This window comes from Serratia sp. GW822-FHT06E05, assembly GCF_058799445.1.
Map to the genome: position 1 here is coordinate 401118 of NZ_JBXALM010000003.1, position 57346 is coordinate 458463.

The following is a 57346-nucleotide window of genomic DNA, read 5'->3' on the forward strand; positions in this document are numbered from 1 at the left end:
GGGTTAAACCCAGTCGCCGTTGCGGATCACGCCGACCGCCAAGCCTTCAATGGTGAAGTTCTGCTGACGCAGATCAACCACAATCGGCTGGAATTCACTGTTTTCCGGTAGCAGCTCAACCACGTTACCGTGCTTTTTCAGCCGCTTGACCGTAACTTCATCTTCGATGCGCGCCACAACCACCTGGCCATTACGCACGTCCTGAGTTTTATGCACCGCCAACAGGTCACCGTCCAGAATACCGATATCACGCATCGACATGCCGTTAACCCGCAGCAGGAAATCCGCGCTCGGTTTGAACAGTGAAGGATCCACCTTGTAGTGACCTTCGATATGCTGCTGTGCCAGCAGCGGCTCACCGGCAGCCACGCGGCCAATCAGCGGTAAACCCTCTTCATCTTCCATCAGCAACCGAATGCCGCGCGAAGCGCCGGAGACGATTTCGATGACGCCTTTACGCGCCAGCGCTTTCAGATGTTCTTCTGCGGCATTTGGCGAACGGAACCCCAGACGCATGGCGATCTCGGCACGCGTCGGCGGCATGCCAGTGGACGAAATATGATCGCGAATCAGATCATAGACCTCTTGCTGTCTGGTAGTTAGTGCTTTCATTCCGCCCCCTGTTTGTTTATACAGTCTTGCTGTGAGTATATACAGGTAAGTGCGGCTTGGGAACCGAAGAATGAATAAAAATCAGGGATTAGCGACCCGGATCGCAACGAGCTTGCTCTGCTCAGACAAAGTGCTGCCACAGCACCGCGGCCCAAACAAACAGCGCCAAAATAACCGCCAGCAAAACTGCCGCCGACCCCATATCCTTGGCCCGGCCGGACAGCTCGTGATACTCGGTCCCCACCCGGTCAACAATCGCCTCAATTGCGCTGTTGAGCATCTCGACAATCATCACCAGCACCACCGACCCAATCAGTAAAATGCGCGCTATCGCACCCACGTCCAGCCAAATCGCCAGTATGATAGCCAGCACGGTCACCACCAACTCCTGGCGGAACGCCGCTTCGTGCTGCCAGGCAGCGGAAAAACCTTTATAAGAGTAGCCGGCGGCTTTAATAATACGGGTCAGGCCGGTTGCTTGGTTCGTCATGTTTTTAGTGCCTTTCGCAGAGGTAAGTCATAATTAAACAGTCTAGGCCAGGAAGCGCTCACGGCTCCCGGTTTTCCAACACCACAGATCTGCTACCCGGTTTCTGGTATGCTTGCGGCGCATTGCTAACAAGAGGCTTCACGTTGTTATGTCAGGTTGGCGTAAAATTTATTATAAACTATTGAATTTACCACTCAAATTGTTGGTAAGAAGTAAGGTTATCCCTTCAGATCCGGTCACGGAGTTAGGGTTGGATCCCTCACGGCCGATTTTGTATGTTTTACCTTATAATTCCAAGGCGGATTTACTGACGCTGCGCACCCAGTGCCTGGCGCAGGATTTGCCCGATCCTCTCGAACCGCTGGAAATAGACGGCACCGTGCTGCCCAGCCACGTGTTTATTCACGACGGCCCGCGCGTATTCCGCTACTACACGCCGAAAGAAGAGTCGGTAAAACTGTTCCACGACTATCTGGATCTGCACCGCAGTAACCCGGATCTCGATATTCAGATGCTGCCGGTTTCGGTGATGTTTGGCCGCTCTCCGGGGCGCGAAGGCCACGGCACACCGCATCTGCGCTTGCTAAATGGCGTGCAGAAATTCTTTGCCGTGCTGTGGCTCGGCCGCGATAGCTTTGTGCGCTTCTCCAATACCGTTTCGCTGCGCCGCATGGCGACCGAGCACGGTACGGACAAGATCATCGCGCAAAAGCTGGCTCGCGTAGCCCGGATGCACTTCTCGCGTCAGCGTCTGGCCGCCGTAGGCCCAAGCCTGCCGGCCCGTCAGGACCTGTTCAACAAGCTGTTGGCGTCCAAAGCGATCGAAAAAGCGGTCGAAGACGAAGCGCGCAGTAAAAAAATCTCCCACGAAAAAGCCCAGCAAAATGCCATTGCATTGATGGAAGAGATTGCCGCCGACTTCTCTTACGAGACGGTGCGCCTTTCCGACCGCGTGCTGAGCTGGACCTGGAACCGCTTGTATCAGGGCATCAACGTCACCAACGCCGAGCGGGTGCGTCAGCTGGCGCAGGACGGCCACGAGATCGTGTATGTGCCCTGTCACCGCAGCCACATGGACTATCTGCTGTTGTCCTATGTGTTGTACCACCAGGGCCTGGTGCCGCCGCACATTGCTGCCGGTATTAACCTCAACTTCTGGCCGGCCGGGCCGATCTTCCGCCGCCTGGGCGCGTTCTTTATCCGCCGGACCTTCAAAGGCAACAAGCTGTACTCGACGGTGTTCCGTGAATACCTCGGCGAGCTGTTTACCCGCGGTTACTCGGTCGAGTACTTTGTCGAAGGCGGGCGTTCCCGTACCGGGCGTTTGCTGGAGCCGAAGACCGGCACCTTGTCGATGACCATTCAGGCGATGCTGCGCGGCGGGGCCCGCCCTATCACGCTGGTGCCGATCTACATCGGTTACGAGCACGTGATGGAAGTGGGTACCTACGCCAAAGAGCTGCGTGGCGCCACCAAGGAAAAAGAGAGCCTGCTGCAGATGCTGCGCGGCTTGCGCAAACTGCGTAATCTCGGCCAGGGCTACGTGAACTTTGGCGATCCCCTGCCGTTGACCACCTACCTGAACCAGAATGTGCCGCAGTGGCGTGAATCGATTGACCCGATCGAATCCCAGCGCCCAAGCTGGCTGACGCCGACGGTCAACGATCTGGCGGCCAAGATTATGGTGCGCATCAACAATGCCGCAGCGGCCAACGCCATGAACCTGTGTTCCACGGCGTTACTGGCTTCTCGCCAGCGCTCTTTAACCCGCGAGCAGTTGCTTGAACAGTTGGAATGCTATCTGCAACTGATGCGCAACGTGCCTTATGCCGATGACGTTACCGTGCCGACTCAAACGCCGGATGAGTTGCTGGATCACGCGTTGAACATGAACAAGTTCGAGGTGGAGAAGGATAACATCGGCGATATCATCATCCTGCCGCGCGAGCAGGCGGTGCTGATGACCTATTACCGCAACAATATCCATCACCTGCTGGTTCTGCCATCACTGATTGCCACTATCGTGATGCACCATCGCCGGGTATCTCGCGCTGAACTGCTGCGCCAGATTGGTTTGATCTACCCGATGCTGAAAGCCGAGCTGTTCCTGCACAACGACAAGGAACAACTGCCGGAGGTGCTGCAACCGCTGATAGAGGAAATGATCCGTCAGCAATTGATCTGCGATAAAGGCGACGATCTGGTACTGAATCCAGCGCGCATCCGTCCGTTGCAGCTGCTGGCCGCCGGCGTCCGTGAAACCTTGCAGCGCTACGCCATCACCATGTCTATCCTCAGCGCCAACCCGAGCATTAACCGCGGTGCGCTGGAGAAAGAGAGCCGTATCATGGCGCAGCGTTTATCCGTGCTGCACGGCATCAACGCACCGGAGTTCTTCGACAAGGCGGTATTCTCCACCCTGGTGGCTACGTTGCGTGAAGAAGGCTACATCAATGATATTGGCGATGCGGTGCGTGAGCACACCCTTGAGGTGTACAACATGCTGAGCGACCTGATTACCCCGGAAATCAAACTGACCATTGAAAGCGTCAGCATGCCGGCGGAAACCAACACTCTGCCGGAAGCGGTTGAACCGGAAGAGAAAGACCAGTAATACGTTGCTAAAGAAAACAAAAAGGCACCCCAGGGTGCCTTTTTTACTGTCCGAACGCGGTCAACTTTGCCAGTAACTCAGCGCAATACCGATAAACAGTACCAGCCCGACGTAGTTGTTATCCAGGAACGCTTTGAAACAGGCATCCCGTTCACGACCGGCAATTTGTTTTTGCTGATGGATAAACAGGGCTCCCGCCAGCAACAGCGACCAATAAAACGCGCCGCTCAACTGCGCCAGATAGCCCACCCACAGCATCAGCAGCAAGGTGGCGAACTGCAGCAGGCCGACGATCAGTTTGTCATAGCGGCCGAACAAAATGGCGGTGGATTTCACACCAATCTTCAGATCATCGTCGCGATCGACCATGGCATACAGCGTATCGTAAGCCACCGTCCAGCAGATGTTGGCCAGCAGCAGCAGCCAGCAGCTCAGCGGCAGCGATTCGCTGACGGCGGCGTAGGCCATTGGAATGCCCCAACCAAACGCGGCGCCCAATACGAACTGCGGCAAATGAGTGACCCGCTTCATAAACGGATAGGCCCATGCCAGCGCCAACGCCGCCAGAGACAGCCAGATGGTCATCGCATTCAGCGTCAGCACCAGCGCGAACGAAATCAGCACCAGCACCACAAACAGGATCTTGGCCTCTTTTTCGCTCACCCGGCCGCTGGGCATTGGGCGTCCGGCGGTACGCTTCACATGGCCATCAACGGCGCGATCGGCGTAATCATTCACCACACAGCCGGCGGCACGCATCAGGAAAACCCCGACCACAAACACCAGCAGGATAGACAGCGACGGCACGCCCTTCCCCGCCAGCCACAGCGCCCACAGCGTCGGCCACAGCAACAGCAAGGTGCCAATAGGTTTATCGATGCGCATCAGATGGCTATAAGCCTGCCATTTACTTTGAATCACGCTTCCCTCCAAGGTATTTCCTCTCCTCATCATTCGGGGTCAGTACTGCCCGCGGCGTACAGCGGCGAAGCCGGTAGAAACAGTTCGGTCAGCAACAGCGGTTTACCCGCCAGTCGCAGGCGGGAACGGCGTGCCCACAGCGCATCTTGCCGACCGATATGGATGTAATCGCGAGTTAACTCGTCGCTGCTAAAAAGATAGCGCCCCAACGGCAATGTGCCCAAATCCACCAGCGCCAAATCCGGGCCGGTCAGAGTTTCCTGCGGGATCACCGTACGCCCCAGCAGCCAGGGCTGGTTGTCGCCCAACAGCACGATTTCACGCAGCCAGTATCGTGGGCTGTCAGGAAGATGGTCGGCTTCTTCGCCCAGTTGATCGCGGGTGATAAAACACTCGCGCTGCGGCTCAACGTGCACGCGCCCGCAGTGACGTTCAAAGCGGCGGGTCATGGATCCTAATTCCATCAGCCAATCACTGACGGCGGCGGGTGGCGGAGATTGTTGCGCGGATAACCACTCCAACGGCGGCAGGATGGAATCCTTATTGCCAGACATTGCTCTACTCCATGCCTGACGCCGCGCCCTGCGGCCGCGCCAGACCAGACAAACTGTTAACAGTCGACCATTGTAACGCAGAAATTCAAAAGCGGCAGGCTGATTCGTGGCGTGGCGCGCAGCAAAATAACGCCCCAAAAAGCAACGCAATGTCATCTTTCTGCCATCTGTTTTCTTTACCTTCGTCCACCGGAGCGATGGGGATTCTGTGATCGCCTGCAAACTTTCGCCTCTGCCACATTGTTTTATCTACGCGCGTAGATACTCTTGTGCCGCAGCGTTGAATCGCCATCAGTCCAACACTTTGTCAGCAAACCTTCTTGCCGACACCAGGGAAACCATCTTTAACGGCGCCATTTATGGCGCATGACGAAAAGAGGATATCAATGCCATGAGCGAAACAACGCTTGCACACCAACAGGCCGCCGGCGATACGCTGGCGGCCGACGAACGCCTGGCCACCAAAGAAGGGCGCGGCCAATTCTGGCGTGCCACTTTTTCCTGCTGGCTCGGCACCGCGATGGAATATGTCGATTTCGCACTGTATGGCCTGGCGGCCGGCATGGTGTTCGGCGACGTGTTCTTTCCCGAAGCCACACCGATAGTGGCGCTGTTGGCCAGCTTTGCCACTTACTCCGTCGGCTTTGTCGCCCGTCCAATCGGTGCGTTGGTATTCGGCTGGATTGGCGATCGCAAAGGCCGCCGCGTGGTACTGCTCACCACGGTCGCGTTGATGGGCGTTTCTACCACGCTGATCGGGCTAATCCCCTCCTACGCACAAATTGGCGTTTGGGCGCCTGTCTGTCTGGTGACCCTGCGTTTTGCGCAAGGTTTCGGTGCCGGAGCGGAGCTCTCCGGCGGCGCGGTGATGCTGGCAGAATACGCACCGGCAAAACGACGCGGTCTGGTCGCTTCGATCATCGCCATCGGTTCCAACAGCGGCACCCTGCTGGCGTCGCTGGTGTGGTTGTTAGTGTTGCAGTTGGACAAAGCGGATCTTATCGCCTGGGGCTGGCGTATTCCGTTCCTTGCCAGCATCCTGATCGCCGCAGGAGCACTGTACCTGCGCCGCCACGTACGCGAAACGCCGGTGTTTGAACGCGAGCTGCAGCAAAACCGCCAGCGGATGCTGGAAAATACCCCCACCGAGCCGGATAACCGCAGTTATTTGCAGCGCACCAAAGCTTTTTGGATCATGCTTGGCCTGCGCATTGGCGAGAATGGCCCCTCCTATCTGTGTCAGGGCTTTATCGTCGGTTACGTCGCCAAGGTGCTGATGGTGGACAAATCGGTGCCCGCGCTGGCGGTGATGATCGCCTCACTGTGCGGTTTCCTGGTGATCCCCCTGGCCGGTTGGCTTTCCGATCGCTTCGGCCGTCGTATCACTTACCGCTGGTTCTGTCTGTTGCTGGTGTTGTATGCCTTCCCGGCGTTCTGGCTGCTCGACAGCCGCGAACCGGCAACCGTCATTTCAGTGATTGTGGTCGGCATGTGCATTGCGTCACTCGGCATTTTTGGGGTGCAGGCGGCCTATGGCGTGGAACTGTTCGGCGTCAAAAATCGCTATTCAAAAATGGCGTTCGCCAAGGAGCTGGGGTCGATCCTTTCCGGCGGTACCGCTCCGCTGATCGCCACCGCGTTGCTGTCCGGCTTCGGTCACTGGTGGCCTGTCGCCTGCTATTTTGTTGTAATGGCGGCCATTGGCTTAATCACCACCTTCTTTGCACCGGAAACCCGCGGCCGCGATCTAAACCTGCCGCAGGACGCGGCGTAATCAGGGCGCACAGGAACCCAACTTGGATAATCAATCCGCGCGACGCATTACCCGTGCCGACGTCGCCCGCGTAGCGGGCACCTCGGTTGCGGTCGTCAGCTACGTGATCAACAACGGACCGCGCCCGGTGGCGGAAGCCACCCGTCTGCGGGTGCTGGAGGCTATTGAAAAAACCGGTTACCGACCAAACGATATCGCCCGGGCACTGGCTTCAGGCAACACCCTGACCTACGGGTTGGTGGTACCCGATATCTCCAACCCTTTTTTTGCCACCCTGGCCCAGGCGTTGCAGCGAGAGGCTTTCAGCCACGGTCGGGTACTGCTGTTGGGTGACGCCGGTGACGACCGCCAGCGCGAGCACGACCTGATTAATCATCTGCTGCGCCGTCAGGTTGACGGGCTGCTGTACACCAGCGTCGATCGCCATCCCTGGTTCGATCTGATCCGCGCATCCGGCACGCCATGCGTAATGATTGACACCATAGACAGCCATGCCGGCGTCTGCGCCATTCGCGTCGACGAGCGTGATGCGGCCTGTCAGGCAACTCGTCATCTGTTGCAGCACGGCTATCAGGACATCGGCATTTTTGTGGGCCCCTTGACCATGCTCAACGCGCAGGACCGCCTTAACGGCTGGCGTGATGCACTGAAGGAAGCGGGCATTGCGCCACGCGAAGAGTGGATATTCGAAGCGCCCTATACCCGTCAGGGGGGCTATCAGGCCAGCCAGAAAATGCTGCAAGCCCCGCGGCCGCGGGCCATATTCACTTCTAACGAACAACAGGCGCTCGGTTGCCTGTCGGCACTGGCAGAACACCGGCTTCGCGTGCCGGACGATCTGGCTATCATTTGTTTTAACGGCACCCAGCAGTCCGAGTTCAGCGTGCCACCGCTCAGTGCGGTCGAACAACCGATTGACGCCATGGCCAAGCGAGCCATCGCCATGCTGGCTGCCGGTGCTGCACAGCCAGAGCTGCACGAATTCGCTTTCCAACTGCATATCCGCCGATCGTGCGGCTGTTAGTTTATTGATTCAGGTAACCGCTATGCGTTTGATTATTGATTGCGATCCCGGCAACGGCATTCCCGGCGCCAACGTCGATGACGGGCTGGCGCTGGCATTGGCACTGGCGGCCCGCCCGCGACTCTCACTGGAGTTGATCAGCATTGTTGCGGGCAATACGCCACGTGACGTTGGCTTTGCCGTGGCACAACATTTGCTGCAACAAACCGGCTATCAGGTGCCGATTGCCGTCGGCGCGGCGCGCGCGCTGAGCGAACCGCCAGAACCCTGGCGCGCCCACCTCGACCGCGCGATTGCCGATCCGGATCTGGCGGCACTGTGGCGCAATACGCCTTACCCACAGGCCGCAACCACGCCAACGCCGAACGCCGCCGTGGCGATCGGCGAGCTGATTTGCAATAACCCCGGCGAGATCACCCTGGCGGCAATCGGCCCCCTGACCAACGTCGCCCATGCTCTGCAGCTGTACCCGCAGATGGCACAGGAGGTGAAGGAAATTGTTATCATGGGCGGAGTCTTCAACCTGGAAGGCTACATCAAGGACACCAATTTTGGTCTGGATCCGGAAGCCGCACGGCTGGTGCTGACCAGCGGTGCCAATATTACGCTCGCCCCACTGGACGTTACTACGCAAACCATGTTGACTCAGGAAAGCCTGGCGCAGATGACCCAACCGGACACGCCGCTGTGTCGCTATCTGCGAACCACCACTCAACCCTGGATCGACTATTCCCGCCATACCCGCCATCTGCCGGGTTGCTGGATCCACGATGCGCTGGTGATTGCCTGGTTGCTTGAGCCACAGTTGGTGACCACGGAGGAATATTATGTGGATGTCGCACTGGAAGGCGCTATGACGCGCGGCAGTTCTCGACGCTGGCGTCCCGGAGGCCTGCGTCTGACGGTCGGCATGCCGGAGCCCGAAGGCAAGCCGTTGCGGGTGATGCAGCAGGTGGATAATGCCCGCCTGCTGGCGTTGATCGGCACCACCCTGGCCCGCGGATGAAAAAAGGTGCGCCGGGGCGCACCAATCATCGAGCCAGCATCGACAGCGTCGGGTACTACCCCTTGCCTTTCACGCTACCAATAAAGGTTTCACGTGCTGTGGTGGAACCCAGTTTTTCAGCCTCATTCATCAGTTTCAGCGCTTTATCGATATCGCCCGCCTTCACCGCCTGTTTGATGCCGTTGTTAAAGTAAGCTTCGGTGTCATTCAACATGGGTTCCGCCGGTTGAGTCGACGCCGGAGCCGGTGCTGCTGCGACGGCGGCCGTTGATCCCACCACCACTGGTGTCGCCGCCGGTGCCGGCTGCAGCATGCCGATCATGATATTGCCGCTGCCCTGCTCTGCCGTGACCTTCAGTTTGATAATGCCGCTGGTGCTATGCCGGGCGATCGGATCCGGAATATCCGGCACCGCGTTGCCCACGCCCTGCGCATAAGCCTTGGCCGGGTTGGTCAGTTGCGTGGTTTTCGCCAGATCCTGACGGGTGGTGTACACCAGCAGATAAATTTGTTTCTGACCCAGCGCCGGGGTCAGTTTCAGCGTGCCCTCCAGCCGATCGGATGACATCGCACCCGGTGGTTGATACGGGAAGTAGCTGCTCGGGTAATAGGCCGCAGGGCGCAGGTGCTCATCCAGCACCAACACGCTCGGCGCATAAAGTGAGTTGTTCTTGCTGATGCTGCTCAGCGTGACTTCCAGCGAACCGCGATCGGCTGGCAGCGTATAAGCGGCGATAGCCCCCTGAATGTCACCCTGGTTGATTTGCGGGCTGACATTATCCAGTTTGATGTCCTGGCTGACCGGCGGCATCAGCGGTTGCCACGGCAGGCTTTGTAGCGTGCTGGCGCTAATGGCCGGCGCGATGGAAACATTGGCCGGCGTATCGGCATTGGCCACCAGCGGTGCGCCAAGGGTCAGAGCCAGTGACAGGCAAAGTGACAGCAGATTCTTTTTCATTGTTATACCCCATGATATCCGGCGCGGCTCAGGCAAGAGAGACGACGCCGGCGAATACAGGCTGGGGAGAGCACCTGGCCCTCCCCGTTATCTCATTACCACCAGATTTCCATCTGGGCGCCGAAGGTGACTTCGTCGTCATTGCCGCGGCTGAAGGTATGTAAGCTGGTGTCGTTGTACGCGGTGCCCGAGTTGTAACCGGCGCCGGAGTCGTTATTGGCGTAGCCCCACTTCTCATCCCACTTGGCGTAGGTCGCGAATACGCGGATAGCCGGACGTGACCAGATGCTGTTGCCCGCTTGCCACTGTTGCGCCAGGGTCACTTTGTACTGACCGTTGCGATCGCCAGTGCGCTGGGATTTCACGTTGTCGTAACCGGCTTCCAGCAGGGTGCTCATGATTGGCGTCCATTTGTACATTGGACGCACGCCCACGGTGTACCAGGTGGTGCCGTTATTGTTGTCACGATCGACATCCTGGAACATACCGACGTACATCAGCGCCCATTGATCGTTGAAGTCGATGGCACCATGGTCCAGCACGCGGATCATCTTGCCGTTGTTGTCGATGGTTGAGCCCTGGTTGCGGCCGTTGTTCTGCGAAGTCATGGAGTCGGTGGCGTACTGCACCACAAACTTGTTGTAGCCGGTCAGGATGCTCTGGGTATGTTCCGCGGTGAACATCCAGCCGTCTTTGCTGGCGCCGTCAGCTAAATGGTATCCGTCCTGAGTATTGGCGCGACCGTAGTCCACACCCAACTCCAGGGTACCGCCCGGGTTCAGCTCCAGGCCGGCCAAACGCACGTCGAAGGTGTCGTTGACGGTAGGACGTTGATCCCACTCGTTATCCAGGTAACCGTAAGAGCCGCCGGATTCTGAGTTGCGGGTCACGGCAGCAGACAACTTGCCGAAGCCCAGATCGATATTTTCCAGACCGGCGCCCGGACCGGAGATATCCCAGTAGTAGAAGTCAATCATGTGAACATCATGACGCTGATAGAAACGCTTACCGGCCCACATGTTGGCACCCGGCAACCATTCAATCAGGTTTTTACCCTGCACATTCACTTCACGGAAGCCTGGCGTCACGTCTTCCCAGTCGGAACGTTGTGAAACGGAATAAGCCAGGTTGGTATCGAAGTAGAAGCTTTTATCGCCTTCTTTCCACACTTCCTGTCCCAGTTTCAGCTCGGCGTAGGTCTCGCATTCGTTGCCGAGACGGTACTTGCTGCCGGCACCGGTAGCCTGGAAGCACTGTTGCTCGCCACCACTGCCGGTCCAGCCGATGCCGGAACGGGCGTAGCCTTTAAAATCAACGGCCATCGCCTGAGTGGTAAGCACACCAGCGGCGATTGCCAGTGCCAGAGGAAGTTTGCGCAGAGTAGTCATCATTATTCTCCTGTTATACAGACTGTGATGCTTTAAACGCCCGGCTCCTGGTGCAGCCGTTTACATGCCGTACCGTCCTCACGGAACAGATGGCAACGGTGAGGCGGCAAGCCTATGGCGAATGTTGCACCTTCTTCTACCAGCACCACGTCGTTCTGGCGGTAAACCAGGTTTTGACGAATTGCCGGGATTTGGATGTGGATTTGCGTCTCGTTACCGAGTTGCTCCACCACCTGTACGTCACCCGTAAGCAGTACTTCAGAGGCATCACTGGGCAGCAGATGCTCCGGGCGAATGCCCAGAGACATGTTGGTACCGGGCTGAACGTCGGAGCCTTCCACCGGCAACCACACCAACTGGCGGTTAGGCAGCTCGACCTGGACCTGTTGCGGCTCTGCGGCGGTCACTTTGACCGGCAGGAAGTTCATTTTCGGCGAGCCGATAAAGCCGGCGACAAAGCGGTTGGCCGGATAGTGATACAGCTCCAGCGGCTTGCCGACCTGGGCGACACGCCCGGCGTCCAACACCACGATCTTGTCGGCCAGCGTCATCGCTTCCACCTGATCGTGCGTCACGTAAATCATGGTGCGCTGCAGGCGCTTGTGCAGACGCGAAATCTCAATGCGCATCTGCACCCGCAGCGCGGCGTCGAGGTTCGACAACGGCTCGTCGAGCAAGAACACGTCCGGTTCCGCCACCAGCGTACGGCCGATCGCCACCCGCTGACGCTGCCCGCCGGACAGCGCTTTTGGCCGCCTGTCGAGCAGGTGAGCCAGTTGCAGCACTTCCGACACCTGATTGACCCGCTGGCTGATTTCCGCTTTCTTGGCACCGGCCAGCTTCAGGCCGAACGACATGTTGTCGGCCACCGACAGGTGCGGATACAGCGCATAGGACTGAAACACCATGCCAATGCCGCGCTCGGAAGGCGGCACCTCATTCATGCGTTTATCGCCGATCATCAGGTCGCCAGAGGTGATGTCCTCCAGCCCGGCAATCATGCGCAGCAGTGTCGATTTGCCGCAGCCCGACGGCCCGACAAACACCACAAACTCACCGTCATCTATCGTCAGATTGACGTCTTTGGAAATCACAGCTTCGCCGAAGGCCTTATAAACGCTGCGCAATGTGACGCTAGCCATGCGTTACTCCCCTGCTTTCGCAGTTAACATTTCGTGTAAAAATGGCGGACGCAAAACCCGCCAAAACCCATTGATGACCCTCTTGCTGCGCACCGTGCTGCCATGCCAGTGGCAAGGTCGCCTCAGACGGCGCGGCCGCCTGAGTATAAGGCTGCAGGTTAATCAGCGCTTCAAGGCATTGATCCTGATGGGTAATAAGTAAACGAACCACGCCGTTATGCTGGCTGGCCACGCTCAGTTTGCCCTGCTGGATCACCGGCAAGCGGCGCAGCGCCAACAGAGATTGGCAGTAACGCAAGGTGGATTGGTTGTCCTGCTGCTGGCGGCTGATGGCCAGCGCGCGATGTTCGATGGCCACCTGTTGGTACCAGTGGATCTCACCGTTGGTCACCTGTTCCGGCGCTTCATGCCAGGGCATCGGCGTTTGCGCACCCAGCGGATCCTGCAGGCCGGCGGCGTGTGGCAGACCCAATTCTTCGCCCTGATACAGGCAGATGGGCGCAGGCAACATCGCCAGCAGCGTCAAAAAGGCATCAGCCGAACGCAGATTACCCTGGCCCCAATGGCTAACGACTCGCGGCTGATCCGCATCACCGGTGCTCCACAGGCTGTCTGCCAGAGTGGCGCGGCGAGCATTCAACACCTCAATCAGTTTCTCTACGCTGAAGGGCACGACCTCCAGCGCCAATGGGCTACGAAGGTACTGCTGCGACGCGGCGGCGCGACGAATGTGATGCGGCCCGTCGCAATACCACAGCGCCAGACCCTGCGCGGCGACCGCCGCCCCCTCTTGCTCCGCCAATGGCTGCGGCAGGACCAGGCCGTCTATCGACAGCTGGTTCAGGTAGGGCAGCGCCGCAATCATGCCGTGAGCATCACCCACGCCATCCCCGTTTCCATCACGGAAACTGACCGGGTGGATCCGGTACAGGGTTGGCTGAGTAACGGTAGGCATTGGCGACATAAATCCGGTTCCCTGCTGCACGTGGCGATAAAATCAATGTGGCCGATAGTGCGGTAAACCCCACAAAGGGTAATCATCCGTAACAGGATTTTTCATGGGGGAGGAGATGGGAGGATGAGAGAACGACCGCGGGGACGAGAAGTTCCACGCTTAAGACAAATCTGTGATCTGCCTGGCAAAAATCGTCCCCCTATTTTGTGTCTGACACCACAGAATAGGGAGCAATGTTAACTGGATCACACTACGCAGGCGTGGGGCGTAGAGGGGGGGAGGATGAGAATGTGTCGCTTTGTGACCCACTATTACCGCGAAACCTCTCTCCTTGACTTACGTGCCCACAAAAAAGAAGGATTGGATTATGACTCGCAGCTTTACCACCGCCCGCACACTGGTGCTTTCGGCTCTGACCACCCTGGTGCTTTCCTCTTCCGCCTTCGCCAAGATCGAGGAAGGGAAACTGGTTATCTGGATCAACGGCGATAAAGGCTATAACGGCCTGGCCGAGGTCGGCAAAAAGTTTGAGAAAGACACTGGCATCAAAGTGACCATCGAACATCCGGACAAGCTGGAAGAGAAATACCCGCAGGTTGCCGCCACCGGCGACGGCCCGGACATCATCTTCTGGGCCCATGACCGCTTTGGCGGCTACGCGCAGTCCGGCCTGCTGGCGGAAATCCATCCTTCCAAAGCCTTCCAGGACAAGCTGTTCCCGTTCACCTGGGACGCAGTGCGCTACGACGGCAAGCTGATCGGCTACCCGATCGCCGTGGAAGCGCTGTCGCTGATTTACAACAAAGACCTGATCAAACAGGCGCCAAAAACCTGGGAAGAGATCCCGGCGCTGGACAAAGAACTGCGCGCCAAAGGCAAAAGCGCCATCATGTGGAACCTGCAAGAACCCTACTTCACCTGGCCGATTATCGCCGCCGATGGCGGTTATGCCTTCAAGTATGAAAATGGCAAATACAACATCAAGGACGTTGGCGTCGCCAACGCCGGTTCGCAGGCCGGTCTGCAGTTCATCGTCGATCTGGTGAAAAACAAGCAGATCAACGCCGATACCGATTACTCCATTGCCGAAGCCGCCTTCAATAAGGGCCAAACCGCCATGACCATCAACGGTCCGTGGGCCTGGTCAAACATCGAGCAAAGCAAAATCAACTACGGCGTAACCCTGCTGCCGACCTTTAAAGGCAAGCCGTCCAAACCTTTCGTTGGCGTGCTGACCGCCGGGATCAACGCCGCCAGCCCGAACAAAGAGCTGGCTACCGAATTCCTGGAAAACTATCTGTTGACCAACGAAGGCCTGGCCGACGTCAACAAGGACAAACCGCTCGGTGCGGTGGCCCTGAAGTCCTACCAGGAGCAACTGGCGAAGGATCCGAAAATCGCCGCCACCATGGAAAACTCACAAAACGGCGAAATTATGCCTAATATCCCGCAGATGAGCGCCTTCTGGTACGCCGAGCGCAGCGCGGTAATCAACGCCGTCAGCGGCCGCCAGACGGTGAAAGCCGCGTTGGATGATGTGCAGACCCGTATCACCAAGTAACACACAACGTTGTGCGGGGTGCGGATCAGCGCCCCGCTGTGGCTTCACAGAAAGGAACGCCCTATGCAATTAGCTCACGCCGGGTCGCCTGCGCGCAAAAAGTCGAAGTGGTGGCAGAGTGACGTACTGAAATGGCTGGTCATCGGCCTGTTCAGCCTGGTTACCTGCTATCTGATTGTGTTGATGTATGCACAGGGTGAATACCTGTTTGCCATTCTGACGCTGATACTGGTCAGCGCCGGGCTTTACGTCTTCGCCAATCGCCGGGCTTACGCCTGGCGCTACGTTTATCCGGGCATCGCTGGCATGGGGCTGTTTGTCCTGTTTCCGCTGATTTGCACCATCGCCATCGCCTTTACCAACTACAGCAGCACCAACCAGCTCACCTTTGAACGCGCTCAGTCGGTGCTGATGCAGCGTCAGTTCCAAACCGGAAAAACCTTCACCTTCGGGCTGTATCCGGCAGAAAATCAACGTTGGCGCCTGCAGTTAACCCACCCTGACAGTGACCAAAAACTGATTTCCGAACCGTTCAGCTTTGACGCCAGTGCACCGCAAACGCTGAAACTGACGGAGGAAAGCGCAGAACCGGCCGGCGAACGCGCCACGCTGCGAGTGATCACGCAAAATCGTCAGGCGCTGAGCCAACTGGTGGCATTACTTCCGGACGGCGGCGAGCTGCGCATGAGTTCCCTGCGCCAATTCTCCGGCACCACCCCGCTCTACGTGCTGGACAAGGACAGCAATACGCTGACCGACCAACAGACCCATACTCAATACCGGCCGAACCCGGACATAGGCTTCTATCAGGCGGTGAATGCCGAGGGCAACTGGGCCAAAGAGACCCTGAGCCCAGGCTATACCGTCACCATCGGATGGAAAAACTTCCTGCGCGTACTGCAGGACGAAGGCATCAAGAAGCCGTTCGTGTCGATTTTTATCTGGACCATCGTGTTCTCGGTCATGACCGTGATCCTCACCGTGGCGGTGGGTATGGTGCTGGCCTGCGTGGTGCAGTGGGAAGCGCTGAAAGGCAAAGCGGTTTATCGCGTGATGCTGATACTGCCCTACGCGGTACCGTCGTTTATTTCGATACTGATTTTCAAAGGGTTGTTCAACCAAAGCTTCGGTGAAATCAACATGATGCTTAGCCATCTGTTTGGCATCAAACCGGCCTGGTTCAGCGACCCTATCACCGCCAAAAGCATGATTTTGATCGTCAACACCTGGTTGGGTTATCCCTACATGATGATCCTGTGCATGGGGCTGCTGAAGGCAATACCCGACGATTTGTACGAGGCCTCGGCAATGGACGGCGCCACCCCGATGCAGAACTTCTTCCGCATCACGCTGCCGCTGCTGATCAAACCGCTGACGCCGCTGATGATCGCCAGCTTCGCCTTCAACTTTAATAACTTTGTCTTGATTCAGCTGCTGACCAACGGCGGGCCTGACATGATTGGCACCACCACGCCGGCCGGTTATACCGACCTGCTGGTCAGCTATACCTACCGCATCGCCTTCGAGGGCGGCGGCGGGCAGGACTTCGGACTGGCAGCCGCCATTGCCACGCTGATCTTCCTGCTGGTAGGCGCTCTGGCGATCCTGAATCTGAAAGCCAGCAAGATGAACTTCGACTAGGGAGAAAAATAATGGCCATGGTCCAACCCAAGTCCCAGCGCCTGCGCCTGTGGATGACCCATATTCTGATGCTGTGCTTTATCGCCCTGATCATGTTCCCGCTGCTGATGGTGGTGACCATCTCGCTGCGTTCCGGCAACTTCGCCACCGGCAGCCTGATACCGGAACAGATTTCCTGGGATCACTGGCGGCTGGCGCTCGGCATGAGCGTGACCCACGCCGACGGCAGCGTTACCCCGCCGCCGTTCCCGGTGCTGCTGTGGCTGTGGAACTCAATCAAGATCGCGGTGATCACGGCGATCGGCATCGTCACGCTGTCCACCACCTGCGCCTACGCCTTTGCCCGCATGCATTTTCGCGGCAAGAGCACGCTGCTGAAAAGCATGCTGATTTTCCAGATGTTCCCGGCGGTGCTGTCGCTGGTGGCGTTGTACGCCTTGTTCGATCGTCTGGGCCAATACATTCCGTTTATCGGCCTGAACACCCACGGCGGCGTGATCTTCGCTTACATGGGCGGGATCGCACTGCACGTCTGGACGATCAAAGGCTATTTCGAAACCATCGATAACTCGCTGGAGGAGGCGGCGGCATTGGACGGTGCCAGCCCTTGGCAGGCGTTCCGCCTGGTGCTGTTGCCGCTGTCGGTACCGATCCTGGCGGTAGTGTTTATTCTGTCGTTTATCGCGGCCATCACCGAAGTGCCGGTCGCCTCGCTGTTGCTGCGTGACGTTAACAGCTACACGTTGGCAGTGGGCATGCAGCAATACCTGAATCCACAAAACTATCTGTGGGGCGACTTTGCCGCTGCGGCGGTGCTGTCGGCAATCCCGATTACCGCCGTATTCTTGCTGGCGCAGCGCTGGCTGGTAGGAGGCCTGACGGCTGGTGGGGTGAAAGGTTAGGTTTTCTCGGGCTTCACTCACGGGTGGGGCCCTACTGCGCTTGATGTACTTCAGTTATTTCCGATCAATACCTGTGTCTTCGGCGGCCCTATCGGGCCGCCATTTTTATTTCTGCTATTCCCGTTTTAAGCGGTCGGTATTGGCCAGGTAGAGCGTCACTACCAGTAACAATATCGCGGCGGAATAAATTAGCGTATCGATTGGGTTTTCATGATCCACAATGATCAATCGGATAATTGCGGTGATGCCGATATAAATAAAGTAGCGCAGCGGAAAGTGATAGCCAGACTCAAAATATTTAACAATCAACGCGATAAACTCAAAATAGAGAAAGTAAATCACAATCCCTTCAATCAAGAGATAGGACGTAGACTCCTCGTTATTTACAAACAAAACTTTCGCCAAATGAATGGTTTCTTTCACCAAAAAAACGATCAGGATTGCTGCCAACAACAACAGCCCAACGTTCAGCACCCGTTGTAGCCCTTTGGCCACCATCACTGAGCGGGAGGTTTTTGCCATAATTATTCCCCATAAATACCACTGTAATTATCTACGCATCCTAACATAGGCATTATCTTAAAAATTAACATCTGTATGCCGATTGAAAAAAACGATTACCATTCAAACGGTTAAATTTAAATGTTTCATGTGGATATATTTGTAGCAAATTGAAATGTCAACTATGATGGGTCATAGATCTTTACATAAAACAAACACCTCGAATTAACAAGGGAATATTTATGCGCGCTAAGCTTAACGGACTGGTCGCCGCAGGCCTGTTTACCTGTGCATTAACCGGCCATGCCAGCGGATTGGTAACCCCTGATAATGACCTGCGCAACGACCTCGCCTGGTTGTCCGATCGCGGCGTCATCAACGTTAGCCTGTCCACCTGGCCACTAAGCCAGGAAGAGATCAGTTCAGTCATTTCACAGGCCAAACCGGTAACCAATACCGAGAAAAACGTCATCGACCGTGTTCAACGCCGCGTCGGCGAACTGAAAGCCAATATCCGCGTCAGCGGTTACGCCGCCACCGATAAGCCCGGCACGCCACAGGGTTTCGGGCAGAACCAATATGCTGACCAAAGCCTCACCGTCGGTGCCGGTGCCAACGGCGAATTCTGGGACGTGCGACTCCAGGGTTCAGTCGAAGGCGATCAGCGCGTCAGCGACGGTTCCAAATTCAACCTCAACGGCTCCTACGGTGCAGTGAAAATCTGGAACCAGTGGCTGTCCTTCGGTGAGGTATCCCAGTGGTGGGGCCCTGGTTACGACGGCAGCCTGATCCGTTCCGACGCCGCACGCCCGGTCGCCGGCTTTATGCTGCAGCGCGCCGACCAATCGCCGTTTGAAACCCCTTGGCTGTCCTGGATTGGCCGTTGGCAGTACCAACTGACGGCGGGTCAGCTGTCGCAGTACACCGCCGTGCCTGACACCAAGCTGATCGGCGGCCGTCTGACCATGATGCCGACCAACTTCCTCGAGTTGGGTGCTTCGCGCATCATGCAGTGGGGCGGCAGCGGCCGACCACAGTCCTTTAGCTCCTTCTGGGACGCCTTCACCGGCAAGGACAACGATGACTCAGGCCAAGGCAACGATCCCGGCAACCAGCTCGCCGGTTTCGACTTCAAGCTGAAAATGCAGCCGTTGATTGGTCTGCCTGTCAGCCTGTACGGTCAGTTAGTGGGTGAAGATGAAGCGGGCTTCCTGCCATCGCAAAATACCTACCTGCTGGGGCTGGAAGGCCATCCTGAATGGGGCCCAACCACTATCAACTGGTCTATTGAAGGGGCAGATACCCGCTCCGATATGAGCCGTAAAAACTATGTTTACACCCACTACACCTATAAAGGTGGCTACTACCAGCAAGGCTACCCACTGGGCCACGCCATGGGCGGCGACGGGCAAATGCTGTCCGGCCGCGTAGAGATGGTGTTGGACGATGGCCAACGCTGGAGCACACGTCTGGTGTATGCCAAAGTAAACCCGAACAGCCAGCCAATTAACCAGGCCTTCCCGAAATCCGACACGCTGAAAGGCATTCAGTTAGGCTGGGGTTACAACTTCGACTCTCAGGTCAAGTTTGATACCAGCCTGTGGTACACCGATAACAACGCCAGCACCGCCGATGACGTAGGCGCAGGCATCAGTTTCGAAGTGCCTATCAATCTGTAATTCCTTCAGACGTAAAAAAAACCCGCCAAGGCGGGTTTTTTATTGGCATTCATTCAGACGTTAATTAACGCCATTCTTTGAAGCGATTGATCAGTGCATTGGTTGAACTGTCGTGGCTGCTGACCGCTTCGTCACCGGCCAGTTCAGGCAGGATACGGTTAGCCAGCTGTTTACCCAGTTCCACACCCCACTGGTCGAAGGTGAAGATGTTGAGGATCGCGCCCTGGGTGAAGATCTTGTGTTCATACAGGGCAATCAGGCTACCCAGGCTGAACGGCGTAATCTCACGCAGTAGGATGGAGTTGGTTGGGCGGTTGCCTTCAAATACCTTGAACGGCGCTACGTGCTTAACCTCGTCCGGCGTTTTGCCCTGGGCTGCGAATTCTTCTTCTACCACTTCCAGTGATTTACCGAACGCCAGGGCTTCGGTCTGCGCGAAGAAGTTCGACAGCAGTTTGGCATGGTGGTCGCTCAGCGGATTATGGCTGATGGCCGGCGCGATAAAGTCACAAGGCACCAGTTTGGTCCCCTGGTGGATCAGTTGGTAAAACGCGTGCTGCCCGTTGGTGCCCGGCTCGCCCCAGATGATTGGGCCGGTCTGGTAGTCCACCGGATTGCCGTTGCGATCGACATATTTACCGTTGGATTCCATGTTGCCCTGCTGGAAGTAAGCGGCAAAACGGTGCATGTACTGGTCGTACGGCAGGATAGCTTCGGTTTCTGCACCGAAGAAGTTGTTGTACCAGATACCAATCAACGCCAGCAGCACCGGCAGGTTTTGCTCTGCCGGCGTTTGCGCGAAGTGTTTGTCCATCGCGTGCGCGCCGCTCAGCAACTGTTCAAAATTCTCGTAACCCACTGACAGGGCGATAGACAGGCCAATCGCCGACCACAGGGAATAACGGCCGCCAACCCAGTCCCAAAACTCGAACATGTTAGCGGTGTCGATGCCGAACTCGCCGACCGCCTTACCGTTGGTGGACAGCGCCGCGAAGTGTTTCGCCACGTGTTTTTGGTCACCGGCGGTGCTCAGGAACCAGTCGCGCGCGCTATGGGCGTTGGTCATGGTTTCCTGGGTGGTGAAGGTTTTGGACGCCACCAGGAACAGAGTGGTTTCCGGGTTCAGCGGTTTGAGCGTTTCGGCGATATGAGTGCCGTCAACGTTGGAGACGAAGTGCATGTTCAGGTGATTTTTGTACGGGCGCAGTGCCTCGGTAGCCATATAAGGGCCGAGATCTGAACCGCCAATACCGATATTTACCACGTCAGTAATTGCTTTGCCGGTATAGCCTTTCCAGTCACCGCCAATCACGCGGTCACAGAACTGTTTCATTTTGGCCAGCACCGCATTCACTTCCGGCATCACATCTTTGCCATCAACGATGATTGGGCTGTTGCTGCGGTTACGCAGGGCAATATGCAGCACCGCACGGTCTTCAGTACGGTTGATTTTCTCGCCGGCGAACATGGATTTGATCGCGCTTTGCAGATCGGTTTCTTTCGCCAGTGCCTGCAGCTTCTCCAGGGTTTCCGCGGTGATGCGGTTTTTAGAGTAGTCCACCAGCATCTGATCGTTGAAGGTGGCGGAAAACTTGGAGAAACGCTCTTTGTCCTGAGCAAACAGATCGCTGATCTGTACGTCTTTCATCTGTTCAAAATGTTGCTGCAGGGCTTGCCAAGCAGCGGTTTGACTAGGATTGATATTTTTCATAGCAACACTCTTAGGCTTGAGAATAAATGTGACGTGGTTGACCGATTGTAGCCTGTTCGACCGTGATTATGATCTCTTTTCTTGCGATAGGCGCTAACTGTCAATTGCCGCCGCATCGTTTCAGCACTTCCCCTATACTTTTGGATAACAGCCTGTTATCAGGGTTGCTTAACTGTCACTAAACTGTGTCAGGTTATCACCACGTCAATGACGTAATTAGGCTAAGGATGCGCGGCCAGCCAGGCTGCGGTGTGAACGACGAAGGACATGACTATGGAATTATCTGCCCCATTGATGTTGGTGGTTATTGGCTTGAGCTCATTGCTGGCGCAGTGGCTAGCCTGGGTGTTACGCCTGCCGGCCATTCTGCCGTTGCTGGTGTTTGGCATCGTGCTGGGGCCTGTGGTGCATTGGGTTCAGCCGGACGCGTTGTTCGGCGATTTGCTGTTCCCGCTGGTGTCGCTGTCGGTCGCCATTATTCTGTTTGAAGGGGCGCTAACGCTACGGGTCGAGGAAATACGTGGCCTCGGCGGCGTGGTGCGCAATCTGGTAACCATCGGCATGCTGATGACCTTCCTGGTGATCGGCGTGGCCTGCTGGTGGTTGCTGGACTTTCCACCGGAGTTGGCGGCGCTGATCGGCGCGGTCACAGTGGTCACCGGCCCTACGGTGATCGCCCCGTTGATGCGGGTGGTGCGACCGAATGCCAATATCAACCAGGTACTGCGCTGGGAAGGCATCGTCATCGATCCGGTCGGCGCCATTTTTACCCTGCTGGTGTTCGAATTTATCGTACTGAAACAGCATTCAGAATCTTACACCCATCTGTTCTGGACGCTGGGCATTACCGCCGCCGTCGGCCTGGTGGCTGGCGCGCTGTTCGGCTATTTGCTGGGCCTGGCGCTGCGCCGCGTCTGGCTGCCGCGCTACCTGCAAAACCTGGCGGTACTGGCCATCATGCTCACCGCCTTTGGCGTGTCCAACGCCATTGCCGATGAATCCGGCCTGCTGACCGTTACCGTGATGGGCATTTGGCTGGCCAATATGCGCGATGTGGATACCAGCGACATTCTGGCGTTCAAGGAAGAGCTGTCGGCGATCCTGATTTCAGCGCTGTTTATCATTTTGGCGGCACGGCTCGACGTTCAGGCCTTGTGGAACATGGGCTGGCCATTATTGGGCCTGTTGCTGGTGGTGCAGTTCGTCGCCCGCCCGCTGTGTATTGCGGTATCAACCTGGCGCTCTTCCCTGCACTGGCGCGATCGCCTGCTGCTATGCTGGATCGCTCCGCGTGGCATCGTCGCCGCGGCGGTCAGTTCGCTGTTTGCCCTGACGCTGCAGCGCAGCGGTTATCCGGGAGCCGATCGGCTGGTGACCGTGGTGTTCGCCGTGATCATCGGCACCGTGGTACTGCAAAGCCTGACCAGCGGCATGATGGCGCGTTGGCTGCGGGTACAGCAGCAAAAACCGCGAGGGGTGCTGATTGTCGGCGCCAATAGCGTCGCACGTATGCTGGCGCAGGCGCTGATGAAGTTGAATATTCCGGTGCTCGTCACCGACAGCAGTTGGGAATATTATCGCCAGGCGCGTATGGACGGCATCCCCGCCTATTATGGCCATGCTTACTCTGAGCATGCCGAAAACTATCTCGATCTCAGCGACACCGCACAAGTACTGGCGCTCTCTCCCAACCGCCACCAAAATGCGTTGGCGGTCTATCACTTCGGCCATATTTTTGGTGAAGGGCAGGTGTTCGCCATCCGCTCCGGTGCCCCGCTGAAAGGCCGCGGCAACAGTGCGGAAAGTTCGCGCTTCCGCCGGCATGAGATCCTGTTCAATCAAGAGGCCACCTACGGTCGGCTAAGCAGCCTGATTGCCCAGGGCGCCACCATCAAAGCCACCAAGCTGAACGAGAACTTTGGCTGGTTGGAATATATAGAGAAAAATCATGGTGTTATTCCGCTTTTCAGCCAGCGGGAAGACGGCACACTGCAGCCGATCGGCGCCGGTTTTGTCCCGGCAATGCCCTGTACGCTGATTGCACTGGTACAAGATGAAAATCCCTCAACTTCCGGACGTTGACAGCGGCACGATATCGGGCTATTCCTAACAGCCTACTTGCGCACCCGGTGTGCAAGCCAGAAGAGGCGCGTCGCCCAGGTAGAGTGTCAGAGGAGCCGTTTTCCAATGACGACGCTTGAGGGGGAGCGACGCCGAGGTAAGGTGATGCGCGGCATTCATCGTATCGACTACAGGGGCTGAATCCCCTGGGTTGTCACCAGAATTGTCCGTAAGGGCAATCAACAAGGTGGGGCGCTTCTGGGTGTATCGTAGCTTTCACTTCTACGTCTGCTCCCGTTTATCGCTCCCCCCTTGTGCCAAGGCTATGAAAAAAGTGTTCTCTGAAGAGGGCCACCCTGACACGAGGTTTTTACATGAACCAAGCAGCACCCCAGAATGCCACCGTTGTCGCCAAATTCGGCGGCACCAGCGTTGCCGACTATGAAGCCATGAACCGCAGCGCCGACGTCGTTCTCGCCAATCCGAACGTACGTCTGGTGGTATTGTCCGCTTCTGCGGGCGTCACCAACCTGCTGGTGGCTCTGGCCGAAGGCAGCGACGCCGACAAGCGTCACTATCAGCTCGACGAAATCCGCCGCATTCAATACGCCATTCTCGATCGCCTCGATAATCCGGCGGTAGTGCGCGACGAAATCGACCGCATGCTGGAAAATATTGCCATGCTGTCCGAAGCGGCCTCCCTGGCCACCTCCACGGCGCTGACCGACGAACTGGTCAGCCACGGCGAACTGATGTCTACCCTGCTGTTCGTTGAGATCCTGCGCAGTCGTGATGTGCAGGCGGAGTGGTTTGACGTACGTAAAGTGATGCACACCGACGATCATTTCGGTCGCGCAACGCCGGACAGCGTAGCGCTGAACCAACTGGCCCAGTCGCTGCTCAAGCCACGCCTGCAGGAAGCCCTGGTGGTTACCCAGGGCTTTATCGGCAGCGAGCCGAAAGGCCGCACCACCACGCTGGGTCGCGGCGGCAGCGATTACACCGCCGCCCTGCTGGGTGAAGCGCTGAGCGTCAGCCGGGTCGATATCTGGACCGACGTGCCGGGCATCTACACCACCGACCCACGCGTGGTTCCGGCGGCAAAACGCATCGATAAAATCGCCTTCGAAGAAGCAGCTGAAATGGCCACCTTTGGCGCAAAAGTCTTGCACCCGGCCACCCTGTTACCGGCCGTTCGCAGCGATATCCCGGTGTTCGTCGGCTCCAGCAAAGATCCGTCCGCCGGCGGTACCCTGGTGTGCAACACCACCGAGAACCCACCGCTATTCCGTGCGCTGGCACTGCGCCGCAAACAAACCCTGCTGACGCTGCACAGCCTCAACATGCTGCACGCACGCGGTTTCCTGGCCGAGGTGTTCAGCATTTTGGCGCGCCACAATATCTCGGTGGACTTGATCACGACCTCCGAAGTTAGCGTAGCGCTGACCATGGATACCACGGGTTCAACCTCCACCGGCGGCAGCCTGCTGACCACTTCATTGCTGACCGAACTGTCGTCACTGTGCCGGGTAGAAGTGGAAGAAAATCTGGCGTTGGTCGCCTTGATCGGCAACAAGCTTTCCCAGGCCTGCGGCGTGGGCAAAGAAGTGTTCGGCGTGCTCGACCCGTTCAATATCCGCATGATCTGTTACGGCGCCAGCAGCTACAACCTGTGCTTCCTGGTACCGGGCGATGACGCCGAACAAGTCGTTCGCACCCTGCACCACAACCTGTTCGAATAAGCTACCGTCACCTTTGCAGGCGCGGCACGCCGCGCCTCTACTTCTAAAAAAGCAGTCCATAACCGTAGGGGTTCAGTTCACCGAACCCGCAAAAAACACAACACCACCCCCATCGTTGTTATTTGGCTAAGGAAAACCTCACTCATGCTGGCAAAATTTACCCGATTATTCCCTCTGTGGGCGCTGCTGCTCGCCGTCGCCGCCTACAGCACGCCCACCACCTTTATCGGGATCGGCCCCTACGTCAGCCCGCTGCTGATGCTGATCATGTTCGCCATGGGCGTCACGCTGCGGCTCGATGACTTTAAACGCGTGCTGTCCCGCCCGGGCCCGGTTGCCGCAGGGATCTTTTTGCATTACCTGATCATGCCGCTGGCTGCCTGGCTGCTGGCAATGCTGTTCCATATGCCCCCGGATCTTTCCGCCGGCATGGTGCTGGTTGGCAGCGTTGCCAGCGGTACCGCGTCCAACGTCATGATCTATCTGGCCAAAGGGGATGTGGCGCTGTCAGTGACCATTTCGGCAGTCTCCACGCTGGTGGGCGTCTTCGCGACGCCGCTGCTGACCCGCCTGTACGTCGATACCGAGATCAGCGTCGACGTCATGGGGATGTTGCTGAGCATTCTGCAGATCGTGGTGATCCCTATTGGTCTGGGTTTGATCGTCCATCACACCTTTACCAAAACCGTCAAACGTATTGAGCCGATCCTGCCGGCGTTGTCGATGATCTGCATTTTGGCGATCATCAGCGCCGTGGTTGCCGGCAGCCAGAGCCATATCGCCTCGGTCGGGCTGGTGGTGATCGTGGCGGTGATCCTGCACAACGGCATCGGGTTGCTGAGTGGTTACTGGGGCGGCAAGCTGTTCGGCTTCGACGAATCGACCTGCCGTACGCTGGCAATTGAAGTCGGCATGCAGAACTCCGGGCTGGCCGCGACGCTGGGTAAAATCTACTTCTCACCGCTGGCCGCGTTGCCGGGCGCCCTGTTCTCGGTGTGGCATAACCTGTCCGGATCCCTGTTGGCGGGTTACTGGTCCGGCCGACCAATCACTAAAAAATAATTTCACCTCGGGGTGCAGTTCACATTTGCGCCCCGGACTCTCCTACGAAATTTCGTATTTCCCACTGGTCGGATTGTCAGAATTATCCCCATCCTCTATTATCCCCGCACAAAATAAAAATTCAGATTTTTCCCAGAGCTGCCGATAACCGCCTATGACGACGAGAGCGGAAAAGTCCAATTAATTTACTTTTTTAATTACCTCATTATGAGTAATTGAAGGGTAATTATTAAAAATATAAACAAGCAGCCTAATTATTATTTAGAAAAATAAAACCCACCTTCTTATTTTCCACTGGCGAATAAGAACCCCGCAATGTGATTGTCGCTCGCGATTCCGGGCCGGCCGTTGGCCGTCCGTTTATTGACCTCATGGATTGAGTAGGCCGCCCCAGCGGTTTCTCATAATGGATTACAATGATCAGAAAAACCGCCGCCCTGGCGCTGCTGTTTAGCACCGCACTCCCCGCCGCCACCCTGCCGGAAATGGGGGGGTTCTCACCGATGAGCGAATCGCGTCGCGCTTTGCAAGACGGTACGCGTGAAGTGAATCAACAAATAGAGCAGCGGCGCTATCAGCAGCTTAAACAGCAGCAGTTGCTGGAAGACCCCGAACCCGCTGCACCGGCACTGCCACTTTCGGCTCAATGCCTGCCGATCGGCGGCGTGTATCTACAGGGGATAACGCTGCTGTCGGCGAAAGATTTGGCAACGCTGAGTGCACTGCCAGAGCGCTGCATTAGCAGCAACGACATCAATCGCCTGACGCGTGAATTGACCCGCTTATACCTGGATAAAGGTTATATCACCGCACGCGTGCAATTTATTCGCCCCAATGCCGAGGGTGAATTAGGCCTGCGTGTCACAGAAGGATTTATCGAAAAAATAGAGGGGGGCGATCGTTGGGTTAACAGCCAATTATTATTCCCTGGATTGGAAGGTCAGCCATTAAAATTAACCCAGCTCGATCAGGGATTAGATCAGGCCAATCGTTTGCAATCGAATAAAACCCGATTGGATATATTACCGGGCAGCAAAGTTGGTGGATCTATTATTCGGTTGCATAATCAACACACTAAACCCTGGTTGCTGTCCACTACGCTGGATAATTACGGTCAGAAAAATACCGGCCAGTGGCTGGCGCGGAGCACGGCAACGCTGGACAGCCCTTTCGGCCTGTCGGACTTCGCCAGCCTGAACGTTGCCGGCACGCTGGACAACCCGGCGCAACGCTATAATCGCGCCTATACCCTGCTCTATTCCCTGCCCTACGGCGCTTTCACCTTCAGCGGCTTTGCCAGCTACTCGCAATACCTGAACCACCAGCAGTTGGTGTTCAACAGCTACAAACTGCACGGCCAGACCCAACAGTACGGTCTGCGCGGCGACTATGTGTTTTATCGCGATCGCGACCAGATCAATACCCTGAACGGGCAACTGACCCATAAGCGCATCACTAACTATTTCGAAACCGTACGTATTGGCCTCGGCAGCCCAACGCTCAGCTTGTTTGAGCTGGGCGTTAACCACCTGCAGATCCTGCCTACCGGGCTGATCAGCGCCAACCTCAGCGTAGAGCAAGGGTTGCCCTGGTTTGGCGCCGACCGTCAAGGGGGGGCCGGGCTGCCCGATCCCCAATTCACCAAGGGCAAGCTGTTCGCCAACCTCAACCAACGCCTCCAGCTTGCCGGTGCCACTTACCAGTTGAGCAACTTGCTGTACGGGCAATACAGCCACGATCGCCTGCCTGGCGTGGAATGGCTCAGCTTGACGGACCGCAGCGCGATCCGGGGTTTCAGCCGCAGCACGCTGTCCGGTGATAACGGCTGGTATCTGCAAAACACCCTTTCCCGCAGCTTCACCTTGGGCCAGAGCAGCCTCACTCCACGTATCGGCGGCGACGTCGGCCGGGTGCTGCCTCGCGATAACCGACCTTCCGGTTGGCAAAGCAGCGCGGGGTTAAGCGCCGGTGTCACCCTGCGTTACCAACGCGCCATGTTCGACGTTGAAGCCAGCCGCGGTTGGCTACTGTCCAGCCACTCAATGCCCGACGATCCGATACAGGTACTGGCACGCTTTTCGTACACCTTTTAGTTTGCGTTTTTTTGCACTACCACAGCGATATATGGAGATACATGGATGAAAAATAATAACTTCAGGCTCTCGGGAGCGGGCAAGTTAGCCGCTTCACTGGCGATCATTCTCGCCTCCCTCGGCAGCGCGTACGCCGGCGAGATCGTAGCGGCCAACGGCGCTAACGGGCCCGGTGTTTCAACTGCCGGTAACGGCGCACAGGTGGTCAATATCGTGACGCCTAACGACCACGGGCTGTCACATAACCAGTATCAGGATTTCAACGTCAACCAACCCGGCGCGGTGCTGAATAACTCGCTCGATGCCGGGCGGTCTCAGTTGGCCGGCCAACTGGCTGCTAACCCGAACCTGAACAACCAGGCGGCCAGCGTGATCCTCAATGAGGTGATCAGCCGCAACCCGTCGCTGTTGCACGGACAGCAAGAAATCTTCGGCATGGCGGCCGACTACGTGCTGGCTAACCCGAACGGCATCAGTTGCGACGGCTGCGGCTTTATCAATACCAGTCGCTCGTCGCTGGTGGTGGGTAACCCCCTGGTGGAAAACGGCATGCTGCAGGGCTACAGCACGTTGGGCAATCGCAACACCCTGAGCCTTGATGGCCGGCTGAACGCCAGTGGCGTGCTGGATTTGATCGCGCCGAGAATCAACAGCCGCGGCGAGGTCATCGTCGCACCGCTGTACGATAAAAAAAGCGATAAAATGATCTCGGCGATCAACGCCATCAGCGGCAACAACCGCGTATCGCACGATGCACAGGTGCTCAGCAGCGAACAACCTGAGCTCACAGTCTGGGACCAGTTATTAGGCACCACGGACAGCTACTATCTTGGCAGCATGCAGGCAGGACGCATCAATATCATCCATACCGTCACCGGCAGTGGCGTAAAGCTGGCTGGCAAGCTGGATGGCAGCGATGAAATCCGGGTGAAAGCTTACAACATCCGCACCGACAGCCAGGTCAACGACAGCAGCAGCAACCGCAATAGCGGCGAGAATTACCAAAACTACCGCGGCGGGATCTACATCAACGACCGCAGCACCGGTCAGCAACTGGCCCGCACCGAACTGAAAGGCAAAAATATCAGCCTGGTGGCCGATAACAGCAACCACCTGACCGCCACCGACGTTCGTGGCGAAGAGATCACGCTGCAAGGCGCCAGCCTGACGCTCGACGGTCGGCAACTGAAGCAGACTCAGGGCCATACCGATGAGCGGTGGTTCTACAGTTGGAAATACAACGTCACCCGTGAGAATGAGAAGCTTCAACAGGCCACCAGCAACATTGAGGCCACGAAAAATGTCACGCTGACCGCCACCGAGCAGGATGTGACGCTGCGCGGCGCCAAGGTTTCTGCGGGCAATGCATTGAGCATCGACGCCAAGCGCGACGTGCAGCTCAGCGGATTGATCGAGCGAGAAAAAACCAGCGAACGCGGTAATCAACGCAACCATACCCCCAGCCTGCGTACCGGCAGTTGGAGCAACAGCAATGAAACCGAAAGCCTGAAGTCCAGCAGCGTCTTCTCCGGCGGTGATTTGGCGATAAAAGCCGGTAATCGCGTCGTAGGCCAGGGTACCAAAGTGTACGCGTCAGGCGACCTCAAGGTGGATGCCAACGACCAAATCAATATCGGCGTACAAAAAACCGCCAATGAGAAAACCGTTCGCGACAATAAAACCTCATGGGGCGGTATCGGCGGCGGCAACAACCAGGACAACAGCAACCGTCGCGAAGTCAGCAACGCTTCTCAGGTGACGGCCGACGGCACCCTGTGGCTGAACGGCAAACAGGGCGTGACCATTACCGGCAGCACCGTGAAGGGCGCCAAAGGCGGTTTTGTCGCCGCCACCGACGGCGGTCTGCGGATCGATAACGCCCTCAGCACCACGGTTGACAAGGTGGATGCCCGTACCGGCACCGTCTTCAATATCACCAGCAGCTCGCAAAAGTCCAATAACAGCCACCAACAGTCCACCGCCAGCGAATTGGTTTCCGATACCAACCTGCAGTTGGTCAGCAAAAAGGATACCGACGTGGTGGGCAGCAAGGTGACCAGCACCGGTAAGCTGGAAGTCAATGCCGGCGGTAATATCAATGTCAGCAGCGGAGAACAGCAGCAGCACATTGATGAGCAAAAAACTGCCCTTGCCATCAACGGCTATGCCAACGAGAAAAGCGACAAGCAATACCGTGCCGGTTTACGTATTGAGCATACCAGTGACAGCGAGAAAACCACCCGCAGCGAACAACAGTCATCAACGCTGAGCGGCGGCAGCGTCGCGCTGAAAGCAGACAAGGACGTGACCTTCAGCGGATCCAAACTGGTGACCACCCAGGGTGACGCCAGCGTCAGCGGCGACAACGTGGCCTTCCTGGCAGCCGACAACAAGACCACCAGCGATACCGAAAAAACCAAAATCGGCGGCGGAGTCTACTACACCGGCGGCATAGATAAAGTTGGCTCCGGCATTGAAGGCGGTTACGAGAACAGCAAGACGCACTCACAAAGCAGCAAGGCGGTGACTTCCGGCAGCGATATCGCGGGCAATCTGACGATTAATGCCAAAGACAAACTGACCCAGCAAGGTGCGCAGCACCAGGTTGGCGGCAAATATCAGGAGAATGCCAACAGCGTTGATCACCTGGCCGCCATCAACAGCGAAAGCAGCAACACCACTAAAACCGACGTCGGCGTAGACATCGGTGCCAACGTCGATTACAGCGCCGTCACCCGCCCGGTAGAACGTGCGGTAGGGAAAGTCGCCAAGCTGGACGCCAACGGCGTGATTAACGAGATCGGCGGCATCGGCGCACCGAATATCGGGCTGGATATTGGCGCCAATGGCGGCAGCAGCGAAAAGAGCAATAGCAGCTCCCAAGCCGTAGTCAGCAAGATTACCGCCGGATCCATCGACGTAAAAGCCAGCGGGAAATTGCAGGATACTGGAACACAGTATCAGGCGACTCAAGGGAGCGTAGCGCTGACAGCCGATAGCCACCACAGTGAAGCGGCGAAAAACAGCCAGCAGGAAAGCAGCAGCGAAACCCGCGGCGGCGCCAGCGTGCGCGTTTATACCACCACCGGCAGCGATCTGACCATCGATGCCAAAGGCGAAGGCGGCAATAAGCACAGCGAAAGCACCGGCAGCCAGGCCGTGACCGGTAGCATCACCGCCGCCAATGGTATCGACATCAAGGTCAAGCAAGACGCGGTGTATCAGGGTACTTCGTTGCAGGCCGGCGACGGCAAGGCGAAGGTAAAAGCGGAAGACGGCAACATCCGTTTCGACCAGGCCACCGATACCAGCCATGAAAGCCACAACGGCTTCAATGTCAAAGTGTCGGCCAAAGGCGGTACCACACCGGAAACCAAAAGCTTCGGCCTTGGGCTGGGTGGCGGCTACAGCAACGGGAAGAGTGACGGCAGCAGCGCGCAAGTCAGCAACATCGGCGGCAAACAGGGCGTAGAACTGGATGCCGGCCGTGGCCTGACGCTGCAAGGCAGTAATGTCACCAGCCAGGGCGACGTTTCGCTGAAAGCGGGAGACAAGGTCGCGCTTCAGGCAGCCCAATCGCAGCAGACCCGCAAGGACGATACGCTCTCTGGCAATATCGATATCGGCGGCAACAGCACCGATAACGACAAAAAGAGCGCGGGCGGCCTTTCTCTCGGCGGCGCGTTTGACATTGCCAAGGTAGATGAGACCTCGACGACCCAGCAAGGTGGCAAAATCACCAGCGGCGGCGCAGTGACCATTAGCGCCAAAGGCAACGACGCGCATGCCCTGCATCTGCAGGGAACCGAGGTCAAGGGCAGCAGCGTTGGCCTGAACGCCGAGAACGGCGGCGTGGTGCTGGAGTCGGTACAAAACCAGGAGCAGAAAAACAACTGGAACCTGGGGCTGAAGGCTAACGCCAAAGGCGGCCAATCCTTCAATAAGGACGCCAACGGCAAGGTGGATACCACCAGCGGCAGCGACACCCATACCCTGGGCGCCGGTGTGAAAGTCGGTGTCGATAACCTGCAAAAAACCACTCAGGGCAACAGCCTGATTAGCGCAGGAGAAGTCACGATCAACAGTGGTAAAGACACCCAGTTGGCCGGCGCCCGAATCGATGCCGACAGCGTGCAAGGCAACATCGGTGGCGATCTGCGCGTCGAAAGTCGCAAAGACAGCGAAAGCAGCGTGAAGGTCGATGTGGATGTCGGTCTGAGCCACACCAACGACCCGGCCAGCAGCATAACCAGCAAACTGTCGAAAGTGGGTACCCCGCACTACGCGGGTAAGGTGAAGGAGAAGCTGGAGGGCGGCATCAACAAGGTCGCTGACGCCACCACCGACAAGTACAACAGCGTAGCTCGTCGCCTCGATCCGAAGCAGGACACCACCGGCGCGGTCAGCTTCAGCAAGGCCGAAGGTAAGGTCACCCTGCCGGAAACGCTTGCCGGCGAAAAAGAAAAGGGGCCACTGTGGGATCGCGGCGCTCGCTTCCTGGGCAACAAATCCAAAGAGAGCCTGACCGGTCCTGCCGGGCTGCAAGGTCAGTTCAAGGTCAAGGCCGACGTAGTCAATAACGATGCAGTAGGCGTGCAGTCGGCCATCAATGGGAAAAATGACGTTGCGCTCAACGTTCAGGGCACCACTCGTCTCACTGGCGGCGAGATCCGCAGCCAGCAAGGTGAAGTGACGCTGGGTAACGGTAAACTGGAACAGCAGGACGTGGTCGGCAACCGCTATCAGGGTGGTGGTCATCTTGATGCCGCTGCCTCGGCAGGCGCACTGCTGGGCATCGCCGGTAAAAGCGTGGTGAACCTGGAGACACCGGTAGGCGGTTATATCAATAACCAGGCCGCCGATGCCAAAGCGGGGGTCTTTTCGGGTAAATAATTGAGGTACTGCCCCCGGCCACGCCGGGGGCATGACTTACAGCGTGCTGGGCGTATCCTCCCACTCACGCTCATCATCCTTTTCATCTTGATCCAGCACGTTATATGCCACCGCACAGAACAGTGAGTTCAGGCGCTTCATATCCCCCAACAGCCCCAGGTGCAGCGAGCTGGTTTCAATACTTTGAACGTTCTGCTGATGCAAGCGATCAACGTGCGCATGGGCGTAACGACGATCCAAAATCCGGAACCGATGCTTGGAGCGCCGCAGCCGTTTGGCGCTGGTAAGGTCACCGGACAAGAACACCGACAGTCCCAGACGCAGATTGCCTATCAGCCGCTCATGCAACGCATCCAGTTCGGCCAGCCCTTCGGTGGAGAATGCTCGCCGCGCCGCGTGTGATTTCGCCCCCACGTCCCCGGCCATGCGCTCGATAATGTCACCCGCCTGTTCCAGATTCAGCGCCATCTCGATGATTTCCGCCCAGCGCCGAGAGTCTTCCTCGCCTAGATCCTCTTTCTGGATCTGCGCCAGATACAGCTTGATGGCGGTATAAAGCACGTCGACGTCATCATCCAGCCGGCGAACCTCTTTATCCTGCCCCTGCTTACCGTGCAGCACTTCGCGCTGCAGAATCATCATGTGCTCCACCACGTCGCCCATACGTAGGGTTTCACGTGCCGCGTTGGCCAATGCCAGCGTCGGGGTATCCAGTGCACTGGCATCAAGGTGCCGCGGTCGCAATCGGGGATCGTCCGCCGCCACGTCGGCAATCAGCGTTTCACACAGGCGCGCCATCGGCCCGGCCAACGGGATCAGCACCAGGCAACGGATCAGGTTGTAGAACACGTGGAAGTAGATAACCAACTCTTCGTTACCGCCAGGCAACCGAGTCATCACGTCCGCCAGATAAGAGACAAACGGCAGCACCAGCACACAACCCATCAGCTTGAACAACAGGCTGCCGAGCGCCACCCGACGACCGGCGGCATTCTGGCCGCTGGTGTTGATCATCGCCAACAGACCGCTGCCAAGATTGGCACCGATCACCAGGCACAGCGCCACCTTCAGCGAGATCACCCCGGAGGCGGTCAGAGTGGCAGTCAACAGTACGGCCGCCAGGCTGGAATAGCTGACAATGGCGAACAGCGCACCGGTCAGGGCATCCAGCATCACATCACCGGTCAGTGACGAGAACAACACTTTCACACCCGCCGCCTGGGTGATTGGCGTCGCGGCGGCAACAATCAGCTCCAGCGCCAGTACGATCAGCCCGAGGCCGATACACACGCGCCCCATTTGCCCTACACGGGTTTGCTTGCGGCTGAGAAACAGGAAGACGCCGACCAGGATCAGCAGCGGTGACAGCCAGGAGAGGTCAAAGGTCAGTATTCGCGCCATCAGCGCGGTACCGACATCGGCGCCGAGCATAATCACCAGTGCGGGCGTCAGTCCCACCAGCCCTTGCGCGACGAAAGAGGTCACCAGCAACGCCGTGGCGTTACTGCTTTGCACCAGCGCGGTCACGCCGATACCGGAGACGAACGCCAGCGGTTTTTTCTCTACGCTGTCGCTCAATACCCGGCGCAAATTAGCGCCGTAAACCCGCATAATTCCGGTGCGCACGATGTGGGTACCCCACACCAAGAGGGCAACGGAAGAAAGCAGGTGAAGAAGGGTCAACACGGAAGGAACGCTCCCTTCACGCCCGGCAAGACACAGCAGGCTATCCTGCCTGCCAGGCGTGCATAAAGGCAGGACAGCGGCAACAGGCTGCAGACCGCTATTGGAGGGTTAACGCAACGGCAGGAATTACCCTGGAGTTATCATTGAATGCCGCAGCGATGTCATGCAACTTCCCGTAATGTAACAGTTTCTAAGTGTAGTCCAATTTCACTGCCGTCGGGCCGCAAATCTTCGACCGAACGGTTGAGCACGTCGACCAGCAGCTCCACACCGCGGGCCCGTACCCGATAGCGCACCACGTTGCCCAACAGGCTGTGGTTAAGGATCACCGCGGCAATCCCCTGCCCGGCAGGCACCAGGGTAATGGACTCTGGTCGAACAGCTACCTTACCGTGGTAAGGGCTGCCGGTCAAAGTCGTCGCCTGTTCCGCACTCAACAGGTTGTAGTTGCCGATGAACCCGGCGGCGAAGACGTCGGCCGGCTGGGTATACAGAGTTTCCGCGTCACCGCTTTGTACGATTTGTCCTTTGTTCATCAAGACGATGCGATCCGACAGCGTCAGCGCCTCTTCCTGATCGTGGGTAACGAAGATGGCCGTCAGGTTCAGTTCACGCTGGATCCGACGGATCTGTTCGCGCAGGTGCTTACGGATACGCGCGTCGAGTGCCGAAAGGGGCTCGTCGAGCAACAGCAACCGCGGACGGGTCACCAGCGAACGTGCCAGCGCCACCCGTTGGCACTGTCCACCGGACAGCTGATGCGGATAGCGCTTCGCCAGCTCAGTCAGCTCCACCAACGCCAGCACCTCTTGCACCCGCTGCTGGATCTGACCGGCCGCCAGCTTTTGCATTTTCAGCCCGAACGCGACGTTGCCCTCAACGGTCATGTTCGGGAATAACGCATAGCTCTGGAACACCATGCCGATACCGCGCTTTTGCGGGGGGAGCGGTACCAGATCCTGGCCCTGCAGCAGGATTTGTCCGCTGTCGACCGGGGTCAGCCCCGCCAGACAGCGCAGCAACGTCGATTTACCGCAGCCGCTTGGCCCGAGCAGCGTGACAAACTCGCCCTCCTCGGCGGTAAAGTCGATATCCTGAAACACCTGGGTCTGGCCATAGTGTTTATTGAGGCGGGTGACATTGAGGTAAGCCATGCGGTTAGCCCTTATTTTTATTCAGCAAATTCGCCAACCAGGTGACAATCAGCACCACGGCGAAATAAGAAATGACCAGTGCGCTGGTGAAATGGCCGCTGCCGTTACGCATGTTGTAGAGGTAAACCTGCAGCGTTTCGTATTGGCTGCCCACCAGCAGGTTGGCGAAGACGAATTCACCAATCAGGAAAGAGAACGACAGCAGTACCGCAATCATCCCGCCCTTACGCAGGTTCGGCAGCACCACCAGCAGCGCCGCCTGCCAGGTACTGGCGCCCAGCAGATGTGCGGCGTCCATCAGATCGCGCAGGTTGATCGCCTGCATGTTGTTGCTGATGGCACGGTAAATAAACGGCAGCGTAATGGAAAAATAGCAGCCGATCAGGATCCACGGCGTGCCCAGCAGCGGCAGCGGATCGGCGGCGAACAGCTGCATCAACCCGACCGCCGACACTACCGGTGGCACGGCAAATGGCAGCAGGATCAGCACGTTCATTACCGCATCCAGTTTGGGAAAATAGTAAGCAATCACAAACATCGTTGGCAAAATCACCACCACCGCCAGCACCAGGGTACCAAAGCAGATCAGCAGCGAGTGCCACAGCGCCAGCAGGAAGCGGGGATCGCTCCATAAGGCCACCAACCATTTCAGGGTAAAGCCGTCCGGCAGAATAGTCGCGCCCCACTGGGTGGCCAGCGCATAAATCAGCGTCGCCGCCAGCGGCAACAGCAGGATCAGCAACAACAGCCCACTTACTACGCGGTGATAGCCGGTTTCAAAGCGCGACATGGCCGCCCTCCGCAACATTATGAGCGCGCATTGAGGTAGCTCCTGCGCAACAGCCATTGATGGATCAGAGTAATAAACGCCATCATCACCACCAGCAGCATAGCCAGCGCGCTGGCCAGGTTAGGGTCGAGTGAGATATCCCCCGCGACCAGCGCCGATATGCGGATCGGTATCACGTTGAAATTGCCGGTGGTCAACGCATACACCGTGGCATAAGCCCCCAGTGCGTTGGCCAGCAGGATGACAAAGGTGCCCATCAACGCCGGCGCCAGCACCGGCAAGCCAATATGCCGCCAGTAGCGCCACGGACTGGCGCCAAGCAGCGATGCCGATTCGCGCCAGTCCTCGCGCAGCGCGTCAAACGCCGGGTACAGCAGCAGCACGCCCAGCGGGATCTGGAAGTAGGTATAAAGTACGATCAGTCCGGTTTTGGAATACAGGTTGAAGCTTTCCATCAGGCCATATTTGCGCAGCAGCAGCGTCAGGCAGCCGTTCAATCCCAGCAGAATGACAAAGGCAAACGCCAAGGGGACCCCGGCGAAATTGCTGGTCATGTTGGTAAACGACATCACAAAATCATGAAACCGCGTCTGACCGAGTCGGCGCAGTGAGTAACTGCCTACTAACGCAATCAGCAGCCCATAAACGCTCGACCAAAGAGAGATCTCCAGCGAGAACTGAAACGCCTGCAAATAGAACGGCGAGGTCAGTACGTCAACATAGTTGCCCAGCCCCCAGCCGCTGGTCTGGCTGAAAAAGCTGCTGACGGCAATCCACACCAGCGGCGCAATTTGAAACGCGCCGAACAGCAGGATAAACGGCAGCAGGCACAGCGCGGCAATCCACTTAGCTTTCATGGCTCACCCTTAGGCCAACAGCGCACGGCAACGCGGCTTGTCGTGCGGTATCTGCAGCACTTCGCACAGGGTGCCACACAGGTCGGTTTGCTGCGGATTAGCGTCGCTCTGGCTGAAGGCGTCACCGAAGACAAACAGCGGCACCTGTCGCTCTTCCGGCAACACGCCGCCGTGGCTGCGATCGTCATTCATGCCGTGATCGGCGGTGACCATCACCTGATAACCCGCATTCAGCCAGTCGGCCAAATAGCGCGACAGTACGCCGTCGGCGTTGCGCGCCGCATTGCGGTACTGCGGCGATGACAGGCCAAAGCGGTGCCCGGTGTCGTCAATGTTCATCGGGTGGATCAGCAAGAAATCGGGTTGATGACGGCGGCGCAAGCTTTCCGCATCGTCAAACAGGTGAGAATCCGGGTAACGGTCGTCGTAATAAAAATGGCCGTGCTGGATCGGCAGCTCGGCATCGTCGGTATGGCGATCGCGCGCGGCGTCGAACGGGGTACGATTGTACAGCTCACTGAACCAGTGATAGGCCGCTGCCGCGGTAGTCAAGCCCGCGGCACGAGCGTAGTGAAACACGCTTTGCTGATGCGAGAGGCGTGACACCTGGTTATGCACCACGCCACTCTCCACCGGCGGCATACCGGTGAGGATGCATTCGTACAGCGGTCTGGAGAGCGAGGGCAACTCGCTCTCCAACTGATACAACCGTCCGCGCCCTGCCGCACATTCGGCCTGCAGATAGCCCATGGCGTCGTGTGCCACCTGATAGTTCAGACCGTCCAGCAGCACGAGGATAGTTTTCATGATGGTTTAACTCACTGCTGCATAAACATAATGACGTTTTCCTGCCACTGGCGCGGCAGCGTTTTGGCACTTTGCTCCCAGGCCGCCGGATCGGCGATCGGGTGAGCATTCTTATACTGTTCTGCCGGCAGCAGCTTGGCTTTGACATCGTCTGGCAACGTCAGGTGTTCCGCTCGGATTGGACGCGCATAGCCGCGCGCCAGGTTGATTTGGCCTGCGTCTGAGAAGATGTATTCGCGTGCCAGCTTGGCGGCATTCGGGTGTTTGGCGTATTTGTTGATAATGGTGGTGTAACCGGAAGTGATAGATCCGTCAGAGGGGATCAGCACTTCAAAGCGGGTTTTGTCGATCTGATCGCGGTAGTTCAAACCGTTAAAGTCCCAAACCACCCCCACCTGCACTTCGCCCTTTTCCAGCGAGGCGATCACCGGGTTGCTCAGGCTCAGGCGCCCAGCCTTGGCCAGCTTGCCGAAGAATTCCAGGCCCGGCTTCAGGTTCTTTTCGTTCCCGCCCATCGCGTAGGTTGCCGCCAGCACGCCGCTGGCCGCCTGCGAAGCGGTGCCGACGTCACCAATAGTGACCTGATAAGTGCCCTTCAACAGATCTGCCCAGCTGTGGGGGATCTCTTTCACCTGTTTTTTATTGATAATGAAGGCGATGGTGCCGGTATAGGCCAGTGCCCAGTGGCCGTCCTTGTCTTTGGCCCAGTCAGGTACCTGTTCCCAGGTGGAAGGTTTATACGGCTGGGTCACCCCTTTTTGTACCGCGATAGGGCCGAATGCCGCGCCCACGTCACCAATATCCGCCGTAGCATTGCTCTTTTCCGCATCAAACTTGGCAATTTCCTGCGCCGAACTCATGTCGGTATCGACATGCTTCAGGCCGTACTTGCTCAGCAGATCCTGCCAGGTATCTTTCCAGTTAGCCCAGCTGTCCGGCATGCCGACGCTGTTGACTTCCCCTTCCTTCTTGGCAGCCTGTTCCAGCGCCGCCAGATCGGAATCGGCTGCCCAGCTCATTTGACTGGTCAGGACAATGGCACTGGTTAACACAGAAGCGCACAAACGTTTCATAACTGATGCTCCGGGTGGTAGTGTGGGAGTGGCTGGACTAGTCCAGCAAGAACCAAGCCAATCTAACGGACGAATGTGATAATTATATGTCAGTCTAAAAAAGCAGCGGTTTTATCGCATTTGGCGTGTTCGTCAGCCCTTCGCTGGGCTACCTTTAGCGGGGATAAACGCACTAAAATGGGGCATCTGTTGCATGAGTGAAGTATCGACAACCGTGGCGACCATCTGCCAGACGCTGAACGCCCGGATCGCCGTGGGGGAGTTCAGCGCCGACGGCAAATTGCCTTCGGAACGTGCTCTGAGCGAACAGTTTTCTACCACCCGTATTACGCTGCAGGAAGCGCTCGGTCAGTTGGAGGCGCAGGGTGTGATCTACCGTCAGGTGAGGCGCGGCTGGTTTATCTCGCCGCCGCGGCTGATTTACAACCCTCTGCAGCGCAGCCACTTCCACGCCATGGCGCAACAGCAAGGGCGTGATGCCCATACCGAAGTGATCGACAGCGCCACCGTGCCGCTGCGCGAAGATCTGAGCCAAAAACTGGCTTTACCGTCCGGTAGCGAGGTCTATCGCATTCGTCGGTTGCGCTACATCGATGGCCGTGCGGTGCTGTATTGCGAGCACTACCTCAACCCGGCCTACTTTGCCGGCATTCTGGAGGAAGATTTAACCCAGTCGCTGACCGGGCTGTATGCCGAACGCTACGGCATTCGCTACGGGCGGGTACGTTTCGATATGCTGCCAACCCTGCTGTCGCAGGAAGCGGCAGCCATGCTGAAGGTCACCTACGGCAGCCCGGCGTTATTTATTACCCGGGTTAACCGCGATCAGCACGATCGGGTGATTGACTGCGATTTGGAATACTGGCGATACGACGCGCTGCACATTGACGTCGAAGCGTTGTAATGACATGGGCGCATTGCTGCGCCCATCAAGAGAGGATCAGTCGGCGTCGTAACCGAGATTAGGCGCTAACCAGCGCTCAACCTCGCCGACGCTCATGCCTTTGCGCGCCGCATAATCTTCAACCTGATCGCGCTGGATCTGCGCCACCGCGAAATATTTGCTTTGCGGGTGGCTGAAGTACCAACCGGATACCGCCGCCCCCGGCCACATGGCGAAGGACTCAGTCAATTCCATGCCGGTATGACGGTTAACGTCCAGCAGTCGCCAGATCTCCGCTTTCTCGGTGTGCTCCGGACAGGCCGGATACCCCGGCGCCGGACGAATGCCCTGGTAATTTTCGCGGATCAGCTCTTCGTTACTCAGGTTCTCGTCGCTGGCAAAGCCCCAGTGCACCTTGCGCACCTGTTCATGCAGGTACTCGGCGAAAGCCTCCGCCAAACGGTCGGACAGCGCCTTCACCATGATTTTATTGTAATCATCGTGCTGCGCATCATAGGCCGCCGCCAGTTCATCCTCTTCCAACCCACCGGTCACTGCGAAAGCCCCGAAGTAGTCGGCCTTGCCGCTGCTTTTCGGCGCGACGAAGTCGGCCAGGCAGTAGTTCGGGAAGTCGGTTTTTTCGGTCTGCTGGCGCAGATGGCGGCTGACCACCAGCACATCATCGCGATTTTCGTCGCGATAAACTTCGACATCATCACCGACCCGGTTAGCCGGGAACAGGCCATAAACGCCGCGCGGGTTGAGGCTGCCGTTAGCGGCCAGCATATCCAGCATCTGGTTGGCGTCCGCAAACAGCCGCTTGGCTTCTTCCCCCACCACTTCATCTTCCAGAATGCGCGGGTATTTGCCCGCCAGCGACCAGGTCATAAAGAACGGCGTCCAGTCGATGTAATGCCGCAGCGTCTCGATACTGGCTTCGACCGGGTAAACGCCCAGTTGCTTCGGTACCGGTGGCTGATAATTTTCCCAGTCCAGCACCATGGCATTCGCGCGCGCTTTCTGCAGGTCAACCGGCGGAGTTCGCGGTTTCTTACGTGCGTGCTGAATGCGGACGGTTTCGTATTCTTTACGGGTTCGCGCCACAAAATCGTCGCGCTGAGCGTCGGAAAGCAATGCCGACACCACGCCCACGGTACGCGAGGCATTTTGTACGTAGGTGGTTGAGCCGCTGTAATTCTGCTCAATCTTCACCGCAGTATGGGCCTTGGAGGTGGTAGCGCCGCCGATCAGCAGCGGCAGGGTAAAGCCCTGACGCTCCATCTCTTTCGCCACGTTGACCATCTCGTCCAACGACGGGGTGATCAGTCCGGACAGGCCGATAATATCCACATTTTGCTCGCGCGCGGTTTTCAGGATTTTCTCCGTCGGCACCATCACGCCCAGATCGACAATTTCATAGTTGTTGCACTGCAGCACCACGCCAACGATATTCTTGCCAATGTCGTGCACGTCGCCCTTCACCGTCGCCAGCAGGATTTTGCCTGCCGTTGAGCCCTTTTGCTTGCTGGCCTCAATGTACGGCTCCAGATAGGCCACCGCCTGTTTCATCACGCGGGCGGATTTCACCACCTGCGGCAGGAACATCTTGCCTTCGCCGAACAGATCGCCGACGACGTTCATGCCCGCCATCAGTGGCCCTTCGATCACTTCGATCGGGCGATCCGCCCTCTGTCGGGCCTCTTCGGTATCGAGCTCGATAAACTCGGTGATGCCTTTTACCAGCGAGTATTCCAGCCGTTTTTCGACCGGCCAGCCACGCCATTCCGCCTGCTGTACCGCCACTTCGTTGTCTTTGCTGCCGCGGTATTTCTCCGCCAGTTCCAGCAGCCGTTCGGTCCCGTCGTCACGACGGTTGAGGATCACGTCTTCCACCGCATCGCGCAGCTCAGCCGTCAGATCGTCGTAGATCGCCAACTGCCCGGCGTTAACGATCCCCATGTCCATGCCGTTGCGGATCGCGTGATACAGGAACACCGCGTGGATCGCTTCGCGTACAGGATCGTTGCCGCGGAATGAAAACGACACGTTGGACACGCCGCCGGAAATCATCGCGTGCGGCAGGTGAGTTTTGATGTCGGCGCAGGCTTCGATAAAGTCGACGGCGTAGTTGTTATGCTCTTCAATACCGGTAGCAACGGCGAAAATATTCGGGTCGAAAATAATGTCTTCCGGCGGGAAGCCGACGCGCTCGGTCAGAATTTTATAGGCACGGCGGCAAATCTCGAATTTGCGCTCGCGCGTATCGGCCTGGCCCACTTCGTCAAACGCCATCACCACCACCGCGGCACCGTAACGACGCACCAGCTTGGCATGATGAATAAAGGCCTCTTCGCCCTCTTTCATCGAGATGGAGTTAACGATGCCTTTGCCCTGAATGCACTTCAGGCCTTTTTCGATCACCGACCATTTGGAGGAGTCGATCATGATCGGCACCCGGGCGATATCCGGCTCACCGGCGATCAGGTTGAGAAAACGCACCATCGCCGCTTCCGCGTCGAGCATCCCCTCATCCATGTTGATGTCGATAATCTGGGCGCCGCTTTCCACCTGCTGGCGAGCAACCGCCAGCGCTTCACTGTATTTCTCTTCTTTGATCAGCCGCTTAAAACGTGCCGAGCCGGTCACGTTGGTACGCTCACCCACGTTGACGAACAACGTTTTGGCATCGATGTTTAGCGGTTCCAGCCCCGCCAGACGGCAGGCCACCGGGATCGACGGCAATTGGCGCGGTGGCACGCCCGCCACGGCCTTGGCCATGGCGGCAATGTGCTCCGGCGTGGTACCGCAGCAGCCACCGATGATATTCAGGAAGCCGGCTTGCGCCCACTCCCCAACCTGCCTCGCCATCTCTTGCGCATCCAGATCGTATTCACCGAACGCATTAGGTAAACCGGCATTGGGGTGTGCAGTGACGTAGCTTTCCGATATACGCGACAGTTCGGCAACGTATTGACGCAGTTCATCCGGCCCCAGCGCACAGTTCAGGCCAAAGCTCAGCGGTTTGACGTGGCGCATCGAGTTATAGAAGGCTTCGGTGGTTTGACCGGACAGAGTTCGGCCGGAAGCATCGGTGATGGTACCGGAAATCATGATCGGCAGCGAAACGCCCAAGGCTTCGAATTCGGTTTCCACCGCGAAGGCGGCGGCCTTGGCATTCAGGGTATCGAAGATGGTTTCGATCATGATCAGATCGACACCGCCCTCCACCAGCGCACGCGTCGACTCACGGTAGGCTTCCACCAGTTCGTCGAAAGAAACGTTACGAAAAGCCGGATCGTTGACGTTCGGCGAAATAGAGGCGGTGCGGTTGGTCGGCCCCAGCACCCCGGCCACGTAGCGCGGCTGCTCTGGAGTACGCGCAGTCCATTCGTCTGCGCAGGCACGTGCAAGGCAGGCGGCCTGATAGTTAATCTCGGCGGACAGCGACTCCATATGGTAGTCGGCCATGGCGATGGAGGTGGAGTTGAAGGTATTGGTTTCGAGGATGTCGGCTCCCGCTTCCAGATAGCCGTAGTGAATGGCGGTAATGACCTCAGGCTTGGTCAGCACCAGCAGGTCGTTATTGCCTTTCAGATCGCTTTGCCAGTCGGCAAAACGCTCACCGCGAAAGTCGCTCTCTTCCAGACGGTAGCTTTGGATCATGGTGCCCATGCCGCCGTCCAACACTAAAATTCGCTGCGCTAACTGCCGACGCAGTTGTTCTACTCGATTCACCACCCCTTATCCCCTTTATCTTTCAAGCCACTGCTATATTGACCCCTATGTAAAATTACCGGGTCACTATGTCACCATCACCCATACCCTAGGGATTTCAAGTTGCGGTTAGGCGCCCAGCCTGTTCATCCTCAGGAGCTTACTAAGGTAAGTGACTGGGATGAACACGTGCAGGCAACAACGCTGCGGCTTGAAAGACGACGGGTATCGGTCATCCTAGCACAGGTTGTGCCGCTAAAGGGGTGAGCGGTTATTGAGAGTTTTTCAGGTTGTCTGGCAACACATCCGATGAGCTGATTGACGGCTTGCATTTCACACGTAAAAAACGAAAATGAATTCCATCATACGGAAAAAGGAATGTGAATCATGGCCACCCCCGTTCCCGCCAAACGTGGCAAGAAGCCCCGCGCTGCATCTCCAAGCGCCAGTGCGGCAACCGGTCAGGTACAGTCGCTGACCCGTGGCCTGAAATTATTGGAATACATTGCCGAAGCCCAGGGCAACGTGGCGCTGACCGACCTGGCCCAGCAGGCGGGGTTACCGAACTCCACCACTCACCGTCTGCTTTCCACCATGCAACAGCAAGGGTTCGTGCGTCAGGTCGGCGATCTGGGTCTGTGGACTATAGGTTCACACGCCTTTGTGGTGGGCAGCAGTTTTCTGCAAAGCCGTAATCTGCTGGCGATGGTGCACCCCACGCTGCGTCGCCTGATGGAAGAGTCTGGCGAAACGGTTAACCTGGCGGTACTGGATACCAGCGAGTACCAGGCGATTATTATCGACCAGGTGCAATGCACCGCGCTGATGCGCATGTCTGCGCCCATCGGCGGCAAACTGCCGATGCACGCCTCCGGTGCCGGCAAAGCCTTTCTGTCCACCCTGCCGGACGATCAGGTCACCAAATTGCTGCATAAAAAGGGCATGCAAACCTATACCCAGCATACGCTGACGCCGCACAACCTGAAGGAAGGGCTGGCGCAGATCCGCAAGCAGGGTTTCTCGTTTGACGATGAAGAGCATGCGCTGGGTCTGCGCTGCGTGGCGGCCTGCATTTTTGACGAGCACCGCGAAGCCTTCGCTGCCATTTCGATTTCCGGCCCCGTATCGCGCATCACCGACAACCGCGTGATTGAGCTGGGCGCCTTGGTGATCCATGCCGCAAAAGAGATCAGCCTGGAATACGGTGGCGTACGTTAAATTTGTTGTTGGGGTGCCCCCGTGGCGCCTCGCTCCCCTTCTGTTGTCAGTATGTGAAACGCTGTAGGTAGAGTGTTTCCACGCCTGATAAAAACTTGAAGCCGATCACAGTTAACGATCCTGCCTGCTAAAGCCGATTGCAACCGGCGAAACTTCCTTCGACAATGTTACCGATAACATGTTACCGGTAACAAGCAATGCAAGGTAACGCCACTTGTCGTTTTGGAGCTAAGCCATGACCAATAATCAAAACCGTATTTACGTCATTATGGGCGTTTCCGGCAGCGGCAAGTCCGCCGTGGCCGCCGCAGCGGCCCGCCAACTGTCTGCCGGGTTCCTTGACGGTGACTTTCTGCACCCGCGCAGCAATATCCTGAAAATGGCCGCCGGTGAACCGCTGAACGATGACGATCGCGCCCCATGGCTGGCCGCCCTCAACGATGCTGCCTTTGCGATGCAACGCACCAATACTGTTTCGGTCATTGTCTGTTCGGCGCTGAAAAAGCACTACCGCGATCGCCTGCGCGCCGGTAACGGCAACCTGTCGTTCATCTACCTGCACGGCGATTTTCCGGTGATCGAAGCCCGCCTGGCTGCACGTAACGGCCACTTCTTCAAGCCACAGATGTTGGTAACGCAGTTTGCGGCGCTGGAGCAACCGGGCGCGGACGAAAGTGACGTTATGTCTGTAGATATCAACCAGCCGCTGGAAGCCGTCATCGCCGATACCGTGCGACATATTCAGAGTTTCCTGCCACAGGACGTGTGCGCGTGAATACTGTAACGCTGGTCGGTACCGCAGTCGGCTCGGTTCTATTACTGCTATTTCTGGTGATGAAGGCACGCATGCATGCCTTCGTCGCGTTAATGTTGGTGTCTATCGCTGCCGGTATTTTTTCCGGCATGCCGTTGGACCGCATCGCCGATACCATGCAAAAAGGCATGGGCGATACGCTGGGTTTTCTGGCGATCGTCGTGGCGCTGGGCGCCATGTTCGGCAAGATACTGCATGAGGTCGGCGCACTCGATCAAATTGCGGCACATTTGCTGAAACGTTTCGGCCAAAGTAAAGCCCATTACGCGCTCGGTATCGCCGGGTTGATCTGCGCCTTGCCGCTGTTCTTTGACGTGGCGGTGGTACTGCTGATCGGCATCGTGTTTGCCGTCGCACGTCGCACCGACGGCAATATCGTCAAGCTGGCCATTCCCTTGTTCGCCGGCGTCGCCGCTGCGGCTTCCTTCCTGCTGCCGGGGCCGGTCCCAATGCTGCTGGCGGCGCAAATGAAAGCCGACTTCGGCTGGATGATCGCCATCGGCCTGGTCGCCGCCGTCCTCGGCATGCTGATTGCAGGCCCATTGTACGGCAGCTTTATTAGCCGCTTCGTTAACTGGCCAATGCCGGCAGACGAAAACGAACCGACACTCAACAAAGGCAACCTGCCGTCATTTGGCTTTAGCCTGGCGCTGGTACTCTGCCCACTGGTGCTGGTCGGCATGAAAACCATTGGTGCACGTCTGGTCACGCCAGGTTCTCAGCTGCAGCAGTGGCTGGAGTTTATTGGCCATCCGTTCACCGCCATTTTAATCGCCTGTCTGATCGTGATTTATGGGCTGGCAAAACCGCGCGGCATGACCAACGAACAAACGCTGGCCATCTGTTCGGCTGCAGTGCAGCCCGCCGGGATCATCCTGCTGATGACCGGTGCAGGCGGCGTATTCAAACAAATCCTGGTGGATTCCGGCGTAGGTCCGGCACTGGGTGACGCCATGATTGGCACCGGTTTGCCGATCGCCGTAGCCGCCTTTGCATTATCCGCTATGGTACGCGTGATCCAAGGCTCCGCCACCGTTGCCTGCCTGACCACCGTTGGCCTGGTGCTGCCGGTGACCAGCCAGTTGGGGCTCGGCGGTGGGCAGCTGGCCGCGCTGGCTATCTGTATTGCCGGGGGGTCTATCGTGCTCAGCCACGTCAACGATGCCGGTTTCTGGCTGTTCGGCAAGTTTACCGGCGCCAATGAGCTGCAAACGCTAAAAACCTGGACGGTGATGGAAACCATCCTTGGCAGCGTGGGTGGCATCATCGGCATGATCGCTTTCACCCTGTTTTAAATCACGATAACGACATAACACCGCCCCCGGCCTTTGCACATCAGGGCTGCAATATTCCACCGGGGGCACCGCCACAGGCGGCGTCTATAACAATAGCCATGTGAGGAAGGTATGCTTAATCCCACCCTATCCCGTGTCACGCAACGCATCATCGACCGTTCCAAACAGAGCCGCGCCGCCTATCTGGCACGCATTGAAGCGGCGCGTTCCCAAACCGTGCACCGTGCACAGCTGGCCTGCGGTAATCTGGCGCACGGTTTTGCCGCCTGTCAGCCGGACGACAAAACCGCACTGAAAAACATGGTGCGCAGTGATATCGCCATCATCACCGCTTATAACGATATGTTGTCTGCCCACCAGCCCTACGAAAACTATCCCCAGCGGCTGAAACAGGCGCTGCATGCCGTGGGCGCGGTCGGTCAGGTAGCCGGAGGCGTACCGGCGATGTGTGATGGCGTGACCCAGGGGCAGGATGGTATGGAGCTGTCGCTGATGAGCCGCGACGTGATCGCCATGTCCTCAGCCATCGGCCTGTCGCACAATATGTTCGACGGCGCGCTGTTCCTCGGCATCTGCGACAAAATCGTGCCGGGTCTGGTGATGTCCGCCCTGTCCTTTGGCCATCTGCCGTCGCTGTTTGTGCCTGCCGGCCCGATGAGCAGCGGCTTACCGAACAAAGAGAAAGTGCGCGTGCGTCAGCTGTACGCCGAAGGCAAGGCCGATCGACTGGCGCTGTTGGAGGCCGAAGCCGCTTCGTATCACGGCATCGGCACCTGCACCTTCTACGGCACCGCCAACACCAACCAGATGGTAATGGAAGTGATGGGGTTGCACCTGCCGGGATCTTCCTTCGTTCACCCGGACACCCCTTTGCGCGATGCGTTGACCGACGCTGCCGCACGCCAGGTCACTCGCCTGACCGAAACCGCCGGCAACTATCTGCCAATCGGCAAACTGGTGGATGAAAAGGTGGTGGTTAACGGCATCGTTGCGCTGCTGGCCACCGGCGGCTCCACCAATCTGACCATGCATATGGTGGCGATGGCGCGCGCCGCCGGCATCATCATCAACTGGGACGACTTCTCCGAACTGTCGGACGCCGTACCGCTGCTGTGCCGTATCTACCCGAACGGCCCGGCGGACATCAATCAGTTCCAGGCATCTGGCGGCGTCGCCCTGGTGGTGCGCGAACTGCTAAAGCACGGCCTGCTGCACGAAGACGTGCACACCGTGGCCGGTTTTGGCCTGACGCGTTATACCCAGGAGCCGTGGCTGGATAACGGTCAGTTGGCCTGGCGCGAGGGCGCGGAAAGCTCGCTCGATACCCAGGTTATCGCCAGCGTGGCGGAGCCTTTCGAACATCACGGCGGCACCAAGGTTTTGGCAGGCAACCTCGGTCGCGCGGTGATGAAAACCTCGGCGGTGCCGGCCGACAATCAGATTATCGAAGCGCCGGCGGTGATATTTGACAGCCAGCATGACATCGTGCCGGCATTTGAAGCCGGCAAGCTGGATCGCGATTGCGTGGTGGTGGTTCGCTTCCAGGGGCCACAGGCCAATGGCATGCCCGAACTGCACAAGCTGATGCCACCGCTGGGCGTGCTGATGGACCGCGGATTTAAAGTCGCGCTGGTCACCGATGGCCGCCTGTCAGGCGCCTCCGGCAAGGTCCCTTCCGCTATCCACGTGACCCCGGAAGCCTATACCGGCGGCATGCTGGCCAAGGTGCAGGACGGCGATGTGATCCGCGTAAACGGCCGCACCAGTGAATTGGCATTACTGGTCGATGCCGACATTCTGGCCCAGCGAGCGCCTTACCAACCGGACCTGAGCGCCGAACATATCGGCTGCGGCCGTGAACTGTTCGGCGCATTACGCAGCCAGCTTTCCGGTGCCGAACAGGGCGCCTGCTGCATTAAATTTTAACCGATAGCATGGCCGGGCAGCCCGAAGGCGACGGCCATAACTGGAGAGAACCCTTAATGAACAATTGGAAAACCAGCGCAGAGCAGATCCTGATGGCCGGCCCCGTAGTCCCGGTGATCGTCATCAACAAATTGGAACACGCGATCCCGCTGGCGAAAGCCCTGGTGGCTGGTGGCGTCCGGGTATTGGAAGTCACCCTGCGCACCGCCTGCGCCATGGACGCGATCCGCGCTATTGCCAAAGAAGTGCCTGATGCCATCATCGGCGCCGGTACCGTCATCAACCCGCAGCAGTTGCAGGAAGTGACCGATGCCGGGGCGCAATTCGCCATCAGCCCGGGCCTGACTGCCGATCTGCTGCAAGCGGCCACGGCCGGTTCAATCCCGTTAATTCCGGGTATCAGCACCGTGTCTGAACTGATGTTGGGCATGGATCATGGGCTGCGTGAGTTTAAATTCTTCCCGGCGGAAGCCAACGGCGGCGTGAAAGCACTGCAGGCGATCGGCGGCCCGTTCCCGCAGGTACGTTTCTGCCCGACCGGCGGTATTTCACCGAGCAACTACCGTGACTATCTGGCGCTGAAAAGCGTGCTGTGCATCGGCGGCTCCTGGCTGGTGCCGGCGGATGCGCTGGAAAGCGGCGACTACGCACGCATCACTGAATTAGCGCGTGCCGCCGTTGCGGGTGCAAAAGCTTAATGCTATCGGGCGCGGCGTGCCGCGCCCTTACGTCGCTGCCGAGGTAGCAGGCAGTGCCACCCCGCTGCGCTGGCTAAAACGCCGTTTCTTGCGGTAAGCGAAGACATCCTCCACATGCCCGTCACGAATGCGCTGCTGCAGCCCGCGCCAGTAATCGGCTTCGAACAGGTCGCTGTGCAACTCTTCAAACACCTGCCGAATGCGCCGATCGCCACACAGAAAATGCCTGAACTCCTCCGGGAATACATCGTTCGCCGACACGCTGTACCACGGCTCGCTGGCCAGTTCATCTTCCGGGTAACGCGGCGGCGGAATATCGCGGAAGTTCACCTCGGTCATATAGCAAATTTCATCGTAATCGTAGAACACCACCCGCCCGTGCCGGGTCACGCCGAAGTTCTTGAATAGCATGTCGCCGGGGAAAATATTGGCGGCGGCCAGTTGTTTGATCGCATTGCCATACTCTTCGATAGCGTCGCGCATCTGCTGCTCATTGGCCTGCTCCAGATACAGGTTCAGCGGCGTCATGCGCCGTTCCATATACAGGTGCTTGATCACGATGCGATCGCCCAGATCCTCCAGCTTGTCCGGCACTTCACGCTGCAATTCAGCCAAAAGCTCCGGGCTGAGGCGCGCCTTGTCGACGACAAAATTCTCGTACTCTTGGGTATCCGCCATGCGCCCCACGCGGTCGTGTTCTTTCACCAACTGGTAACAGGCCATCACCTGCGCCTGCGTCACCTCTTTTTGCGGTGCGAACTCGTCTTTGATCACCTTGAACACCCGATCGAACGACGGCAGGGTAAACACCAGCATCACCATGCCTTTCACCCCCGGCGCGATGATGAACTGCTCCTGCGAGCCAGCCATAAACGTCAGGTATTCACGGTAACATTCCGTTTTACCGTGCTTCTGGCAGCCAATCGCCATATACAGTTCGGCGGTGGTTTTGCCCGGCAGTATTTCTCGCAGCCACTCGACCATCGCTGCCGGAAGCGGTGCGTAAACCATAAAGTAAGAACGTGCGAAACCGAAGACGATACTGGCCTCGGCCTTACTGGTCAGGCAGGTATCGATAAACAAGGCACCGGAATCGCTGTGATGGATCGGCAGCAGGAAAGGATAGACCGTATCCGCCACCCGCAACTTACCGACCAGCCAGGCAGCCTTGTTACGGTAAAAGAGCTCATTGGCAATCTGGAACGTCGCCCCAGCCAGCTGCTGCGCGCTAAAGCTCTGTTGCAACGCCAGCGTGATGTAATCAATATCACGCGACAAGTTTTCCCAAGGTAGCCGCAGAGGTAAATCCGTCAGCAGGTTGTACAGCATCGCCGATACATCACCGCTAGCAGTGAAATTGCGCGACAGCGGACGCGGGATATCGCGAAAGCGTCCCTCAGGTTGGGAGCTGAAAACAAACAGCTTTTCCGGCGTTAGATCCCGGTGTTTGAACAGGCGGCAGTAAACCGAATTAAAGAAGCTTTCGGCGATCTCAAAGCGTGGGTACTCCGGCAACAGGTCGGTGTACACCGCCTTCACCCGGCTGGGGAAATCCGCATCAAAGGACTTTTGCCCCGTGATGCACTTCAGTTGCTCCACCACCAAACCGACGTGATGGTCATACAGGTGAATACGCTTTTTCATCGCCTGTTGCACCGCCGGCCAGTCTGCTCGCTCAAAACGCTGCTGCGCACCGGCAGTCACCTCAAGGAAGCGGCCATATTGCGCATCAAAACCCTGCAGTATCGTCTGTGCGATCAACAGCTCCAGTTTCGCCGCCATCCTTACCTCCCGCCAGAAAATAGAGCCCGCATATGCAGGCTCTGGGTTAGGTTTTTTCAGCGTTGCCGCCTCAGAACTGCTGTTCTTCCGTCGAACCGGTCAGTGCCGTTACCGAAGAAGCACCGCCCTGAATGATGGTAGTGACCTTGTCGAAATAGCCGGTACCCACTTCCTGCTGGTGCGATGCGAAGGTGTAACCGCGTGAAACGGCATCGAATTCCGGTTTCTGTACCTTCTCGACGTAGTGCTTCATGCCCTCGCCCTGTGCATAAGCGTGCGCCAGGTCAAACATGTTGAACCACATGCTGTGGATGCCCGCCAGCGTGATGAACTGGTACTTGTATCCCATCGCCGACAGTTCTTCCTGGAAGCGGGCAATCGTCTGATCGTCCAGGTTCTTTTTCCAGTTGAACGACGGTGAACAGTTGTATGCCAGCAGTTTGCCTGGGAATTTGGCGTGAATGGCATCAGCGAAACGCTTGGCTGCCTGCAGATCCGGCGTGGAGGTTTCGCACCACACCAGGTCGGCGTAAGGGCAATACGCCAGGCCACGGCTGATCGCTTGTTCAATGCCGGCATGGGTACGGAAGAAACCTTCCGCTGTACGTTCGCCGGAGACAAACTCGCTGTCGTATGGATCGCAGTCTGACGTCAGCAAATCGGCCGCATCGGCGTCGGTACGTGCGATGACCAGCGTTGGCACACCGAGCACGTCTGCAGCCAAACGGGCGGCTACCAGCTTCTGAATCGCTTCCTGAGTTGGCACCAGCACTTTACCGCCCATATGGCCGCACTTTTTCACCGCCGCCAATTGGTCTTCGAAATGCACCCCGGCAGCGCCGGCCTCAATCATGGCTTTCATCAGCTCAAAAGCATTCAGCACGCCGCCAAAACCGGCTTCGGCATCGGCGACAATTGGCAGGAAGTAGTCGGTGTAACCCTTACTGCCCGGTTCAATTTTATTGGCCCACTGGATCTGATCGGCACGGCGGAAAGTATTGTTGATACGTTTAACCACCGCCGGCACGGAATCAACCGGGTACAGCGACTGGTCCGGATACATGGCAGACGCGGTGTTGGCATCCGCAGCGACCTGCCAGCCAGACAGATAAATCGCCTCAATACCGGCTTTGGCCTGCTGCAATGCCTGCCCGCCAGTCAGCGCACCCAGGCTGTTGACATAGCCTTTGCGTGATTTACCGTGCAGCAGTTCCCACAGCTTGGCGGCACCGTTTTGTGCCAGCGTGCAGACCGGATTGACCGAGCCGCGCAAATTAATCACGTCTTCAGCGCTGTATGGGCGCGTGATGCCTTCCCAGCGAGCCGATTTCCATTCCTGTTCCAGTTGTTGAATCTGTTGAGCACGAGAGGTAGACATAATTTTTATCCTTTTCAATAATGTAGGGTTAATGGTCAGGAACAGGTTCAGGCCAGAAGCTCATAGCCGGGTAAGGTCAGAAAATCGATTAATTCGTCTTGCGTAGTGATACGTTCCATCAGGCGCGCAGCTTCTTCGAAACGGCCAGCGTTAAAGCGCGCCTCACCCAATTCTTCACGTACCACCAACATCTCTTCTTTCAGCATCTGGCGGAACAGCGCCTTGGTGACCAACTGGCCATCGCTCAGGCTCTTTTGGTGATGGATCCACTGCCAGATTGAGGTACGGGATATTTCCGCCGTCGCCGCATCTTCCATCAAGCCGTAAATTGGTACGCAGCCATTGCCGGAGATCCAGGCCTCGATGTATTGCACCGCCACGCGAATATTGGCGCGCATGCCGGCTTCGGTCCGTTCGCCATCACAGGGTTCCAGCAGTTGCGCGGCGCTGATCGGCGCATCGTTTTCACGCAGGACTTCCAGCTGATTACGGCGTTCGCCGAGCACTTTGCTGAACACTTCCATGACGGTATCTGCCAACCCCGGATGCGCCACCCAGGTGCCGTCATGGCCGTTATTGGCCTCCAGCTCTTTATCCGCCCGTACCTTGTTCAATACCCAGGCATTTTTCTCGGCGTCTTTGCTAGGGATAAACGCGGCCATGCCCCCCATGGCAAAAGCGCCTCGCTTGTGGCAGGTCTTGATCAGCAACCGGGAGTAAGCACTGAGGAACGACTTGTCCATCGTGACCGACTGGCGATCCGGCAAGACCCGGTCAGCGTGGTTTTTCAGCGTTTTGATATAGCTGAAGATGTAATCCCAACGGCCGCAGTTCAACCCGACGATATGATCGCGCAGGTGGTAAAGGATCTCGTCCATCTGGAATACCGCCGGCAACGTTTCGATCAATACCGTGGCCTTGATGGTGCCGCGCGGCAGGGAGAAACGATCCTCGGCAAAGCTGAATACCTCACTCCACCAGGCGGCTTCCTGCCAGGATTGGGTTTTCGGCAGGTAGAAATAAGGGCCGCTGCCTTTTGCCAGCAATTGACGGTAGTTGTGGAAGAAATACAGTGCGAAATCGAACAGACCGCCAGGGATCGCTTCGCCCTGCCACTGCACGTGTTTCTCCGGCAAATGCAGCCCACGTACGCGCGCTATCAATACCGCTGGATTAGGCTTCAACTGATAAATCTTGCCGGCTTCATTGGTGTAAGAAATGGTGCCATTCACTGCATCATGCAGGTTGATTTGCCCATCGATCACTTTGTCCCAGCTCGGCGCCAGTGAATCTTCGAAATCCGCCATAAACACCTTCACATTGGCATTCAAGGCATTGATCACCATTTTGCGTTCAACCGGCCCGGTGATTTCGACCCGACGGTCGCGCAGATCCTCGGGTATGCCGCGGATCTTCCACTCTCCATTTCGAATGGAATCAGTTTCCGAAATAAAGTCTGGGAGTTCGCCCTGATCGATCTTCTGCTGCCAACAGGCACGCGCAGCCAAAAGCTTATTGCGCTGCGGAGTAAAGTTACTCACCAGATCCGCCAGGAATTCGACCGCGTCATCCGTCAACACCTGCCGTTCAGCAGCGGTAAAACCCTGCGTAAACGTTAACTCCGTGCCTGCTATCTGTTGCGTCATTGTCTTGCTCCTTCGCATCATTGTGCACCGCCGCTGCAAGTCAGGCGGGCACATCTTCATCAGAAATCAGTGCGGATCAGGATGAATAAAATGATCCTCAACTGGTCAGATCTCATCTCGCTGGATCTAAGAATACTCAACTAAAAATAAAAATCAAAAACGATTTCCATTTTATTATTAAATATTTTATTAACCTTTTATTATCAATTGGTTATTAAAAATAACAATGTCAGAGGGTAAGGAAACCGGTTCCATTCCCTGTCGGTAGTTATATCAAGTGTTTGTTAGATAATGAGTTTTAGTAAGAATGGCAGATAAATTAGGGGTAAAGCGCTGGGAGAGGAGTGCCGGCGGCCTCGATTCAGCCGCCGGTTAAAGCAAAAAATGTTATTCCAGGGTCGGGTTCATATGACGCAGATCGTAAGGTGTGATCTGGTAAACGTAGTAGTTAAGCCAGTTGGCGAACAACAGGTGGCCATGGCTGCGCCAGGTCGCTTTGGGGGTAAGTTCGGGGTTATCGTCGGGGAAGTAATTGAGCGGCACTACCGGGTTGAGACCTGCTTCGTTATCGCGACAGTACTCACCGGCGAGCGTCAGCGCATCATACTCTGGGTGCCCAGTCACGAACGCCAGCCGTTTATCCTTGCTGGCGAACAAATAGGCCCCGGTTTGCTCCGACTCGGCCAGGATATCCAGATCCGTGTACTGCCGAATAATCTCGGTAGGGAAATCCGCATAGCGCGAATGGGGTGCCAGGAAAGTCTCATCAAAACCACGCGTCAGCAAGGCATGCTGCTGCAAGGTTTGATGCTGGTAAACGCCAGAGAGTTTCACTTCACGCGTCATCTTCGGGATGCCATACAGGATATTCAAAGCGGCCTGCACGGCCCAACAGACAAATAACGTGGAGGTCACGTGATTCTTGGCCCAATCTATTACGCGTTCAATCTGCGGCCAGTAAGCAACGTCGCAGAAATCAACCAACCCTAGCGGGGCCCCCGTCACGATCAGACCATCAAAGTTCTGATCCTGGATGTCTTCAAAATCACAATAAAAGTTGTTCAGATGCTCCGCCGGCGTGTTCTTCGACTCGCGGCTGTCGATACGCAGCAACTGGATATCGATTTGCAAAGACGAGTTAGAAAGCAGACGTAAAAACTGGTTTTCCGTCTCGATCTTCTTTGGCATCAGGTTAAGGATCAGCACTTTCAACGGCCTGATTTCCTGTGTTTTTGCCCGTGAGGATGTCATCACAAAGACATTCTCATTGCGCAAGAAACTTACTGCAGGTAACTCATCAGGAACACGAATCGGCATTGCTTAATCCCCACACATCCGTTTAAACGTTTAGACTTCTAGATGCCCGAAGATAGCGGTTTTTTACCGTGATGTCGAGTGTTCAACGGAAAGGTGAAAATGTTTCATCGCGGCGATGACGGGAGGTTGAACGTATTTTTGGACGCTAAAAAGCAAAAAGGCCATCCTTGCGGATGGCCTCTTGGCATAATTGATGCCTGGCAGTGTCCTACACGATTCGTCTCATCCTGAGACTCACCCCTTCGGGGCCGCCGCAAGCGGCGTTAAAGCCCGTTCCCGACGGGCTTTTCGCATGCCCATGCTCGAGCAGAACGACATACAGCAGATAAAACAAAAAGCCCTACGCTTTCACGTAGGGCTTGTTGCTTTATTTGATGCTTGGCAGTGTCCTACTCTCGCATGGGGAGACCCCACACTACCATCGGCGCTACGGCGTTTCACTTCTGAGTTCGGCATGGGGTCAGGTGGGACCACCGCGCTATTGCCGCCAAGCAAATTCTTTTAATTCTTTTTGCCGAACTTCTAAACCCACTTTAAATAAAGTGGTGCTGATACCCAGAGTCGAACTGGGGACCTCACCCTTACCAAGGGTGCGCTCTACCAACTGAGCCATATCAGCACACTAATTTGATGCCTGGCAGTGTCCTACTCTCGCATGGGGAGACCCCACACTACCATCGGCGCTACGGCGTTTCACTTCTGAGTTCGGCATGGGGTCAGGTGGGACCACCGCGCTATTGCCGCCAGGCAAATTCTGTTTCATTCCAACCGCCACTCCCGCAGCCATTGAAACCAATCTCGGAACTCGCTGAAAATCTATCTCTCTAAAACACCTTTGGTGTTGTAAGGTTAAGCCTCACGGATCATTAGTACTGGTTAGCTCAATGCATCGCTGCACTTACACACCCAGCCTATCAACGTCTTAGTCTTAAACGTTCCTTCAGGGACCTTAAAGGCCCAGGGAAGACTCATCTCGAGGCAAGTTTCGCGCTTAGATGCTTTCAGCGCTTATCTTTTCCGCACT

General features: G+C 57.2%; 40 protein-coding genes, 1 tRNA gene, 3 rRNA genes and 1 riboswitch. Of the genes, 19 read left to right on the top strand and 25 right to left on the bottom strand.

Going from position 1 to position 57346, the window contains the following annotated elements:
* Positions 1 to 3 precede the first annotated feature (3 nt).
* Together lexA and AC1RKC_RS11870 are read right to left on the bottom strand one after the other, a co-directional pair.
* Positions 4 to 612, bottom strand: a complete 609-nt coding sequence (gene lexA, locus AC1RKC_RS11865; protein WP_037416119.1) for a transcriptional repressor LexA — start codon at positions 610 to 612, stop codon at positions 4 to 6.
* 121 nt (positions 613 to 733) lie between these two features.
* A complete protein-coding gene (locus AC1RKC_RS11870; protein WP_046372523.1) occupies positions 734 to 1102 on the bottom strand; it encodes a diacylglycerol kinase in 369 nt (122 codons plus the stop codon).
* A 148-nt stretch (positions 1103 to 1250) separates the two neighbouring features.
* Here AC1RKC_RS11870 and plsB point away from each other — a divergent pair, with 148 nt between their 5' ends.
* Positions 1251 to 3716, top strand: a complete 2466-nt coding sequence (gene plsB / locus AC1RKC_RS11875; protein WP_392458007.1) for a glycerol-3-phosphate 1-O-acyltransferase PlsB — start codon at positions 1251 to 1253, stop codon at positions 3714 to 3716.
* Between the two features lie 60 nt (positions 3717 to 3776).
* Here the strand turns inward: plsB and ubiA are convergent, their stop codons facing one another.
* Both ubiA and ubiC read right to left on the bottom strand, forming a co-directional pair.
* Positions 3777 to 4670: a 4-hydroxybenzoate octaprenyltransferase gene (gene ubiA, locus AC1RKC_RS11880; RefSeq protein WP_041415038.1), complete on the bottom strand. Its 894-nt coding sequence runs from the start codon at positions 4668 to 4670 to the stop codon at positions 3777 to 3779.
* Positions 4667 to 5191: a chorismate lyase gene (gene ubiC / locus AC1RKC_RS11885; protein WP_020837172.1), complete on the bottom strand. Its 525-nt coding sequence runs from the start codon at positions 5189 to 5191 to the stop codon at positions 4667 to 4669. Before ubiC ends, ubiA begins: the two co-directional genes overlap by 4 nt.
* Before the next feature lie 391 nt (positions 5192 to 5582).
* Between ubiC and AC1RKC_RS11890 the strand changes: the two genes are divergently transcribed.
* From AC1RKC_RS11890 to AC1RKC_RS11900, 3 genes are read left to right on the top strand one after another with little or no spacing between them, the layout of a single operon-like run.
* Positions 5583 to 6965: an MFS transporter gene (locus AC1RKC_RS11890; RefSeq protein WP_493092489.1), complete on the top strand. Its 1383-nt coding sequence runs from the start codon at positions 5583 to 5585 to the stop codon at positions 6963 to 6965.
* 22 nt (positions 6966 to 6987) lie between these two features.
* On the top strand, positions 6988 to 7989 hold the full coding sequence (locus tag AC1RKC_RS11895) for a LacI family DNA-binding transcriptional regulator (protein ID WP_122080339.1): 1002 nt from the start codon (positions 6988 to 6990) through the stop codon (positions 7987 to 7989).
* 22 nt (positions 7990 to 8011) lie between these two features.
* On the top strand, positions 8012 to 8995 hold the full coding sequence (locus tag AC1RKC_RS11900) for a nucleoside hydrolase (RefSeq protein WP_493092490.1): 984 nt from the start codon (positions 8012 to 8014) through the stop codon (positions 8993 to 8995).
* A 55-nt stretch (positions 8996 to 9050) separates the two neighbouring features.
* Here AC1RKC_RS11900 and malM read toward each other — a convergent pair whose 3' ends face one another.
* The 4 genes from malM to AC1RKC_RS11920 all read right to left on the bottom strand — a co-directional run bounded on the left by malM (position 9051) and on the right by AC1RKC_RS11920 (position 13447).
* The gene (malM, locus tag AC1RKC_RS11905) at positions 9051 to 9953 is read right to left on the bottom strand and encodes a maltose operon protein MalM (protein WP_401527412.1); all 903 of its coding nucleotides are present in this window, start codon (positions 9951 to 9953) and stop codon (positions 9051 to 9053) included.
* A gap of 95 nt (positions 9954 to 10048) precedes the next feature.
* Positions 10049 to 11341 (bottom strand): maltoporin, encoded by a 1293-nt coding sequence (locus AC1RKC_RS11910; RefSeq protein WP_020837177.1) that lies wholly within the window; start codon positions 11339 to 11341, stop codon positions 10049 to 10051.
* Positions 11342 to 11373: 32 nt separating this feature from the next.
* Positions 11374 to 12483: a maltose/maltodextrin ABC transporter ATP-binding protein MalK gene (gene malK / locus AC1RKC_RS11915; RefSeq protein WP_122080342.1), complete on the bottom strand. Its 1110-nt coding sequence runs from the start codon at positions 12481 to 12483 to the stop codon at positions 11374 to 11376.
* Positions 12476 to 13447: an alpha-amylase family glycosyl hydrolase gene (locus AC1RKC_RS11920; RefSeq protein WP_116691096.1), complete on the bottom strand. Its 972-nt coding sequence runs from the start codon at positions 13445 to 13447 to the stop codon at positions 12476 to 12478. The genes malK and AC1RKC_RS11920 overlap by 8 nt, the downstream gene beginning before the upstream one ends.
* A gap of 358 nt (positions 13448 to 13805) precedes the next feature.
* Here AC1RKC_RS11920 and malE point away from each other — a divergent pair, with 358 nt between their 5' ends.
* From malE to malG, 3 genes are all read left to right on the top strand, one after another.
* Positions 13806 to 14999, top strand: coding sequence for a maltose/maltodextrin ABC transporter substrate-binding protein MalE (gene malE, locus AC1RKC_RS11925; RefSeq protein ID WP_020837180.1), 1194 nt, complete (start codon positions 13806 to 13808; stop codon positions 14997 to 14999).
* A gap of 63 nt (positions 15000 to 15062) precedes the next feature.
* A complete protein-coding gene (malF, locus tag AC1RKC_RS11930; protein WP_493092491.1) occupies positions 15063 to 16640 on the top strand; it encodes a maltose ABC transporter permease MalF in 1578 nt (525 codons plus the stop codon).
* 11 nt (positions 16641 to 16651) lie between these two features.
* Positions 16652 to 17542, top strand: a complete 891-nt coding sequence (gene malG / locus AC1RKC_RS11935) for a maltose ABC transporter permease MalG (RefSeq protein WP_493092492.1) — start codon at positions 16652 to 16654, stop codon at positions 17540 to 17542.
* A gap of 114 nt (positions 17543 to 17656) precedes the next feature.
* Here the strand turns inward: malG and psiE are convergent, their stop codons facing one another.
* Complete coding sequence (gene psiE / locus AC1RKC_RS11940; RefSeq protein ID WP_020837183.1) at positions 17657 to 18064, bottom strand: phosphate-starvation-inducible protein PsiE; 408 nt, start codon at positions 18062 to 18064, stop codon at positions 17657 to 17659.
* Positions 18065 to 18285: 221 nt separating this feature from the next.
* Between psiE and AC1RKC_RS11945 the strand changes: the two genes are divergently transcribed.
* Positions 18286 to 19722: a capsule assembly Wzi family protein gene (locus AC1RKC_RS11945; protein ID WP_261135999.1), complete on the top strand. Its 1437-nt coding sequence runs from the start codon at positions 18286 to 18288 to the stop codon at positions 19720 to 19722.
* A gap of 64 nt (positions 19723 to 19786) precedes the next feature.
* Here the strand turns inward: AC1RKC_RS11945 and pgi are convergent, their stop codons facing one another.
* Positions 19787 to 21433 carry a glucose-6-phosphate isomerase gene (pgi, locus tag AC1RKC_RS11950; protein WP_048759960.1) on the bottom strand — a complete coding sequence of 549 codons (1647 nt, stop codon included), beginning with the start codon at positions 21431 to 21433 and terminating at the stop codon, positions 19787 to 19789.
* Positions 21434 to 21706: 273 nt separating this feature from the next.
* On the opposite strand from pgi, the gene AC1RKC_RS11955 reads away from it, so the two are divergent.
* The 5 genes from AC1RKC_RS11955 to AC1RKC_RS11975 all read left to right on the top strand — a co-directional run bounded on the left by AC1RKC_RS11955 (position 21707) and on the right by AC1RKC_RS11975 (position 33284).
* Positions 21707 to 23515 carry a cation:proton antiporter gene (locus tag AC1RKC_RS11955; protein WP_046372515.1) on the top strand — a complete coding sequence of 603 codons (1809 nt, stop codon included), beginning with the start codon at positions 21707 to 21709 and terminating at the stop codon, positions 23513 to 23515.
* Positions 23516 to 23567: 52 nt separating this feature from the next.
* Positions 23568 to 23760: riboswitch (Lysine riboswitch) on the top strand.
* A gap of 108 nt (positions 23761 to 23868) precedes the next feature.
* Positions 23869 to 25236: a lysine-sensitive aspartokinase 3 gene (gene lysC / locus AC1RKC_RS11960; RefSeq protein WP_020837187.1), complete on the top strand. Its 1368-nt coding sequence runs from the start codon at positions 23869 to 23871 to the stop codon at positions 25234 to 25236.
* Between the two features lie 144 nt (positions 25237 to 25380).
* Positions 25381 to 26298: a ketopantoate/pantoate/pantothenate transporter PanS gene (gene panS, locus AC1RKC_RS11965; protein ID WP_046372514.1), complete on the top strand. Its 918-nt coding sequence runs from the start codon at positions 25381 to 25383 to the stop codon at positions 26296 to 26298.
* Positions 26299 to 26714: 416 nt separating this feature from the next.
* Entirely contained in the window at positions 26715 to 28391 is a 1677-nt protein-coding gene (locus AC1RKC_RS11970) for a ShlB/FhaC/HecB family hemolysin secretion/activation protein (RefSeq protein WP_046372513.1), read from the top strand.
* 45 nt (positions 28392 to 28436) lie between these two features.
* A complete protein-coding gene (locus AC1RKC_RS11975) occupies positions 28437 to 33284 on the top strand; it encodes a hemagglutinin repeat-containing protein (RefSeq protein WP_493092493.1) in 4848 nt (1615 codons plus the stop codon).
* Positions 33285 to 33320: 36 nt separating this feature from the next.
* Here the strand turns inward: AC1RKC_RS11975 and AC1RKC_RS11980 are convergent, their stop codons facing one another.
* From AC1RKC_RS11980 to AC1RKC_RS12005, 6 genes are all read right to left on the bottom strand, one after another.
* The gene (locus AC1RKC_RS11980) at positions 33321 to 34970 is read right to left on the bottom strand and encodes a Na/Pi cotransporter family protein (protein WP_041415041.1); all 1650 of its coding nucleotides are present in this window, start codon (positions 34968 to 34970) and stop codon (positions 33321 to 33323) included.
* Positions 34971 to 35131: 161 nt separating this feature from the next.
* On the bottom strand, positions 35132 to 36124 hold the full coding sequence (locus AC1RKC_RS11985) for an ABC transporter ATP-binding protein (RefSeq protein ID WP_046372511.1): 993 nt from the start codon (positions 36122 to 36124) through the stop codon (positions 35132 to 35134).
* Between the two features lie 4 nt (positions 36125 to 36128).
* Complete coding sequence (locus AC1RKC_RS11990) at positions 36129 to 36914, bottom strand: ABC transporter permease (protein WP_020837193.1); 786 nt, start codon at positions 36912 to 36914, stop codon at positions 36129 to 36131.
* Between the two features lie 17 nt (positions 36915 to 36931).
* Entirely contained in the window at positions 36932 to 37771 is an 840-nt protein-coding gene (locus AC1RKC_RS11995) for an ABC transporter permease (protein WP_020837194.1), read from the bottom strand.
* Positions 37772 to 37780: 9 nt separating this feature from the next.
* Complete coding sequence (locus tag AC1RKC_RS12000) at positions 37781 to 38578, bottom strand: alkaline phosphatase family protein (RefSeq protein ID WP_176984386.1); 798 nt, start codon at positions 38576 to 38578, stop codon at positions 37781 to 37783.
* A gap of 11 nt (positions 38579 to 38589) precedes the next feature.
* The gene (locus AC1RKC_RS12005) at positions 38590 to 39651 is read right to left on the bottom strand and encodes an ABC transporter substrate-binding protein (RefSeq protein WP_020837196.1); all 1062 of its coding nucleotides are present in this window, start codon (positions 39649 to 39651) and stop codon (positions 38590 to 38592) included.
* A 193-nt stretch (positions 39652 to 39844) separates the two neighbouring features.
* Between AC1RKC_RS12005 and AC1RKC_RS12010 the strand changes: the two genes are divergently transcribed.
* Positions 39845 to 40555 carry a UTRA domain-containing protein gene (locus AC1RKC_RS12010; RefSeq protein WP_046372510.1) on the top strand — a complete coding sequence of 237 codons (711 nt, stop codon included), beginning with the start codon at positions 39845 to 39847 and terminating at the stop codon, positions 40553 to 40555.
* Positions 40556 to 40591: 36 nt separating this feature from the next.
* Here the strand turns inward: AC1RKC_RS12010 and metH are convergent, their stop codons facing one another.
* Positions 40592 to 44272, bottom strand: a complete 3681-nt coding sequence (metH, locus tag AC1RKC_RS12015) for a methionine synthase (protein WP_046372509.1) — start codon at positions 44270 to 44272, stop codon at positions 40592 to 40594.
* Between the two features lie 363 nt (positions 44273 to 44635).
* On the opposite strand from metH, the gene iclR reads away from it, so the two are divergent.
* The 5 genes from iclR (at position 44636) to AC1RKC_RS12040 (ending at position 50199) form a co-directional block, all read left to right on the top strand.
* The gene (gene iclR, locus AC1RKC_RS12020) at positions 44636 to 45466 is read left to right on the top strand and encodes a glyoxylate bypass operon transcriptional repressor IclR (protein ID WP_046372508.1); all 831 of its coding nucleotides are present in this window, start codon (positions 44636 to 44638) and stop codon (positions 45464 to 45466) included.
* Positions 45467 to 45701: 235 nt separating this feature from the next.
* Positions 45702 to 46241, top strand: coding sequence for a gluconokinase (gntK, locus tag AC1RKC_RS12025; RefSeq protein ID WP_020837209.1), 540 nt, complete (start codon positions 45702 to 45704; stop codon positions 46239 to 46241).
* Complete coding sequence (gene gntU, locus AC1RKC_RS12030; RefSeq protein WP_020837210.1) at positions 46238 to 47575, top strand: gluconate transporter; 1338 nt, start codon at positions 46238 to 46240, stop codon at positions 47573 to 47575. The genes gntK and gntU overlap by 4 nt, the downstream gene beginning before the upstream one ends.
* 111 nt (positions 47576 to 47686) lie before the next feature.
* Positions 47687 to 49501 (top strand): phosphogluconate dehydratase, encoded by a 1815-nt coding sequence (gene edd, locus AC1RKC_RS12035; RefSeq protein ID WP_493092494.1) that lies wholly within the window; start codon positions 47687 to 47689, stop codon positions 49499 to 49501.
* A 56-nt stretch (positions 49502 to 49557) separates the two neighbouring features.
* Positions 49558 to 50199, top strand: coding sequence for a bifunctional 4-hydroxy-2-oxoglutarate aldolase/2-dehydro-3-deoxy-phosphogluconate aldolase (locus AC1RKC_RS12040; RefSeq protein ID WP_046372506.1), 642 nt, complete (start codon positions 49558 to 49560; stop codon positions 50197 to 50199).
* A gap of 27 nt (positions 50200 to 50226) precedes the next feature.
* Here AC1RKC_RS12040 and aceK read toward each other — a convergent pair whose 3' ends face one another.
* The 8 genes from aceK to AC1RKC_RS12080 all read right to left on the bottom strand — a co-directional run.
* Positions 50227 to 51981 (bottom strand): bifunctional isocitrate dehydrogenase kinase/phosphatase, encoded by a 1755-nt coding sequence (gene aceK, locus AC1RKC_RS12045; RefSeq protein WP_048759983.1) that lies wholly within the window; start codon positions 51979 to 51981, stop codon positions 50227 to 50229.
* Between the two features lie 70 nt (positions 51982 to 52051).
* Positions 52052 to 53359 (bottom strand): isocitrate lyase, encoded by a 1308-nt coding sequence (gene aceA, locus AC1RKC_RS12050; protein WP_020837214.1) that lies wholly within the window; start codon positions 53357 to 53359, stop codon positions 52052 to 52054.
* 47 nt (positions 53360 to 53406) lie between these two features.
* Positions 53407 to 55005 (bottom strand): malate synthase A, encoded by a 1599-nt coding sequence (aceB, locus tag AC1RKC_RS12055; RefSeq protein ID WP_129941604.1) that lies wholly within the window; start codon positions 55003 to 55005, stop codon positions 53407 to 53409.
* Between the two features lie 387 nt (positions 55006 to 55392).
* Positions 55393 to 56322 carry a homoserine O-acetyltransferase MetA gene (gene metA, locus AC1RKC_RS12060; protein ID WP_041415044.1) on the bottom strand — a complete coding sequence of 310 codons (930 nt, stop codon included), beginning with the start codon at positions 56320 to 56322 and terminating at the stop codon, positions 55393 to 55395.
* 376 nt (positions 56323 to 56698) lie between these two features.
* Positions 56699 to 56814, bottom strand: a 5S ribosomal RNA gene (rrf, locus tag AC1RKC_RS12065).
* A 51-nt stretch (positions 56815 to 56865) separates the two neighbouring features.
* Positions 56866 to 56941, bottom strand: a tRNA-Thr gene (locus AC1RKC_RS12070).
* 13 nt (positions 56942 to 56954) lie between these two features.
* Positions 56955 to 57070 (bottom strand): 5S ribosomal RNA (gene rrf, locus AC1RKC_RS12075).
* A gap of 97 nt (positions 57071 to 57167) precedes the next feature.
* A 23S ribosomal RNA gene (locus AC1RKC_RS12080) occupies positions 57168 to 57346 on the bottom strand; the annotation flags it as partial.

Coding starts and splice junctions, on each gene's coding strand:
- lexA (WP_037416119.1), bottom strand. CDS start 612: ATGAAAGCACTAACTACCAGACAGCAAGAGGTCTATGATCTGATTCGC.
- AC1RKC_RS11870 (WP_046372523.1), bottom strand. CDS start 1,102: ATGACGAACCAAGCAACCGGCCTGACCCGTATTATTAAAGCCGCCGGC.
- plsB (WP_392458007.1), top strand. CDS start 1,251: ATGTCAGGTTGGCGTAAAATTTATTATAAACTATTGAATTTACCACTC.
- ubiA (WP_041415038.1), bottom strand. CDS start 4,670: ATGATGAGGAGAGGAAATACCTTGGAGGGAAGCGTGATTCAAAGTAAA.
- ubiC (WP_020837172.1), bottom strand. CDS start 5,191: ATGTCTGGCAATAAGGATTCCATCCTGCCGCCGTTGGAGTGGTTATCC.
- AC1RKC_RS11890 (WP_493092489.1), top strand. CDS start 5,583: ATGAGCGAAACAACGCTTGCACACCAACAGGCCGCCGGCGATACGCTG.
- AC1RKC_RS11900 (WP_493092490.1), top strand. CDS start 8,012: ATGCGTTTGATTATTGATTGCGATCCCGGCAACGGCATTCCCGGCGCC.
- malM (WP_401527412.1), bottom strand. CDS start 9,953: ATGAAAAAGAATCTGCTGTCACTTTGCCTGTCACTGGCTCTGACCCTT.
- AC1RKC_RS11910 (WP_020837177.1), bottom strand. CDS start 11,341: ATGACTACTCTGCGCAAACTTCCTCTGGCACTGGCAATCGCCGCTGGT.
- malK (WP_122080342.1), bottom strand. CDS start 12,483: ATGGCTAGCGTCACATTGCGCAGCGTTTATAAGGCCTTCGGCGAAGCT.
- AC1RKC_RS11920 (WP_116691096.1), bottom strand. CDS start 13,447: ATGTCGCCAATGCCTACCGTTACTCAGCCAACCCTGTACCGGATCCAC.
- malE (WP_020837180.1), top strand. CDS start 13,806: ATGACTCGCAGCTTTACCACCGCCCGCACACTGGTGCTTTCGGCTCTG.
- malF (WP_493092491.1), top strand. CDS start 15,063: ATGCAATTAGCTCACGCCGGGTCGCCTGCGCGCAAAAAGTCGAAGTGG.
- malG (WP_493092492.1), top strand. CDS start 16,652: ATGGCCATGGTCCAACCCAAGTCCCAGCGCCTGCGCCTGTGGATGACC.
- psiE (WP_020837183.1), bottom strand. CDS start 18,064: ATGGCAAAAACCTCCCGCTCAGTGATGGTGGCCAAAGGGCTACAACGG.
- AC1RKC_RS11945 (WP_261135999.1), top strand. CDS start 18,286: ATGCGCGCTAAGCTTAACGGACTGGTCGCCGCAGGCCTGTTTACCTGT.
- pgi (WP_048759960.1), bottom strand. CDS start 21,433: ATGAAAAATATCAATCCTAGTCAAACCGCTGCTTGGCAAGCCCTGCAG.
- AC1RKC_RS11955 (WP_046372515.1), top strand. CDS start 21,707: ATGGAATTATCTGCCCCATTGATGTTGGTGGTTATTGGCTTGAGCTCA.
- lysC (WP_020837187.1), top strand. CDS start 23,869: ATGAACCAAGCAGCACCCCAGAATGCCACCGTTGTCGCCAAATTCGGC.
- panS (WP_046372514.1), top strand. CDS start 25,381: ATGCTGGCAAAATTTACCCGATTATTCCCTCTGTGGGCGCTGCTGCTC.
- AC1RKC_RS11970 (WP_046372513.1), top strand. CDS start 26,715: ATGATCAGAAAAACCGCCGCCCTGGCGCTGCTGTTTAGCACCGCACTC.
- AC1RKC_RS11975 (WP_493092493.1), top strand. CDS start 28,437: ATGAAAAATAATAACTTCAGGCTCTCGGGAGCGGGCAAGTTAGCCGCT.
- AC1RKC_RS11985 (WP_046372511.1), bottom strand. CDS start 36,124: ATGGCTTACCTCAATGTCACCCGCCTCAATAAACACTATGGCCAGACC.
- AC1RKC_RS11990 (WP_020837193.1), bottom strand. CDS start 36,914: ATGTCGCGCTTTGAAACCGGCTATCACCGCGTAGTAAGTGGGCTGTTG.
- AC1RKC_RS11995 (WP_020837194.1), bottom strand. CDS start 37,771: ATGAAAGCTAAGTGGATTGCCGCGCTGTGCCTGCTGCCGTTTATCCTG.
- AC1RKC_RS12000 (WP_176984386.1), bottom strand. CDS start 38,578: ATGAAAACTATCCTCGTGCTGCTGGACGGTCTGAACTATCAGGTGGCA.
- AC1RKC_RS12005 (WP_020837196.1), bottom strand. CDS start 39,651: ATGAAACGTTTGTGCGCTTCTGTGTTAACCAGTGCCATTGTCCTGACC.
- AC1RKC_RS12010 (WP_046372510.1), top strand. CDS start 39,845: ATGAGTGAAGTATCGACAACCGTGGCGACCATCTGCCAGACGCTGAAC.
- iclR (WP_046372508.1), top strand. CDS start 44,636: ATGGCCACCCCCGTTCCCGCCAAACGTGGCAAGAAGCCCCGCGCTGCA.
- gntK (WP_020837209.1), top strand. CDS start 45,702: ATGACCAATAATCAAAACCGTATTTACGTCATTATGGGCGTTTCCGGC.
- edd (WP_493092494.1), top strand. CDS start 47,687: ATGCTTAATCCCACCCTATCCCGTGTCACGCAACGCATCATCGACCGT.
- AC1RKC_RS12040 (WP_046372506.1), top strand. CDS start 49,558: ATGAACAATTGGAAAACCAGCGCAGAGCAGATCCTGATGGCCGGCCCC.
- aceK (WP_048759983.1), bottom strand. CDS start 51,981: ATGGCGGCGAAACTGGAGCTGTTGATCGCACAGACGATACTGCAGGGT.
- aceA (WP_020837214.1), bottom strand. CDS start 53,359: ATGTCTACCTCTCGTGCTCAACAGATTCAACAACTGGAACAGGAATGG.
- aceB (WP_129941604.1), bottom strand. CDS start 55,005: ATGACGCAACAGATAGCAGGCACGGAGTTAACGTTTACGCAGGGTTTT.
- metA (WP_041415044.1), bottom strand. CDS start 56,322: ATGCCGATTCGTGTTCCTGATGAGTTACCTGCAGTAAGTTTCTTGCGC.